The following is a 57,671-nucleotide window of genomic DNA, read 5'->3' on the forward strand; positions in this document are numbered from 1 at the left end:
TATCATCTGTTAAAAGGGTACGTGCCATTGAAATATATAGAAATATAAGGAATTTGAAAGATTATATTAAGTCTTTAAAATCTATTTTTCAAATGAGGACACGCCCTAGACTAATGTTGAATTTTTATACTCTATAAATTATGTGAATATTGCTCTAATTACTTTAGTGAATGACTTCTATTTAAATTGAATAGCATTTAATAAAATTGAAGAACGCAAGTTAAAGTGGAATGAAGCAATAAATTCACAGGAGGTGTGTAATGTCAGCTAAAACAGTTAATGTGAATGATGTGATTGATCACACAAAATTTAAACCATTTCATTTTAAAGTAGTGGCATGGTGCTTATTGATCATTTTATTTGATGGCTATGATTTAGCTATTAATGGTGTGGTTTTACCACTATTAATGAATGATTGGGGCCTAAGTGCTGTTCAGGCAGGGATGCTTGCCAGTACTGCTTTAGCTGGTATGATGTTTGGCGCCATGATTTTTGGTTCCTTAGCAGATAAAATTGGTCGTAAAAAAGTGATCATGATCTGTATTGTCTTGTTCAGCGGTTTAACATTTGCAGGTGGTTTTGCATCCAATCCAACCGAATTTGGCATTTTACGCTTTTTAGCAGGTTTAGGAATTGGTGGTGTAATGCCAAACTTGGTTGCACTGACTTCTGAATATGCACCTAAAACTATGCGCAGTACGCTTGTGACGACGATGTTTAGCGGTTATGCGGTAGGTGGTGTGATGGCTGCTTTATTGGGTGCTGCATTTACGCCAAGCTTTGGTTGGCAAATTATGTTCTTTATTGCGGGCATTCCAGTATTTTTATTGCCTTTAATTTGGAAGTTCTTACCTGAGTCTTTAACATTTATCGTGCAACAAAATCGTCAGGCTGAAGCACGTAAAATTGTCCGTCATTTAGAGCCATCAATTAATGTGCAAGATGATATGACTTTTGAATTACATCAGGTCGACACACCTGAATCGGCAAGTGTAGTAAGCCTCTTTAAACGTGGGCGTGCTACAAATACCTTATTGTTTTGGATCGCATTTTTTACCTGTTTATTAACCATGTATGCGCTTAGTAGCTGGTTACCAAAACTCATGATGGCTGCGGGTTATTCTATGGATAACAGTTTAATGTTTATGATGGTCATGAACATTGGCGCTGTCATTGGAATTGTCGGTGGTGGTATTTTGGCGGATCGTTTCCATCTTAAACCTGTATTAATGTGTTTAGGGGCGATGGGTGCGATTGTTATGAGCCTAATGGGCTTTCAGTCGAATCAATTCCTACTTTATATTTTGGTGTTCTTGGCTGGTGCGGCATCTATTGGCTCGCAAATGTTGTTATATAGTTATGTAGCTCAGTACTATCCACTTGCTGTGCGTTCTACAGGGATTGGTTGGTCATCGGCCATTGGTCGTATGGGTGCAATTATTGGTCCAATCCTGATCGGTGGATTATTGGGTATGAGCTTGCCTGCATATTTTAACTTTATTGCTGTGGGGCTACCGGTACTTATTACTGCAATTGCTGTGGCTTTAATTATGAATGAAGATGAGTCAGAAAAAATTAGCGCAAATGATCCAGTGGTAGCTAATGCTTAATTTTTAAATCTAGAGTTATCTTGAGTATGAATAGGCTTATCTAGGTGTTCAGCCTATTTTTGAGACACTCCTAACCATTCAGTTAGGGGTGTTTTTTTAATAGGCTATTTGGTTTTTATAAGCATTAAGCTTTAAAAATATTGTTTAAAATGTAAACAAATTTAAAATAATACCGTCAATTATAGGGGCATACAGCATGCTTCATCTGTGTTGATAGAGATAGATCACAGATATATCCAAAACCTAGTCATGGTCTGACTTTGACTCCAGTATTCCTGCGTTCTATAGTAATTTTATCTTGATTAAAAGGTAAACAATTTAAAAAATACTGAAATGAAATGGTTGAATTTGATGTATGGAAAAGCCCTGAATCTTTCAGTACACAATAAAGTTATTAAACCGGAAAATTCTTCAATATCAATATAAGGAACGCATGAATTTGAAAAGATCTATTGTGTTTAGCAATTTTACTCAGATTTAGGATAAGTCATTGTTTTTTAATCTGGGGAGGAGGACATCACTTGGAAAGATCATCACATTAAAAATCTAAGATTCGATGATAATGCGAAAGAGAGCAAGGAGGTCTAGAACGATTTAAACTAAAGCTTTATATCATTCCAGAATGAAAAAATTTCGAATAAGGAGAGCATTGTTATTGCACCACATTATTGTCAAAGAGGTTATGACAACATGACCTCTTGAACATCAACTTAAGGAGTTGGTTATGAGACGATATGAACTGTCTTTAAGGATTTTAGTATTTGAAATCAGTAAGGTGAGGCTATTCGCATGGGCACAACATTAACACTGAATTCAAGATTACTCGCGATAATTGCACAGCGAAACCCAACCATTTATGACATTGTTATACCGCGTTTTGCTTGTCCGTCTGCTGAACCTTGGATAATCGGTAAATATTCTCCAGTTGCAGTGAATCCGCAACCACTGCCACCTTCTGAATTAGGTGCACTAGTGGCCTCTGAATTTATACAGATGGTTTGGTTTGCAAACCGTTTTGGATTGGATGCCAGTTTTATTTTGGATGATCTGGATGATTGGTGTCCAACCTATCCAAAGTGGCCCAAAAACATACCATGGTTAACCCCTCAGAGTGACTTCCCAAGACAACCCCTTCCAGAACCTCCGTCAGACTGGTTGTTAGATTTTCATCTGGGATTTGCCGCAAGGTTAGCCACAGCTCAATTAGAAGAGAGCATGATCGGTGAGATCGTAACTAAAGCATTCGAACGATCGGCTGCGGTGATTGAATCTGAAAAAATTATGTAAGCGTTTCGACAAAATCGCGCTCAGCCTCATCCACTTTTTATAATCCTTTTAACATTTTAGAAGTGTGTGAACTCGGTGGTGTAGTCGCCAAGAAACCCTGTGGGGTGCAGGGTTTCTTGGAGATGAAAATACCATTGAGTACAGATGATCATGCTGGGCTTCATAATTGATATTTGATGAGTTTATTCATGATGAACTTCAAACCATCGATTTCAAATTCATTGGTTGTACATGTTTCTTCTTTATTGCGTTTAAAGATGTCGCGAATTTCTAACACTGCATGCGGATCAATCCTGCCTAAACTTGATGTTACTTGACGAATTTGACTGATAGAGCGAGAGCCATTGGTAGATCCATAACTGATAAAAGCGGCGAGTTTACCCTGCCACTCTTTACCGAAATAATCCAAGGCATTCTTAAGGGCGGGGCTATAGCCATGATGATACTCAGGGCTAATAAAAATAAAGGCATCGGCTAAGGCTGTTTTATCTGCCCATTGTTGTTTAGGTTGATCATAAATACCCGTGGCAGGAGGATGCGAACCTGAAAACAAAGGTAAATCCCTATGTTTTAGATCAATGAGTTCGATATTAATGTCATGCAGGGCAAAATCAGAAATACAATCTATGATTCAGTGGGCGACTTTAATGGCTGTGCGGCCTTCTCGGATACTACCAACAATAAGATATATAAGCATGAGGGTTCCATTTTTTATTCTTGTATTTAAATTAATCATTTATGAGATGACTACCCCTGTCAAACTTTGTTAAGACCTTGTGTATGGTTTAAATAGTTATATCTTAAAGATGATAAAAGCATGAATAATAAAGTAATTGCATACCTTTGTGGCATATCTATATATGCAATCGGTTTTGGACAATAAAGCAGCTTTACCGCATTGTGTAAATCTATTTTGGGATGATTTCACAAGTTGGAGGTGAAGCGTGAGCACACAAACTTTAAATATCAATACGGTGGTCGATGAAGCCAAATTTACGCCTTTTCATTGGAGTGTTTTGATTTGGTGTTTACTGATTATTATTTTTGATGGTTATGATTTAGTCATTTATGGCGTTGCCTTACCTTTATTGATGCAAGAGTGGGGGCTGAGTGCGGTACAAGCCGGTTTACTCGCCAGTACGGCATTGTTTGGAATGATGTTTGGTGCCATGAGTTTTGGAACCTTGTCCGATAAATTAGGTCGTAAAAAAACCATTATGATCTGTGTGGCCATCTTTAGTGGATTTACTTTTTTAGGCGCTTTTGCTTCCTCACCTGTTGAATTTGGCATTTTAAGATTTCTTGCTGGGTTGGGTATAGGGGGTGTCATGCCGAATGTGGTTGCCTTGATGACCGAATATGCACCGAAACGTATTCGTAGTACTTTGGTTGCCGTCATGTTTAGTGGTTATGCCATTGGTGGTATGGCTTCAGCTTTATTGGGGGCATGGTTGGTGACAGATTACGGTTGGAAAATCATGTTCTTTATTGCAGGGATTCCGTTCGTGGCTTTACCCATTATTTGGAAGTTTTTACCCGAATCGTTAATGTTCTTAACCCAAAAAGGTGAAACAGCACAAGTGGCGCAGATTGTGCAAAAAATTAGTCCTGAGCAAAAATTAAATGTAGAGACACGATTTGTATTAAATGATGTTATCGCAGGTGATGAAGCACCTTTACGTGCCTTATTCCAGCAAGGACGCATGTTCAGTACCCTGATGTTCTGGGTTGCCTTTTTCATGTGCTTACTGATGGTTTATGCACTAGGTAGTTGGTTGCCAAAATTGATGATTCAAGCAGGTTATTCACTCGGTGCGAGTATGCTGTTCCTGTTTGCTTTGAATATTGGTGGCATGGTCGGTGCAATTGGAGGCGGAGCTTTGGCAGATCGTTTTCATCTTAAACCTGTACTGAGTACTATGTTTACCGTAGGCGCTTTAGCTTTGATTTTACTTGGTTTTAATAGCCCACAGGCAGTGTTGTATATGCTGATTGCACTGGCAGGTGCAGCAACCATTGGTTCACAAATTTTACTCTACACCTTCGTGGCACAGTTCTACCCAACTGCAGTACGTTCTACAGGTATGGGCTGGGCATCAGGAATTGGGCGGATTGGGGCAATTGTGGGACCTATTTTGACAGGTGCATTATTGACCTTGCAGTTGCCGCATCAAATGAACTTTATGGTAATTGCAATTCCCGGCATTATTGCTGCCTTAGCGGTATTTATGGTGAATCTAAAAGCTTCTGTAGATGGTAGTACACAACAAGAACAGCCAAACTTAGAGACAGCAAAGCGTTCAATCACAAGCTCATGACCTAAGCTGCGTGGAAAAGCTGATTTGAAACACCGCCTGATCGAAGCCAAGGCGATAGAAAGGGGGTGTTTTCATGATCTCAGGCAGTCGCATCCACATGCAGATGTTTAATCTGCATGATTTTGATTTCACAATAAACATAAATTTTTAGATGCTTGTTTTTGTATATATTTTAATCAAGCAAGATGAATGTAATTCATGGTAAAATGATCGGCTTTCATCTTTGATCTATTTTGGATCTTCCATCTGCCAGCCGAGAATTGCTAGCCATGTCTACTGCTTATACTATGCAGACTGCGCCAAAAGCGTTGTTTGATTACGACAAATATTGGGCGTCATGTTTTGAACCTGCGCCATTTTTGCCGATGTCGCGTGAGGAAATGGATCAACTCGGTTGGGATAGCTGCGACTTTATTTTGGTATGTGGCGATGCTTATATTGATCATCCCTCATTTTGTTCGGGCATTATTGGTCGTACTTTAGAAGCGCAAGGTTTCCGTGTCGGCATTATTGCACAACCTGATTGGACCAATGCTGAAGCATTTCGCGTTTTGGGTAAACCGAATATCGCTTGGGGTGTGACCGCAGGGAATATGGATTCGATGATCAACCGTTATACGGCTGACCGTAAAATCCGTTCGGATGATGCATATTCACCAGACAATGTGCCGAATAAGCGTCCAGATCGTGCAGCGACGGTGTATTGCCAACGTGTACGTGAGGCTTTCCCAGATGTGCCAGTATTGTTAGGTGGCATTGAAGCTTCTTTACGTCGTATTGCCCATTATGATTATTGGTCAGACAAAGTCCGTCGTTCAGTGTTAATGGATTCTAAAGCGGATTTATTGATGTATGGTAATGGTGAGCGTTCAATCACTGAAGTGATGCATCGTTTAGCCAAAGGTGAAAAAATCCACGAAATTACCGATGTTCGTGGCACTGCATTTATTATTAATAAGCATAATCGCGCATCTAAAGCCAAATTTGTCGAAATTGCATCGAATGATGTGGATGCCATTGGTCGTGTTGATCCGATCATCAATCCTTATGTCATGACTGAAGATTTAGATGGTTGTGAAATTGAAAAAGATAAGGGTAATTCTTTAACCCAATACCAAAATTTCCAAAAAGAACTGGTTGCCAACCCGATTATTCGTGAAGGCGATCAACTGGATGCAGACACGCAAATTGTCCAGTTAAAAGCAGCACCATCCAAAGCGATTAAGCACAAATTACCACCGCGTGAGTTGGCGGTGATTCGTTTACCTGCATTTGAAGAGGTGGCGGACGATCCTGTTTTATATGCACATGCCAACCGTATTTTGCACTTGGAAACCAATCCGGGTAATGCACGTGCTTTGGTACAAAAGCATGGCGAGCGTGATGTTTGGTTAAATGCACCACCGATTCCGTTAACGACGGAAGAAATGGACTATGTATTTGATTTACCTTATGCCCGTCTACCACATCCTGTCTATGGTGAGGCACGTTTCCCTGCATTTGACATGATTAAGTTCTCTGTGAACATCATGCGTGGTTGTTTTGGCGGTTGTACCTTCTGTTCTATTACGGAACACGAAGGGCGTATTATTCAAAACCGTTCAGAAGAATCAATTTTACGCGAAGTTGAAAAAATTCGTGATACCGCACCGGGCTTTACCGGCATTATTTCAGACTTGGGTGGACCAACAGCAAACATGTACCGTTTGCACTGTAAAGACCCTGAAATTGAAAAGAACTGTCGTAAACCATCGTGTGTGTATCCGGGCGTATGTCAAAACCTACACACCGATCATGCACCGTTAACGCAGTTATATCGTAAAGCACGTGCCATTAAAGGCATCAAAAAGATTCTGATTGGTTCAGGTTTGCGTTATGACTTAGCGGTATTGAATCCTGAATACGTCAAAGAGTTAGTGACACATCACGTTGGTGGTTACTTAAAGATTGCACCTGAACATACCGAAAAAGGTCCATTGTCTAAGATGATGAAACCAGGAATCGGAACCTATGACCGTTTCAAGCAAATGTTTGATCGTTTCAGTAAGGAAGCGGGTAAAGAGCAGTATCTCATTCCGTACTTTATTGCTGCGCATCCGGGTACAACCGAATACGATATGATGAACTTGGCAATTTGGTTGAAAAAGAATGGTTTCCGTGCTGATCAGGTACAGACCTTCTATCCATCCCCAATGGCTACTGCAACGACCATGTATCACACAGGTAAAAACCCATTAGCCAAAGTGGCACGATATACAGAAAACGTTGATATTGTGAAAGGTGAAAAGCGTCGTCGTCTGCACAAAGCATTCTTGCGTTATCATGATCCAAACAACTGGCCATTACTACGTGAAGCTTTGAAAGAGATGGGTCGCCAAGACTTGATTGGTAACTCGAAACAGCATTTGATTCCAACCTATCAACCGCAAGGGACTGAAGGTCAGTATCAGTCTGCTCGGAAGAAAAACTCAACCGTGGATGGTGATTCGCAAAAACGTAATGGTGATAGCCGTAATCAACAAGCGGAAAATCAATCACGTCCATCGAACACCAAGAAGCGTCCTGAACGTGGTCAGATTTTGACACAACATACAGGTTTACCACCACGAGAAACGGGTGAGAAGCGTCCTTTTAATGCAACGGCATCAAAGAAAAGAAAAAATCCGAAAGCACGTGCTTAAGATGGATAAAAAAGACGCTTCGGCGTCTTTTTTTAGGCTTCAGTTCGTCGGAATTTTCTTGTTCAAGACTTAAGATGAATTGCATCTTGCTTGAGGATTAGGCTAAAGTGATTTTATTCAATTTATGTGTATATAAAAAAACACGAGTTAATTGGCTCACGTCAAGTAATGTGTGGTCAGTTTTTATAATAATTTCGTCAAGATGAATGTAGTTTTTTTAACTTGAACGCTTGAATAAAAATAGAGGCGCTATAATCGATTTTTCGGCATAAAAAATCGCTATAAAGCCGCAGGATTATAAAAATAGATTAAAGGAATAAATGTATGAGTTTGTATTTACTGATTGGACTCCTATTGTTGTTTAGTTGCATGATTTTTAAAAGCTTTAATAATCAATCAAAACAACAGGATAGTGTGCTTAAACGGCGTGCAGTTTTTAGTTTGAATCAGCAGTTGACCTTTGCACGTTTAAAGGAAATTCTCCCAAGCTACACCATTTTGGCGCATGTTTCTTATGATGCCTTAATGACGACAAAGTATAGCCGTACTCGAAATAAGTATCGTAATTTATTGGCTGATTTTGTGGTGCTCGATGCATCCCATCAGATTGTGGCGATTATTGGTTTGGATGATCCGAATGCGTTAAAGCGTTTTCAGCAAACACAGTATAAAGATGCACTATTGGCGATGGCAGGTTATCGTGTGATTCGTTATGACGAAGTGCCGAGTTACCAGCAAATTCGACGGGACTTTTTAGGGGAACTTCGCAAAGAGTGGCAAGAACCGGATACTCAAGAGTTGGATACATCTTTGAAAAAGTATAATTTTTATCACAATCATGAAAAACGTAAGTTGAAACTATGGGGTTAAAATCAGCCTGAAGGCATATTCAAGCTGATTTTAGCTCAGTTTACTCTGGACGGACGGCAGTCACGGTCATTTCAACCAATACATCTGGTGTGTACATTTTTGCTTCAACACAGGTACGAGGCAGTGCTTGCATATCTGCGCACCATGCATCCCAAACTTCATTCATGCCTGCATAATCATTTTCAATATCTTTCAAAAAAATCATGACCGACAAAATATGGCATTTATCTGTGCCTGCATCGGCAAGAAAACGATCAATAATGTCTAAGGTCTGTTGGGTTTGTCCTTTAATATCGAGCGTGGTATCTGCTGCAAGCTGACCTGCAAGATGAACCAAGTTACCTGAAATGGCAATTTCAGAAAAACGCTTTTCGACATGTAAACGTTGAACCGTCATGTGATTTCCATGATGTAAAGAGAACGGTCAGTTTACGTGATCCGTGATGATCTGCAAATGGTGTTTTGTATGATCCGTACAGCAAGAGAAGGGGGCAATTTCTTTGCGGAGTCATTGGAAAATACGGTTTGGAAATATGAATAACAATAGAAAGAATAAGGTTGATACAGTTTGAATTTTTTATGGTTTGAATCAGAAGAGCAACAAAACCCATGTAATGTGTTCAGAATTGCCCTGTAATACTCGGATTGGATCGTCGCGTTCACCACAGGACAACATGCTAAAAGTAAAGGTGATTTTTAGCATTTCAGCGTTTACATGGATAATGTACCGCGTGAAATAGGTTAACCTAAAAATAAAAAAAGTGTAGGGCAAATTGTTGTATTTTTATTCTTTTGTTTAAAAAAGATACAAAAGTGGGCTTACCAGAGACTTAGTTGAGGCAGATCATCGGTCGAGTTTAATTGGTAGACACCCACACCGATCAGACGGAATTGATATTCGGCAGGAATATACATTTCACTGAGTAACAGGTCTAAAACTTGGGTCAGTTCAGCAAGATTATTTAAAGGTGTTTTAAAACTTTTACTGTGTTGAAGCACCTGAAAGTTCTTTAACTTCAGTTTGACGGTTACGCCACGTGCCATAAGCTGTTTTTTATTTAAACTTTCCCAGACCTGTGTTGTGAGTTTTGCCCAATAGGGTTGGCATTGTTGTAAGGTAAAATCATCATCAAATGTGGTTTCTTTGGAAATTTGCTGCCGTTCTCGCTCAACCTGCACAGGACGTTCATCAATGCCTTGTGCATATAAAAATAATTGGTGACCATACTTGCCAAAGTGATGAATCAGGGTACTTTCCTCAATTTTCTGTAAATCGCCCAAGGTTTCCAAATGCAGTTGTCTCAATTTTTCTTGGGTGACTTTACCGACGCCTGGAATTTTTTTGAGGGGCAAATGCTGAATAAAATTTTGCACTTGGCTAGGTTTAATGACACAGAGCCCATCGGGTTTATTCCAATCCGAGGCGATTTTTGCCAGAAATTTATTCGGTGCGACTCCTGCAGAAGCAGTTAAACCAGTCTTTTGGAAAATTTCGGCACGGATACGTTGCGCCACTTCAGTTGCACTGGCTAAACCATATAAATTTTCAGTAACGTCCAGATAAGCTTCGTCTAGAGATAGCGGTTCAATCAGTGGGGTATAGCATTGGAAAATTTGGTGAATTTGTACGGAAACTTCACGATATTGATTAAAGTTGGGTTCAATCACCACGATCTGCGGGCAGAGTTTTCTCGCTTGGGTCATGGACATGGAGGAACGTAGCCCAAATTTCCGTGCGGGATAAGAGGCTGCGGCAATAACTGCACGCGGATGATGCGAGGAAATCACCACAGGCAAATGTTGCAGATCGGGACGATCACGTAATTCTACCGATGCAAAAAACGCATCCATATCAATATGTATGATTTTTCTCATATCACCCAAAACTAACGCACCACTGTTTAAGAGTATGGCATGCTCCAACAAAGCTGTGTAGCTAGACATGCATTAGTGCAACAGAACATGACGGCTAATAGCGCGAATCCGTGAATGGGGTTGGAAAAAAGTCTTTTAAGGTGTGGTGGGCGTAAGCGGTTGAATCCCGTTCTTTTGTAAAAAGATACTCCAGTCATACACTGAACCATGAAAGACGTTCATATCGACAGGTTTATTGATGCCCTGAATTGTGCCTTGATTGGTATGTTGCCAAAAGGTCCATTGGGGGTTGCCTTTAAGTTCTGGTTGTCCTTGATATTCACGCACCCAAAGCGGTGTATTTTTGAATTCACCTGCTAAAACAATGTTATAGAAAGTTTTTGAAATATAAAAAATCGGTTGCTTACCATAATGCTGTTGTAGCTGATCATGCATAATTTGAATTTCAGTCAGTAATTGTTCTCTGGTATAGGTATTAATACAGTTGCTGTCATATTCCAAATCAATCACAGGTGGTAGGGCATCAGGTTTATTGGGGACGGTTTCAATAAAATTCTGCGCCTGAATTTTGCCATCACGGCAGAGACGATAAAAATGATACGCACCCACCAAAAAGCCGTGTTCACGGGCTTGTAGCCAATTGTCCTGAAACTTACGGTCTTTAAAATCGCCCCCTTCGGTGGCTTTTAAATAGATAAACTGGAATTTTTTATGCGGAACCTGTTTCCAGTTAATTTCGCCTTGATGATGGGAGACATCGAAACCCTGCACTGGAAACTCTTGTGCGGCAGCAGGATTTTGATGAAAAATAAAAACATAGAGTATCACTGCAAGACAAACTGTCCCTACGCCAATGCAGGAAGCAATAAAGGAACTGGATTTTATTATGTGTGTTGACTTGGTCATGCGTGTTTTAATCTCATCAAGTAGCGCCATGATAACGCGATCATAAAATTGACTCCATGTGCGTTTTGCAAAAGTACTATAAGCTACTGTTTTTGGGAATTTTCCAGAAAATTGCAGCAGTGATGATATTGATGGCACCCAGACAGATAAAGGTCATTTGAAAAGCCGTCGTGACTTGCGCAACACCATAATGTGCGGTAAAGAGGTTAATTAATGTGCCTGCGAGTGCGACCCCAATACTCATAGAGAGCATCATAATCATGGACAGGAAACTGTTCCCGCTACTGGCATTTTGCTGAGACAGGTCTTTCAGTGTAAAGGTATTCATGGCGACAAATTGGGTTGAGTTCAACATGCCACAAATGAAAAAGTGTAGAGTTCTTAGCCAGAGTGGTGTATCCGCCGCGGTTAAGGCAAAACTGGCGAGGGCAGTCCCCACGAGTATGGTATTGACCACCAGTACGGTGCGATAGCCAAATTTTTGAATCACAGGGCGCACAATCGGCTTGGAAACCAATGAACCTAAGACCAAAGGAATCATCATCAATCCAGTGATGAAGGGCTCGAAATGGAAAGCTACTTGCAGCATTAAGGGCAGTAAAAAGGGAAAGGCATTACCACCCAGTCGCGCAAAGAAATTACCTAAAATACCAATGGCATAGATGTTGTTTTTAAATAATCGGCTACGAAACAAGGCATTTTGATGCGTGTGGGCATGATAGGCATAGATGGCTGAGCTGAATAATCCCAGTCCAATCAAAGCGAGTCCTTGCCAATGACTATGAGCTGTACTGGCAAAGCTTTCAATGCCTAAAGACAGCCCAACCATGGCGATGACTAACCACAGGAAGCCACTAAAATCGAAGGCTTGTACGCTGGGTTCAGTGGCGTTTGGTAAGGCTTTTAAGGTCACTAAAATACCTAAAATACCCATGGGTAAATTAATCAGAAAAATCCAGTGCCAGGTGGCAACTTCAACCAACCATCCGCCTAAAGTTGGTCCAATTAAGGGACCAATCAACCCCGCCAGACTCATTAAACTCATGGCCGATAAAAATTGATCCCGTGGAATCAATTTGAGCATGGCTAAGCGACCGACAGGCAACAGTAATGCTCCCCCGATGCCTTGAATAATACGAAATACCAGCAGTTGATTCAGGCTCTGTGATAGACCACAACCCAGTGAAGCCAAAGTAAAAATGACAATGGCTGCTAGATAGGTATTGCGTACCCCAAAACGATCGGCGAGCCAACCACTCAAAGGAATACATACAGCGACAGCCAAGACATATGCCACCACCACACTGTGCATATTCAGGGGGTCTTCGTGTAAGTGTTTAGCCATGGCAGGAATGGCGGTGTTGACAATCGTGGTATCTAAAGCCTGCATAAAAAAGCCAATCGACACCAGTAAAACCAAGAGTCGGTATTCAGGTTGTAGGGCACGATGTGAAATGGCTTGGCTCATAGATTAGAAATGGAATTAATCAAGATACTGTTAAAAGTCATCATAGCAAAGCAAAAGAATCAGTACTGAAAAAATCACATAAATTAGCAATCAAATGGATGTACTCAGGGAGAAAACAATCGGTTTAGATCATCTAAAAAATTGATTACCTGAAGATGAGGAAACAATCTAATTAAATTCAATGAGAAAGCTCTCATTCATTCAGAGGCGTGTGCTATCTGTCACATCAATGTCATTAAAATGAAATAAAAATGTCATAATTTAAGCGCCACCCCATAAGGGTAGATTTTTCTGATAAAGGCTTAGGTGTTATGACAATTGAAATTTTGATGATTGTAGGTTTCTGTTTAGCAGCCTACTCAATTGTCGGAAATGATGTGCCACAAACTTTAGGGACCTTTATTTCCTCGAATGCTCACCGACCTTGGTGGGTACTTTGGTTGTATACCAGCAGTATTCTGGTTGTGGTGTTGTTGTATGGCTGGTTTGCTTCAGGGACGGGAGACGCCTCTTATGGGCGTTTAGAAACCATTCCTTTCCCAGAGACAGGCATTACTTGGCTGTATATTGTTCCCCCAATTTTATTGATTATTTTGACCAAATATGGGATTCCAGTCAGTACCACCTTTTTAGTGCTCACGATTTTTTCTCCGAGTAGTTTAAGCGCTATGCTGACCAAATCGATGATGGGTTATGCCGTTGCCTTTGTGGTTGCGATTTTGGTTTACCGCTTTGTGATGAAAGGCATTAGCATTTATTTGAGTAAAACCCGTCACAAGGAACCTTCACATATTTGGATTGGCTTGCAATGGGTGTCGACGGCATTTTTGTGGAGTCAGTGGCTGATTCAGGATTTAGCCAATATTTTTGTCTATGTCCCACGCCAAGTCCCGTTTGAATTCTTAATATTTGGCATTTTGGTGTTTGTGGTATTGCTCGGTTGGATTTTTTACCGCCGTGGTGGAACAATTCAAAATATCATCGATACCAAAACTGGGGTTGCGGATATTCGCTCAGCCACGATTATCGACTTTATGTATGCCATCATTTTGTTGGTGTTTAAAGAGTGGAGCAATATTCCAATGAGTACCACATGGGTGTTCTTGGGCTTACTGGCTGGGCGTGAGTTTGCGCTGTCCATGCATTTGGCTGAAGTGAATAAATATCGGACTTCACGGAATGTCAGTAAAGATGCCATGAAACTAATGTTTGGTTTGGCTATCAGTGTACTGTTGGCAACAGGATTACCTTGGTTATATCAACACATTTCAGGTTGACTTTCCGCTAAACATTGGGTCTAGTCACAAAAAAGCGAGCATGAACGGCTCGCTTTTTTGTGAGTAAAATCAATTAAATAACGAAACGCGTAGGAGCTTGTAAGTTCTTTAAGGCATTTAAAATTTGATCTGCATGATTACATACAATGAGTTTGGCGCGATGTTGAGGCGGTAGAAAACCTTCTTGTACAGCATGATCTAGTTGAGCAATCAAGGCATCATAAAAGCCGTTGACGTTATACAGTATCATGGGTTTTTGATGCTGATTGAGTTGTCCCCAAGTGGCAATTTCTAAAATTTCTTCAAATGTGCCTAAACCACCAGGTAAGGCAACAAAGGCGCTGGCACGCTCTGCCATCATAGCTTTACGTTCATGCATGGTTTTGACCACATGTAATTCCGTCAGTCGGTTATGTGCAATTTCATAATCCAACATAAATTCAGGAATCACGCCTACGGTATTACCGCCATGCCCAATCACGGTATCGGCAACTTGACCCATTAACCCAATACTGGCACCACCATACACCAGACCGAAGCCTTGTTCCGCAATGGCACTTGCCAGTGCAATTGCCTTTTCTTTATAAATGGGATGATTACCAGAACGTGAACCACAGTAGAGTGCGATGAGGGCTTGAGAAGTTTTCGTTGTTACTTTTTCATGTTCTACAGTCATTTTTAATACGCTATTCATCATTCTCTGTTTTACCTTATCACTTTCTTGTTGGCTGCTCTAGCTTATGTAAGAAATATGACAAGGCGATGTTGCGTATCGTTGTCATTGCTGTCTTTATGTTGTTGCTTGGTGACGCAAAATATGCACTGTCTAAAAAAAGATGAATTTCGTATTGATCTTGCCTATACTGAGCTTCTGTTTTACAACAAATGAATCAACATGAGTCGTGGTTGTTGCCGCATTAGACGAACACACATTTTTGCCACAATAAGAGAGAAGATGCAGAGCCAATCTGCACTTAAACCTCATCCTGAAATCCTGATGAAGGAGAGCATTCAATGATTTTTGAGTGGATGTCTGATCCTTCTGCATGGGTAGGCTTAGCCACCTTAGTGGTGCTTGAAATTGTATTGGGGATTGATAACCTCGTTTTTATTGCAATTTTGGCAGAAAAATTACCACCAGAACAACGCAATACCGCGCGTATTCTCGGGCTGATTTTAGCTTTAGGTATGCGTTTGATTTTATTGGCGTCGATTGCATGGGTGGTGACTTTAACCAATCCGTTATTCCATATTTTCGAACATCCTTTTTCTGGGCGAGACTTAATCTTGCTGCTGGGTGGGGTCTTCTTGCTGTTTAAAGGCACCATGGAATTACGTGAGCGGATTGAAGGAAAGCTTGCCTTAAAGGAAGAAAATCCTGTACATGCGACTTTCTGGATGGTGATTGTCCAAATTGTGATTTTAGATGCAGTGTTCTCCTTAGACAGCGTGATTACCGCTGTGGGCATGGTGAAACATCTGTCTGTGATGATGATTGCGGTCATTATTGCTGTGGGCATTATGTTGTGGGCATCTAAGCCACTCATGGATTTTGTGAATAAGCATCCGACCGTAGTGATTCTGTGTCTGTGTTTCTTGATGATGATTGGTTTCTCTTTGGTGGTCGAAGGTTTTGGCTACCATATTCCGAAGGGTTACTTATATGCCGCGATTGGTTTCTCGGTCATGATCGAGTTCCTGAACCAAACAGTGAAGAAGAATCAGGAAAAAATGGTCACCACCAACGATTTGCGTTATCGCACAGCTTCAGCGGTACTACGTATGTTGGGGGGGAGAAATGCCAGTGATGCGCCAGAACATCAAAATGAAGATGTCTTGGCAACCCGCGCTTTTGCTGATGAAGTCTTTGCTCAGGAAAATGGGGTGTATCACAGTGTCATGGTGCAAGGTGTATTAGGGCTTTCCGAACGTCCAGTCAAATCGGTCATGACCCCACGTCCTGAGTTGGAATGGCTAGATTTGGATGAAGATGAAGCCGCGATCAAACAACAATTGCTGAGCATGACCCATTCTCGTTTGATTGTGGCACATGGCGAATTGGACAATATTGCGGGTGTAGTCCTGACCCATAAAGTCATGAATGAATATATCGAAACTGGGGTATTGAATTTCGAGAAGCATTTACGTGACCCTGTGATCGTGCATGAAAACGCACAAGTGCTGATGGTGATGGAGCAATTGCGTCAAGCCCCGTTACAGTTAGCGATTGTGTTGAATGAATATGGTTCGATTGAAGGGATTGCCACACCGATTGATGTCCTCGAAGCGATTGCAGGTGAATTCCCTGATGAAGATGAATTGGAAACCGCAGCAGAAAGCCTAGAAGATGGCAGTTTGATGTTGGAAGGCTCGACTGATATTCGCCATGTTTCTTTGTTATTGGGCAAAAACTTGGTGGATGACTCAGAACAGTATTCAACTTTATCGGGTTATTTATTGTTCCATTTAGGCCGCTTGCCTGAAAATGGTTCCAGTATTGAAGCTGATGGCGTTATTTTTGAAGTGGTGACGATGGATGGTCATAAAATTGAGAAAGTCCATGTGATTCCAAAACACATCGTGGAAAAAGATGATTAACGCTGTAGAAATCCGCGTTTAAACTTCAGTTAAAATAGCCCGCAATGTTCGGGCTATTTTATTGGGAAAGTATATGTCAGAAGAACAATGCCCTTGCGGCTTAGGATTATATGCTGAGTGTTGTCAGCCTTTGCATTTAGGGCAACGCACTGCGCTCAGCGCGGAACAGTTGATGCGTTCGCGTTATAGTGCATTTGCCAAACAGCAGATTGATTATATTGTGCAGACGACGGCATTGGGGCAACAGCAGGCTTTAGATGTCCCAGCGATTAAAGCGTGGAGTGAATCTAACCAATGGTTAAGTTTAGACGTGGTACAAGCGCAGGAAAAACTGGACAAGAGCCATGCCCAAGTGGAATTCAAAGCGCATTATCATGATGGGCAACAAGCCCAAACGCATCATGAAGTTTCACATTTTGTGAAACAGGCAGGGCACTGGTATTTCCTTGATCCGACTACAGAGCAAGTCATCACCATGAAACAACCGTGTATTTGTGGTTCGGGTAAAAAATTTAAGCAATGTTGTGCACAATTTTTATAACGTTCAGTTTAGATTTGGCTTAGAATAGCCCGCATCTTAACCCTTCAACGGAAGAGCAGGGCGATGTTACTGACCATAATTTATATTATTGCGATTACGGCTGAGGCCATGACTGGAGCACTGTCTGCAGGTCGACGTAGTATGGATTGGTTTGGGGTAATTCTGATTGCCTGTGTGACTGCTTTAGGTGGGGGGTCGGTCCGTGATGTATTGCTCGGACATTATCCTTTGACTTGGGTCAAGCATCCTGAATATTTGGTCCTGACTTGCTGTGCCGCGTTGTTTACCATTTTGATTGCCAAGTGGATGCGCCATTTGCACAATATTTTCTTGGTATTAGATGCGTTAGGTCTGATCGGCTTTACCATTATTGGTTGCCAAATTGCCTTGTCGATGGGACATGGTTTTGTGGTTTCCGCAGTGGCAGGCATTATGACTGGGGTTTCGGGTGGTATCCTGCGTGACATTCTGTGTAACGATGTCCCATTAGTGTTCCGTCGTGAGCTCTATGCCAGTATTTCTTTTGTCGCGGTGATTTGTTATTGGGTCTGTCTGGAAATTGGACTATCCCTAGAGTTGACGGTGATTTCAACCCTGATTTTTGGCTTTTCTTTACGTCTGATTGCGATTTATTTTGGTCTGGAAATGCCGAAATTTATTTATAAAGATGATGATGCCGATTCTGCCTCTTCAACCGATACGCATTAATCAACGATTGCAATTTTGCCAAAATTTAAAATGACGGTGCCCAAAGCCAAATTTGGGCATATACTTAAAATATAAAATAAATTTCATTTCCCCATCTCTCAACAGAATTTATTAAAATAGACTGCGCGGTATTTTTTCTTCTGCAACAACATGAAAATTGCAAAGCAGTTCTTTTCAATGTTGTTGTTTTCCTCATCTTAACTTGAGTCATCGCTATGGATTTAGTTTCACGTGTACAACGTTTACCTGTTGGAAAGTTCCACTATACCTTGCTGTGGGTGATTGGCTTGGGATGGATGTTTGATGCTATGGATACAGGACTGATTTCCTTTATTCTGACCAAGATGGCAACCGAGTGGAGTATGAGTCCCGCAGAAAAAGGTTGGGTGGTGTCGATTGGTTTTGTCGGTATGGCGATAGGTGCGGTCTGCTCAGGAGCATTGGCTGACCGTTGGGGACGCCGTAATGTGTTTGCAGTGACCTTAGTGACTTATAGTATTGCCACGGCATTGTGTGCCTTTGCCCCAAATTTGACTTGGTTATTGGTGTTTCGTTTTATTGTTGGCTTAGGGCTTGGCGGACAGCTCCCTGTTGCCGTGACTTTGGTCAGTGAATACATTCCTGCACAGGTGCGTGGACGATTTATTGTATTGCTGGAAAGTTTCTGGGGACTGGGCTGGTTAGTGGCTGCTTTGGTGTCTTATTTTGTGATTCCGAGTTATGGCTGGCATGTCGCGTTCTTAATTGGCGGTTTGCCTGCGCTGTATGTGTTCATGATTTTAAAAAAAGTACCAGAATCGGTACCGTACTTAATTAATCGTGGGCGGATTGAAGAAGCCCACGCCTTGGTGCAAAAACTGGAGCGAGAATGTGGCGTGGAAGTCATTCAGCAGATTGAAGTAAAACCAGTTGCCGCCAAGCAAAGCGTATCTTTTTCACAATTGTGGTCAAATCCTTTTGCAAAACGTACTTTAATGCTGTGGTTAATCTGGTTTGGCATTGTCTATTCTTATTATGGCATTTTCACGTGGTTACCCAGCCTGTTGGTCAAACAAGGTTATAGCATTGTGCAGTCATTTGAATATGTACTGGTGATGATTTTGGCACAACTTCCAGGCTATATCGCGGCCGCTTGGCTGGTCGAGAAACTGGGACGTAAATGGACGTTGGCCGGTTTTATTGGCTTATGTGCTGTTTCGGCTTACTTCTTTGGACAGGCGAATACCGTCACCTTGATTATGTTTTGGGGCTGTCTGATGTCGTTCTTTAATTTAGGGGCATGGGGTGTACTCTATACCTATACGCCAGAACAATATCCGACCAATATTCGTGCCTTTGGTTCGGGTTGGGCCTCTGCGATTGGGCGTATGGGTGGCATCGTGGCGCCGTTGGTGGTGACGCAGATGATGGTGCAGAGCAATGGTTTCAATCATGTATTTATGATGTTTACCGCAGTCTTGCTTGCCGTGGCATTGGTCATTTTGGTTTTAGGTGAAGAAACCAAAGGTAAAACTTTAGAATCAATTGGCATGTAGAATTGGCAGATAGTTTGGGCGGCAAAATTGTCGCCATTCTATATTTTGGCTTATTGGCTGAACTTGTGTTAAATGTATTGCTGTGAAAATAAAAAATTATAAGTTGATCATTTATTTAAAAGTGGATAATTTTACGACATTAGAGATCCATTAAGACACAAATTGTCGTAGTAGTAGATGGCACACCCTTGTGCAGTCACAGTCTGAGACTTAGCATAAGAACTTAGATAAAAAAACGATTTGATTAGGATGAAAGGTTGTTATGACGAACCTTGCGCATCACGCAACTGAAAACCGCTCCGTCGCAGAATTTACTGAACGCGCTTACCTCAATTATGCCATGTACGTTATTATGGATCGTGCTTTGCCTCACATTAGTGATGGTTTGAAGCCTGTTCAACGCCGTATTGTGTATGCCATGAGTGAATTGGGGTTGAAACACAGTGGTAAACCGAAAAAATCTGCGCGTACAGTGGGTGATGTGCTCGGTAAATACCATCCCCATGGTGATTCGGCATGTTATGAAGCCATGGTGTTGATGGCACAACCGTTTAGCTACCGTTATCCGTTTATCGAAGGTCAGGGCAACTGGGGTTCACCAGATGATCCTAAGTCCTTTGCTGCCATGCGTTATACCGAAGCTAAATTGTCGCAGTACAGTGAAGTATTATTGGCAGAATTGGGACAGGGCACTTGCGACTGGCAAGATAACTTTGATGGTTCATTAAAAGAACCTGTCAACTTACCAGCTCGCGTACCGAATATTCTCTTAAATGGCACCACGGGTATTGCAGTCGGTATGGCGACTGACATTCCACCGCATAACTTGCGTGAAGTGATTAAAGGCACCATTGCCCTGATTCGTAACCCCAATTTAAGCGATGAGAAAGTCGCAGAATATATTCCTGCGCCTGACTTACCCACCAAAGCTGAAATTATTACCCCACCGAGTGAATTACTTAAAATTCAGACCACAGGTCGTGGTAGTTACCGTATGCGTGCGGTGTACAGCATTGAAAAAAATGAAATTGTGATTACCGACTTGCCTTACCAAGTGTCAGGATCAAAAGTGATCACACAAATTGCCGATCAGATGCAAGCGAAAAAATTGCCGTTGGTTAGTGATGTCCGTGATGAATCGGATCATCAAAATCCAACACGACTGGTGATTGTACTTCGTTCAAATCGCATTGATGCAGAAGCGGTGATGAGTCATTTATTTGCCACCACTGACCTAGAGTCTAGCTATCGCGTCAATATGAATATGATTGGTGCAGATGGTCGTCCACAAGTGAAATCGATTCGACGTATCTTGTTGGAATGGATTGAAATTCGTAAAGGAACAGTCACGCGTCGCCTGCAATACCATTTAAATAAAATTGAAAAACGCCTGCACATTTTGGCTGGTTTACTCATCGCGTATCTAGATCTTGATACTGTGATTCGGATTATTCGCGAAGAAGACCACCCCAAAGCTGAATTGATCTCGCACTTTGGCATTGATGAAATTCAAGCCGAAGCCATTTTAGAATTGAAATTACGCCACTTGGCGAAATTAGAAGAAATGGAAATTCGCCGTGAACAAGAAGAACTGGAAGCCAAAGCTGCCATTATTCGTGAACAATTGGCGAATCCAGAATCTTTAAAAACCTTAATTATTAATGAACTTAAAGAAGATGCGAAACGTTTCGGTGATGATCGTCGTTCGCCAATCGTACAACGTGCCGAAGCAACGGCCATTAGCGAGCAAGATCTGATGCCTGCTGACCCTGTGACTGTCGTGTTGTCAGAAGCAGGTTGGATTCGCAGTGCGAAAGGTCATGATATCGATGCCGAGAACCTGAATTTCCGTGCGGGTGATCAGTACCGCAGTCATGCACAAGGCAAGTCTAATCAAAAAGTTTATATTTTGGATCAGACGGGACGCAGTTATGCATTGGCAATTAATAGTTTGCCTTCTGCCCGCGGTTTAGGTGAACCTTTAAGCTCTAAGCTTGCACCTGTCAGTGGGGTCGGTTTCCTTCAAGTGTTGATTGAAGAAGATGAAGCAGAAATTTTAGCCATGAGCACGAAGGGTTACGGCTTTAAGACTCAAGCCAAACAGCTTGATACCAATGCCAAAGCAGGTAAAGCCTTCCTGACCGTGCCTGAAGATGCCAAACCATTACCGTTATATCCTTTAAAGCACGCAACCCATTTGGCTCTATTAAGTTCGGCTGGGCGGTTACTGATTATCGATTTGTCAGAATTACCAATCCTGAACAAAGGTAAAGGTAATAAATTGATACAACTTGAAGATAAAGATCAAATTATATCTATGACAACCTTGAATTTAGATGAAATAATTCAAGTGGTTGCAGGGCAACAACAACTTAAAATAAAAGGTGATGATTTACAAAAATATATGGGCAAGCGTGCGACAAAAGGGCAACTGTTACCACGTGGATATCAAAAAGCAAATAGACTGTTGGTTCAGAGATAAAGCTAGCATGTATTTGTCGAAATAAGTTATATATGTGGTTGTGTTCGTGGAAATGGACACGGGAATGTGCATTAACAAGCTAAATAAATACACACAAACCCGAAAAAAAAGCTGCATATTTTAAGGACTATAGATTGGAGAGATTGGGATTATGGAAAAGATTTGGTTCGCTGAATACCGCAAGACAGGAATTCCTGAAACTGTAGAATTACCCCCAGAGAACACTTCTTTGGTAGATGTATTTGAGCGTAATTTCCAAAAATTTGGTTCACGTGATGCCTTTATCTTTATGGATAAAGCACTGACTTTTAGTGAACTTGACGAAGCGAGTCGTAAATTTGCTGTTTATCTACAAAGTTTAGGTTTGGCGAAAGGTTCTCGTGTAGCAGTCATGATGCCAAACGTTCTCCAATATCCAGTGGTTGCTCTAGGTGTATTGCGTGCGGGTCTGGTGCTCGTGAACGTTAACCCGTTATACACTGCGCGTGAGCTTGAACACCAATTAAATGATTCAGGTTCTGAAGTTTTAGTCATTATTGAAAACTTTGCTTCGGTTTATCAGAGTATTATCGGTAAAACACCAGTAAAACATGTCGTGGTTGCCTCTGTCGGTGACATGTTGGGTACTTTAAAAGGGACTTTAGTCAATTTTGTGTTGCGTTCAGTACGTAAGCAAATTCCTACATGGAATATTCCAGGTCATATCCGTTTTAATGCGGCAATGTCAAAAGTAAGCCCAAGCAACTATAAACGTCCAAATCTAACCCTCAGTGATACAGCTGTTTTACAGTACACTGGCGGTACTACGGGTGTTTCTAAAGGTGCAGAGTTAACGCATCGTAACCTTGTGGCTAACTTATTACAGTGTGATGGTATTTTCCAAAGTAAATTTGGTGCTCAAGATGGTCAGCCAGATGACCGTATTTTCTGTGCTTTACCGCTGTATCATATTTTCGCATTTATGGTTTGTGCCATGTACGGTATGTATAAAGGTCAAGCCAATGTTTTAATTCCGAACCCGCGTGATTTACCTGCGGTGATGAAAGAATTACGCAAGTATCAACCAACGTTCTTCCCAGCAGTGAATACATTATTCAATGCTTTGGTCAATAATGAAGAATTTAAACAGCTCGACCACAGCAAGCTTAAAATGGCTATGGGCGGTGGTATGGCTGTACTTCCATCGACTGCAGAAGCCTGGAAAAAAGTCACGGGTACGAACATCGTTGAAGGTTATGGCTTATCTGAAACTTCACCAGTTGCAACGGCAAATCCACCTGCTTCGGATGAATTCAGCGGTACGATTGGTATTCCATTACCATTAACTGACATTGCAATTTTAGATGATGATGGCAATCCAGTTGCATTGGGCGAGCAAGGTGAAATCTGTATTCGTGGTCCTCAGGTCATGAAAGGTTACTGGAACCGTCCAGATGAAACTGCCAAAGTGATGGTGAATGGTTTCTTCCGTACAGGTGACATTGGTGTAATGGATGATCGTGGTTACACCAAAATTGTTGACCGTAAGAAAGATATGATTTTAGTGTCTGGCTTTAACGTATATCCTTCAGAAATTGAAGAAGTGATTGCGAAGCATCCAAAAGTTCTTGAAGTGGCTGCAATTGGTGTACCTGATGAGAAATCAGGCGAAGTACCAAAACTATTTGTTGTGAAAAAAGATGCCTCTTTAACTACTGAAGAAGTTCTTGAATTTGCGAAAGAAAACTTAACAGGCTATAAACGCCCACGTTATGTTGAGTTTATGGAAGAATTACCAAAATCGAATGTAGGTAAAATTTTACGTAAAGATTTGCGTAAAACTGCATAAGATTCAACCTGTCTAAAAAAAGCGCCTTGGGGCGCTTTTTTTTATGCCATTCACTTATTTTTTCTTCATCAGCCAGCGATCAAAATAAGGACGGCCTACGCCTGCAATACCAATGAAAATAAAGATGGTGCCGAATTGGCGACTGAAACCTGAACGGTTAAAGCTACCATAACTCAGGAAATTATCTGCCAAACAATAAATAAGCGCAATCAATACCCAATGCCATAAGGGTAAGCGACGAATGCCCACAGCCCAAAATGCAACCCAGAGTAAAACAAAGGTACATACGGTCGACCAGATGTTCAGGTTGGCACAAATGACGGTCAGTAAAAAAGCAACAATGGGGAACACAATGGCGAGTACACGATCCATCTGCCGTTGATGTTGGCGTTGTTTTTCCAGTTCATCGAACAGTTTGTGTTGCTCAGCATTAAATGACATAGCTATTCCCGAATGACTTGGTAATCAAAACACTATATTTAACAAAAAATATTCTAGAATTGCCATGTTATGATAAGTCTTATTGCTTCCTCACGAGAACAAAATTAATGCAAAGCATTAGCGGTATTGTCTATCTCATCTTAATTGCATGTTTATTACCTTATGTCTTTAGTTTTATTGCCAGACTTACGAGTGGTTTTCAGGTTAGAGATAATCAATATCCGCGTGAGTTTTTAAACAAGGCAACAGGTATTGCTGCACGTGCCAATGCTGCACAACAAAATAGTTTTGAAGGATTACCTTTATTTATTGCTGCTGTTTTAATGGCGGAATATATGGTGGTATCCCAAGCCGTGATTATGACTTTTGGCATAGCCTATTTGGTCTTACGTGTCGTCTATGGGGTATGTTATTTGGCCAATTGGGCGACATTGCGTTCAATTGTCTGGTGTCTGTCCTTATTGTGTCCAATTTCACTGCTGATCTTGGTGATCAAACTCAGCTAATGAACGTGCATATTCCCTATTTTTACGGGGCAGATGTATAATCGCTCCGTGATTAAACCGAAGACCTTAATTTCGGTTTCAATATAATTTAAATCGTTAAAGAGTTGATGCTATGAGCTACAGCAATATCCCAGCGGGTAAAGATGCACCAAATGACATTTATGTCATCATTGAAATTCCTGCAAACGCAGCGCCAATCAAATATGAAATTGATAAAGATTCTGACGCTTTATTTGTAGACCGTTTCATGGGTACAGCAATGTTCTACCCTGCGAACTATGGTTATGTACCAAATACTTTGTCTGAAGATGGTGACCCGCTTGACGTGCTTGTTGTAACACCGCACCCAGTTGAGCCAGGTTCAGTGATTCGTTGCCGTCCTGTGGGTAAATTAAACATGGAAGATGATGGCGGTATTGATGCGAAATTAATCGCTGTACCACATGAAAAATTAACGCCAATTTATAAAGACATTCAGGAATATACTGATCTTCCTCCGCTTTTAATCCAGCAAGTGGAACATTTCTTTGCTCATTACAAAGATTTAGAGCCAGGAAAATGGGTGAAGTTAACAGGTTGGGAAGGTTCTGAAGTTGCTAAGCAAGAAGTGCTTAAAGCAATTGAAGCTGCAAAATAATTTCTAAGTAAAATAAGGGTTTAGATGAATTTATTTTTCTGAACCCATAAAAAACCTGCACATTGTGCAGGTTTTTTTAAATCTCTGAAAATGACTTCAAATTAGAAGAATTTTACAGGGACATCTAACCAGATACGCCATTCGTTGGTGTCACCAATGTATGCAGATTGGTAAGCATCGCTTGCACGATAATATGAGTGACGTAAACGTAAGCTTGCATCTTTAGCAAAACCAGATTGAACGGTATATTTCACTTGGTTAAAGAATTCACGTTCTTGAGCGCTGTCAGTTACATCTTTAACTTTGATATCCCAACCGTAAACATAAGCAGTTGTCCATGTTAAACCTGGAACATTCATACCTGCAAAGTTGTAAGTGTATTGGAGTTGAGCCGATTTTTCATCGTTACCAATAAAGTCAGAAAGGTAAGAGTTTGGTAGATAGATACTTTGACCACCATCAGCATTTTCACCGTAGTCATAACCAACATTACCACTGTTTTGTTGGTACGCTAACATTACATTATGGTTACCAGTATTGTAAGTACCAGAAACTGCCCAAATGTTGTTAGTTTTTTCTTCGCCTGCAATCATGCTATCAGCATAATCAGGAGCAACAGTACCAGTTGCTGAATATGTTTTAGCATTAGCATCAAACTTAGTGTGATAGCCACTGAAGTCGTATGTTAAAGAGCTATTATTTGCCAAAGCTTGTTTGTAGTTGGCATTCACATAATGGCGTTCAAGTGCATTTTTGCTGTCTAAGCCATAGTAAGATGCATTGATTTGATCATTAAACTTGTATTTTGCACCCCAAACCACTGCACGGTCTAAGTGACGACCATCAGTATTAATTTGGTCTGAATATTGGTCTTTAGTGAATTTACCCGCAGTTAATTCTAAACCGTTAATTTCACGGCTCGTTGCCAATACACCTTCAAAGTATTCTGGAACTAAACGAGCAGTATTACTTGCAAGTACTGGTAAGTCGAGTACTTGAGTACCGTAACGAACTTCAGTGTTAGAAATACGTGCTTTTACGATACCACCACCACGACCCCAGTGATCGTAAGTATCACCAGAGTTTTCTTTACCATTTAACGTTTCGCGTGGAATCATGTTGTTTCCAGCGTTTTTGTTATCTCCGATTTTGAATGAGCCATCACCAATGATGCCCACACCAAAACCGACAATACCTTGTGTATAGCCTGATTCGATTTTAACCATAGCAGTTTGAGCAGCTGAGCTTGTATCTGCTTTGCCATTTTTTTTGTCACGAGATAAATAACCAGTGCGGAACAACACTGATCCTTCAGCATCTTCTACAAATCCTTTTGCTTCACTTTGTTCGCTTGCATAAGCTGTAGTAATAAGGGCAGCCTGAATTAATACTGCTAATGTAAGTTTTTGCGCTTTTGGCATAAGAAACAACCTCAAAAAAGTTAGATTCAGAATTTCGTTTTTTGGCATAACTCGAAATTTTAATAAATTGTATAATTAATCTATAAAAAAGATAGATTTTTATTAATTTTATTTCATTCTTGTTACCAGCTACTTGACGAGATTACATTATTGTTGTTGGGAAATGGATAAGTATATTTTATACATAAGCCATTCATTCATAATAAAAATATATTTTATTAAATGGAAAATTTCCACTGTTTTTGTTTCGATCAAACAAAGAAAAATCACATTTTTCTTTGTTTATTTTTTCTTCAATATTGGCTTGATTGGCTATTTTGTATGCGAATTGTGTCTTGCTTTTATGAATAGATTTAATTTCTAAATGAAAATGAGAAATGTTTCATTTAGGTGCAGGGCAATTTCCTTTGAATGCCGAGCATATAATGTTGGAATAAATTGTGCTTCGCAGCATATTAAAAATTTGGGTGTGGTCAGTAATAGTGCGTGTATTTTGTACAACCTGTGGTGTGAAACTCTATTTTTGAACAGAAATGAAGCATTTTGAGCACTCAATCAAAACGGATTGATTCAAATTTTGCCAATCAAATGTGCTCTGAGCAGTAAAAGCCAAACAGAAATATGCATCATCGATCAATGACGTCTGGTTTCTGGCTAGAAATACCATGATTAAAGCGAATCTTGGTCTGTTGAAAAGAATGCGAATGCCATAAAGGGATGGGTCTTATACGACTTCAATGATTGGTAATCTCAAAATACAGCCTAGGTTTTTATTCAGCAATCAACCATCTTTGAAATAAACAATATAAAAATAATCAATGTTCTGCATGATGTGCCCATTGCCTTAATTAAAGCCTTTTAAATAAGTAACCATGCTAATGATCTAGGTCATTTCGAAGATCAATATGAATCAGTCTTATTGGAAAATTTTGATAAAAAGTAAAAAATAATTTTTATAAGTATCTGTTATTTATTGTTTTATATGAAATTTACGGTCTTTTTACGTTACAGATAGGTTGAGTCGTTTTATGGTATGGCCGATGAAGTTCAGAACTTTTTAGACACAGCGTATGGTTTATAAAACCCTATCACGATGCAAATTGATAGTTCAGCCTGAAGTTTCTCAATATTTGACAGCGAACAGCAACGTGACAAATATTTTTTAAAGTTGGCATAGCGCTTGCTAATACATTTCTGAGTTTATTAATTACAGCAAAACGTCGTAATTCGATGTGGGGGAACCTCAGAATGAAATTCACATTAAAAGTATTATCTATGGCGGTTGTTGCGGCGGCTTCAACATTTACCTTTGCAGATGATCAAGCAGCATCACCATTTGGTCTTTCTTTTAGCGGCAATGCAGCAGTAACAACAGACTATCGTTTCCGTGGATTGTCTCAAACTCAAAATGATCCAGCGGTTCAAGCAGGATTCACACTTGCACATGATTCAGGTATGTATTTTGGGCTTTGGGGTTCCAATGTAAACTTTGGTTCGGGGACCCCAAGTTTAGAACTAGATCCATCGTTGGGTTTTGCAACCACATTGGATAGCTTTGCCAGCAAACCTTTATTGGATGTGGGTGTGGTGTATTACAACTATCCAAGTGCAACTGACTTAAGTTGGGTTGAATTTTATGGCAAATTGACTTTCGCAAGTGTGTTGGCTGAAGGGGACAGCATTCTGACCAATGTGAACTTTACCAATGATTATGCAGGTGCAGATACAAACAGTTGGAATGTGAATGCAGGCTACGCTGTTCCATTTGGTTCAACAGGTTTTGGCGGTGTAGCAAGTGTGGGCTATACCGTTGTGGATGATGAAGACAAATATTCATTTGGCGGCGATGATAACTATGTAGATTGGAAAGTCGGTGTTAACTATGCATTTCAATCAATTTCTGGTGCAACGGCTGAATTAGCAGCGATAGGTACAAATATTGATACAGATGCTATGGATGATGCAACCGCTCGTGGCGTAGAAACAGGTGCAGTCTTTACCTTAACCAAAACATTCTAAATTTAAGGGTGTTAAAAAAACCTCTAGTTCTAAGAACTAGAGGTTTTTATTTGGAATTTAACCGTATTAAAGGCTTTGCTGCCGATACGATAGAGCTTCACTTAAATGTCCAGTTTGAATTTCAGCCGAATTTGCCAAGTCAGCAATGGTTCTGGCCACTCTCAAAACTCGATGATAAGCCCGCGCAGATAAATTTAAACGTTGTTGAGCCAATTCAAGCATTTTTTGGGTTTGCTCATTCAATCCTGCAAATTGTTCCAGTTGCTGTGGGTTCAAAGCATGATTTAAACAATTTTGTCGTTGAATTTGTTGCTCATAGGCTTGAGTCACACGATGACGTACTTGATCAGAATTTTCAGCAGGTGCATGTGCTTGTAATTCATGTACCGTAAGCGGTGGTACATCAATATGCAAATCTATGCGATCTAATAGAGGGCCAGAAATTCGATTTTGATAACGTTTGATGGCCTCTGTGGAACATTGACAACGTTGATCTTGATTAAACGCGTAGCCACATGGACAAGGATTCATGGCAGCGATTAACTGAAAATTGGCAGGATAAGTCATTTGACGAGATGCCCGAGAAATCACAATTTCTTTGGATTCTAAAGGCTGTCTAAGCACTTCTAAAACTTTGCGATCAAATTCAGGAAGTTCATCTAAAAACAGGACACCTAGATGCGCTAAAGTAATTTCGCCTGGTTTAGGTTGTGACCCTCCACCCACCAAGGCAATGGCCGAAGCGGTATGATGTGGCGCGCGAAAAGGGCGATGTCCAAAATGATGCTGCGTATTGGCAACAGAATAAATACTGGCTACTTCTAAATTTTCACTAGAACTGAGTGGTGGAAGAATACTGGGTAAACGCGATGCCAATAGTGTTTTACCTGTGCCTGGGGGACCACGAAACAGTAAGGAATGACCACCTGCTGCTGCAATTTCTAAAGCCCGCCGTGGACGAAGTTGCCCTTTCACATCAGCCAGATCAAATTTATAGCGATGTAAAGGTGAGTCGACAGGCTTTTGCACAGGAGATAACGGCTTGTGTTGGCTTAAGTGTTCGCTCACTTCTTTGAGATTTTTTGCTGCATACACGTCAAAATGGGGCAGTTGTGCTGCCTCCAATGCATTTTGTTCGGGCAAAACCAATTGGTGTTGCGCTTGCTGACACGCGATGGCAATACTCAAGGTTCCTGTGGTTGGGCGTAATTGACCATCTAGCGCCAATTCCCCAATAAATTCAAGATGATCGATATTTTGTTCTGGGAGTTGCCCAGACGCAATTAAAATGCCCAAGGCAATCGGTAAATCTAGGCGTGAACCATCTTTGGGCAAATCTGCCGGTGCAAGATTAATCGTGAGACGTTTACTGGGAAACTGAAAACCACTATTAATAATAGCTGAACGGACTCGATCTTTACTTTCCCGAACAGCAGCTTCTGCTAATCCTACAATGGTAAGTGATGGTAATCCTTGACTTAAATGAACTTCGACTTCAATCAGTGGGGCATGCAGCCCCAATAGCCCTCGCGTATTTATTTTTGCAAAAGACATGTTGTTGTTCCATTTTGGTGCGTTATTTTTGATCGTTATTGGTTTTTTATTGCACTAATAGTGTGCTTATTTTTTGTTCTGAATTTTTTGTTCGAGTGCTTCGACTTGGAGAAGTAATTCGGTTAAACGTTGATTGGCATTGTGAAGCGCAGTTTTCTGACGTTCAATTTCGTCACGAGAAACTAAATCCATTTTAGTGACAGCCTCATTTAATAAGGCTCTTAAATTATGTTCCAAATCAGTTTTTGGTTGTTCTACTTGTTCTAGAATGGCTTGTAATAAAGTTTCAATCATTGTTTTATCCATATTGCTGGAGAAGAGCGGGAGCAGTTTAGCATTGCTTCGACAGAGACTATAGTGCTATCGCAATAATCCTTGACACGATCTGGAAAAAATAGCCGACTTTTGGCTAAAAATCTCGAATATTAAAGACCTAAGCTTCGATTAAAAGACAAAAATAAGGTATAAATAGAGTTGTGTATCAGATTTTTATTTCCCTCAACCTTAGAAATCTTGGCACGAAAATTGAACATAAAACCTTACTGGTGAAAAAAGCCGAAGGAAAAACAAACATGAAGCTAGTAACTGCAATTGTAAAACCCTTTAAATTAGATGATGTGCGTGAAGCATTGTCAGAAATTGGTGTTCAAGGGATCACTGTAACAGAAGTCAAAGGTTTTGGCCGTCAAAAAGGTCATACTGAGCTGTATCGTGGTGCTGAGTATGTCGTTGATTTTCTTCCAAAAGTTAAAATTGAAATCGCAATTAGTGACGAAATGGTTGATGCAGTGATTGAATCGGTCACTCGTGTTGCGAGCACTGGAAAAATTGGTGACGGAAAAATCTTTGTGACTAACTTAGAGCAAGTGATCCGTATTCGTACAGGTGAAACAGGTCCAGATGCTGTTTAATTTGGCATAAAGTTTGCAGAGTATCGAGTAACTCGCAAAATTAGGTTGGGGGACACGAATGAAAAAAATGCTACTCGCGCTGAGTTTATCAGGCGCACTTTTAGGTGGTTCTGTTGCTTGGGCTGAAGAAGTAACAGCATCTGCTCCATCAGAAGAAGTCACAACAACAGTGGAAACGACTGCGGCGGCATCGCCAGATGTACAAGCAGTTGCGACACCTGCTCCAGCTGAAGAAGCTGCAGCTCCTGCGGCTGAAGAACCAACCCTCGATACGGGTGATACAGCTTGGATTTTAGTTTCTACCGCATTGGTCTTGTTAATGACCATTCCAGGTTTGGCACTTTTCTACGGTGGTATGGTTCGTAAGAAAAACGTTTTAAGCACCATGGCACACAGTTTTGTTGCTGCGGCCGTTGTGAGCCTTGCATGGGTAATTGTGGGTTATACACTTGCATTTACTGAAGGAAATGCCTTTATTGGTGGTTTTGATAAAATCATGCTGTCAGGGATTACCACCACAGCATTAACAGGCACAATTCCTGAAATTCTCTTTGTTATTTTCCAAATGACTTTTGCCATTATTACCGTTGCCATTATTAGTGGTTCCATTGCTGAACGGATGAAATTTGGGGCATTTGTGGCATTTATCGCGATCTGGGTAGTTGTGGTGTATGCGCCAATTACGCACTGGGTTTGGGGTGGCGGTTGGTTATTTAACGATGGCGCACTTGATTTTGCAGGCGGTACAGTCGTACATATTAACTCAGGTGTTGCCGGGCTAGTGGCTGCATACATGTTAGGTAAACGTATGGGGCTAGGTCGTGAATCTATGGCACCTCATAACCTGACATTAACGGTTCTTGGTGCAAGCCTTGTATGGGTCGGTTGGTTTGGTTTTAACGGCGGTTCAGCACTGGGTGCAAATGGTTCAGCAGGTTATGCACTGGTCACCACACAAGTTGCAGCAGCGGCAGCGGCAATCGCATGGTTAATTACTGAAAAAGTGGTACGCGGTAAAGCATCTGTACTGGGTGGTGCATCTGGTGCGGTAGCAGGTCTGGTCGTGATTACTCCTGCGGCTGGTTTTGTGACCGTTGGTGGCGCCTTGGCGATGGGTCTGATTGGTGGTGTAGTTTGTTTCTGGGGGATTACTGGTCTGAAACGTGCCCTTAAAGCAGATGACTCATTAGATGCTTTCGGTTTACACGGTGTTGGCGGTATTGTGGGGGCAATTCTCACAGCAGTCTTTGCCAGTGAATTCATCATGGGAGATAAAGCACCTGCAAATATGATGAGCCAATTGTGGGTTCAAATTGAAGGTGTACTTGCGACTATTGCTTACTCTGCAGTGTTAACTTTCGTGATCTTAAAAGTGATTGATGTGGTGATTGGTATTCGTGTAGAAGCTGATGATGAACGTATGGGTCTTGACTTAAGTCAACATGGCGAACGCATTGAATAGTTTTCTCGCGATATAATCAATATATTGTGTAAAACAGCCCGAAAGGGCTGTTTTTTTTCCATATCTAGCGTAATGCTCTACAAAAACCATAATTTTTGCTACACTCAGAATTCAAAAATGTTTTGTTTAATTCGACCGTCATGCATTGTCCTTTTTGCAACGCCGCAGACAGTAAAGTCATCGACTCGCGCTTAGCCGCTGAAGGCTGTCAAATCAGACGTCGCCGTGAATGTATTAGTTGCGGTGAGCGTTTTACCACATTTGAAAGTTATGAAGTGGTCATGCCACGTGTGATTAAATCAGACGGTAAAAATGAACCTTTTGATGAAGCCAAGCTACGCCGCTCGTTAATGCATGCGTTACAAAAGCGTCCCGTCACACAAGAACAAATTGAAGCTGTGTTGAGCGATATTCAGCTACATATTCGCCGTTTAGGAGAACGTGATGTGAAGTCACGCACTATCGGGGAAATTGTTATGCAAGCTTTATTTGCCTTGGATCATGTGGCTTATGTACGTTTTGCTTCGGTGTATCAGGACTTTCAGGACGTGGAAGCTTTTCGTCGTCAAATTGAACAAATGCAACAACGTGAACATGAATGAGTGTGCCCATGTCTGAGTTAAACCAAGACCAAGTTTGGATGCAGCGCGCTATTCGCTTAGCACAGCAGGGGCAATACTCCACCAAACCTAATCCGAATGTCGGTTGCGTGATTGTCAAAGATGGACAATTGGTCGGAGAGGGCTTTCATCCACGTGCAGGACAACCTCATGCGGAAGTGTTTGCCATGCGCCAAGCTGGTGATCAAGCACATGGTGCAACAGCTTATGTCACCTTAGAACCTTGTGCGCATTATGGCCGTACTCCACCTTGTGCCAAAGGCTTGGTTGACGCAGGAATTGCACAAGTTGTCGTTGCTTGTTCAGATCCTAATCCTTTAGTGGCAGGAAAAGGTATTCATATTCTTCAGGAAGCCGGTATTCAAGTCAGGACTGGGGTGTGTGAGGCTGAAGCCGCGACCTTGAATCGAGGCTTTCTCAAGGCGATGGCAACAGGTTTACCTTATGTGCGCTTGAAAGTTGCCTCCAGTTTGGACGGTCGAACCGCAATGGCATCAGGTGAATCGAAATGGATTACTGGCGCAGAGGCTCGATTGGATGTTCAGCACTGGCGTGCCATTTCAGGGGCAGTGATTACAGGCATTGATACGATTTTGGCAGATGACTGTTTATTAAATGTGCGTCAATTGCCAGACGTTGAAGATATCAATACGGTAGTGCAGCCCAAACGCGTTATTTTAGATCGACAAGGTCGCTTACCTTTAGATACCCAGATTTTACAACAGCCCGATACAGTCATGGTAATGGGACCTTTCCGTCCTGAACTGGCGCAGTTGGGCGTGATACAGTTAGAAATTCAATCTTTAGAAAGTTTGTTAAGAACCCTAAAAGATTTTCAAATTTACGATGTGTTGGTCGAAGCGGGCGCAACCTTATCCAGTGCTTTTCTCAAGCAGGCATTGGTTGATGAACTGATTAGTTATGTTGCACCCACCTTATTAGGTCAATCTGCACGTGCGATGTTTAATGCGGAATTTACGCATTTGGCAGAGCAACTTCGATTTAAGCTCATCGATGTTTCCCAAGTGGGAAATGATGTGCGCTTAAGGCTAACACCCATTCAAGAGTCTATATGAATCAAGAGTCTACGGTTTATCATAAACGACGTCACGCGGCACGGACCACAGACGAATACTTATTTCATCAATTGGTTCCTTATTTAGGAAACAAGCGTCGTTTATTACATCTGATTTTAGAGGCACTTGAGCAGACAGGAACCTTGAATGCCAAAGGTCGTTCGCCTATTTTTGCTGACTTTTTTGCAGGTAGTGGCGTGGTTTCCCGTTTGGCACGTCAGAATGGTTATCGTGTCATTGCCAATGACTGGGAACCTTATAGTCATGCCTTAAACCATGCCATTCTGGCCTGTACGGATGCGCCTGCATTTAAAGAGTTGGGCGGCTATCAAAAGGCGATTGATTATTTAAATCGGTTGCCAGAAGTGAAGGGTTGGGTCACACATAACCTGTGCCCACGCAATGATGAAATTTACGATCCCGCTCGTGACCGATTGTTCTTTAAACGTCGCAATGGTATGCGGATAGATGCAATTCGTCAGCAAATTGCCACTTGGCAAGCGCAAGGCGCGATTGACGATATAGAAATGAGTGCTTTGTTGGCGCCGTTGTTGTATTCAGCCAGTTTTGTCAGCAATACCAGTGGTGTCTTTAAAAGTTTTCATCATGGTTGGGGCGGTAAAACCCAAACAGCCTTGGAGCGTATTGAATCCTTGCTCTGGCTAACCCCAAGCCGTTTTTGTGAAATAGGCGATCCAAAACGCCCTGCCGCAGAAATGTGGTGTGTCGATGCACAGCATTTAGCCAATCAGATGAGTGGTTTTGAAGTGGATGTGGCGTATTTAGATCCACCGTATAACCAACATGCTTATAGCAGTAACTATCATGTGTTGAATGCGCTGACCTTATGGGATCAGGTGGATTTGCCAAGCCCAGACACCAAAGGCTTTAAGAGTGGAATTGACCGCGCGTGGCGTAAAGAGCGCCCGAGTCCTTACAATTCTTCTAAGTATGCCAAGGAAGCCTATGAAAAATTACTGTCGACCATCAATGCACGTTATATTCTGACCAGTTATTCAACCGATGGTAATATTGAAGCTGCCGATTTACTCAAAGCCAATCTTGAGCGTGGACGTGTCACGCTGTTAACCCAAGATGTCCCGCGTTATCGGGTCAGTAAGCAACGTCAGTCGGAGCGCGCACGTGTGTTGGAATTTATTGTGATTACCGACACTCATGCTAAATCTGGTCCGCCACTACGTCAGTTACTCGGTCAACTGTATCATTTCGCAGAATTGGGTGGAGTTGATACCTCAGGTGTAAGTACCCAGTTGGCATTGTGGTAAGTCCAAATTCAGGAAAGAGAAAAGATTATGTTTACAGGAATTATTGAAAGCCTTGGTCGAGTCGAAAGCTTGCAAAGTGTGGGCGGTGATGTACGTTTACGTATTCAAACGGATTTGGACATGTCAGATGTACATTTAGGTGATTCGATTGCCACCAATGGAATCTGCTTAACGGTGATTGAATGGGGCGATACGTGGTACGCCGCCGATGTTTCACGTGAAAGTTTGAATCGAACGACGTTGGGGCACTGGAAAGTTGGTCAACCAGTCAATGTAGAAAAAGCCATGTTGCCGACCACACGTTTTGGTGGGCATATTGTCAGTGGTCATGTGGACGCCGTGGGGGAGATTACCTTGGTGCGTGAAGATGCGCGTTCACTCTATTTTGAAGTCACTGCGCCCCTAGAAATTGCCAAGTATTTGGCCGAGAAAGGGTCGGTGACGGTGGATGGCATTAGTCTGACCATCAACCATTTACGCGGCAATATCATCAGCCTGAACTTAATTCCACATACGGCAGAACGGACCAATATTGGGACGTGGAAAACGGGTTCGAAAGTGAATTTGGAAGTCGATGTCTTGGCACGTTATATCGAACGTTTATTGTTGGGTGATAAAGCCGCAGAGACCCAAGCACAGTCAAAAATCAGTATGGATTTCTTGGCGGAAAATGGCTTTTTAAAATAAAAAGTATATATCGGATGCGAAAACAGCCTAAACTACAGGGCTGTTTTCGTTTCTATTCGAGTGAAATAAAGCACGTGATACTTAAATTGATTAGCGTAGATTTATGTAATGCTTGATTTTTTTCTAAATCTAGAACAAATGTTGCCGCTTCTATTGTCGCAGTATGGCGTCTGGATTTACGCCATTTTGTTTCTGATTATTTTTGCAGAAACGGGCTTTGTTTTTATGTTTTTTCTGCCTGGCGATAGTTTATTGATCGCTATAGGTGCTTTGTGCTCATCCTCTGCCATTATTCAGCTGCATAGCATGGGAACATTACTCATAATTGCCGCGATATTGGGTTATGCCGTAAATTATTATACGGGTAAAAAATTAGGCTTTAAGTATTTACACCGTCATTCACGTTGGATAAAGCCCGAGTATCTAAGTAAAACCAACCATTACTTTGTCAAACATGGTGGTAAGACCATTATTCTGGCGCGGTTTATTCCCTTTGTACGTTCATTTGCTCCTTTTGCTGCAGGTGCAGGCGAGATGAAACTTTCCCGTTTTATGTGGTACAACACCATTGGAAGTGTAATCTGGATTGGCGTTTTACTGAGTATTGGTTATGGCGCGGGCAATATCTTTTTTGCCACCCTTACGTTTATGGAGTGACCTGTTCAAACAAGTCACTCAACTTTACGGGACGAATATTTAAAGGTTAATGCTTAATAATGGTCACGACAGGTTCATCATGCCAAGTTGCACTGAATCCTTGTGGGGAGAGGCTAAAAAGTCCTTTTTCCGACTCGCGCGAGAGAAACACCGAAAGTGATTGAAAATCGGTGCGGCTAATCAGTAGTTTTTGAGCAGAAACAATCCATTGTTCGCCTGAATCGAGAGCAGCAATGCGGTGAGAAACGTGGTTCAGTAGGTCCATTTTTTCTTCCTAATTTATTGATATGTCAATTTTTGGCGTCAACACTTCAAAGTTTTGTTTTAAAGTGATGACCATATTGTGACATTTATGTGTCATTTTCATGACACACATCAAATTGAAGTAGAAAAATTAAACCGTTGGTTTTACATCAGAAAAATTAGAATTATGTAATATGTATTCAATTTCTTCTTGCGCTGCGGCACGCAATTTATTGCGGAATTTACTCACGGCTTGTTCAATGTGCGCTTCAGCTTCAAGTTCTAAACGTAAACGCACAGTTTCCAATTCAGACAAAATCTGTTGATCTGAAACATGCACCATGCCTGGAGCAAAGTCCAGATTTTGGTGACTATCATTGACGTGATAGCGTTCGGTATAGCGCAGCGTTTCTTGTTCAATATGCTGGCGCAAGGTGTCTAAAGTATGTGTTTGTTCAGCATATTGACGTTTTTCATCCGCAAAGAGTTGTTGCGCATAGTGTTCAGTTGCAGCCCGCTTATTGGCTAAGGATTGCTCTAAAGCCAATTGATGACGAACTCGCGCTTCTTCAATTAGGCGTGCTTTGAGATCGGCATAGGCTTGTTCAATGGTTTGTTGTGCTTGCTGTTGTGCTTTCTGATCTGCTGCGAGCCAGAGCTGTGTTTGTGTCTCGGGCTGTAATAAATCACAAATATGATTCAGATCATCCATAAATGTCTGACGTACAGCTTCAGGCGCTTCTAGCCAGCGCTGTTTAAAATCTGGACCGACATTTAATGCCACCATATTTCTCCCTAAGGTTGAACAGTTAAAGCTTGAAAGTTTGAGGTTCAATGCCTAAACGTCGATATTGTTTAAATTTTTCACGACCGAGCTGTTTAGCAGAATCATTATTTTCAATAATTTCTATAATTTGGCTAAATTCATGAAATTGATCAAGTGCCTGATTGTTAAAATTAAACACAATCCAATCATTTTCTGTGGGTAAGCGTGCCGAGATGCAGATACTGGCATGTTCTTGGTCAATACCATGTCCAATAAAGCTGGCTGCATCGAAACTCCATAAGCGTTCATCCAATTGCTGCTGCAATGCGGCATCGGGACAATACAGCCAAATCCGTTTGGGTTGACGCAGAATTTTACGACACAAACGGCAAGTACTTTCAACTTGCCGTTCTGGACTTTTTTCAAACAGATAAAAGCGAACTTTAGCCATTCGTGTTAACGCGGTTGGCTAAGAATTGCATTAACAATGGCACTGGACGTCCAGTTGCACCTTTGTTGCTGCCCGAAAGCCATGCTGTGCCTGCAATATCCAAATGTGCCCAACGATATTCACGGGTAAAACGTTGCAAGAAGCATGCAGCGGTCACTGCACCTGCTTTTGGACCACCAATGTTACCAATGTCGGCAAATGGTGAGTCGAGCTGCTCTTGATAATCATCAATCACAGGCATACGCCATACGCGGTCAAAGCTGGTCTGACCTGCGGCATTTAATTCAGCAGCGAGTTCATCATCTGGGGTAAACATGCCTGTTAAGACAGAACCTAAAGCCACCACACATGCACCTGTTAAGGTCGCAATATCAATCACCAATTCAGGGTTGAAGCGTTTGATATAGGTCAAGGTATCACAGAGCACCAAACGACCTTCGGCATCGGTATTTAAGATTTCAACCGTTTGACCACTCATACTGGTGACAATATCTCCAGGGCGGGTGGCATGACCAGACGGCATATTTTCTGCGGCGGCAATTGCACCCACCACATGAATGGGCAATTTTGCTTCACATAAAGCACGTAAGGTGCCAAGTACAGAGGCGGCACCACACATGTCGAATTTCATTTCGTCCATGCCTAGACCGGGTTTGAGTGAAATACCACCTGTGTCGAAAGTCACGCCTTTACCGACCAAAACAATCGGTGCTTGATCTGGTTGACCTTTGTATTCCAGAGTAATAATACGACCCGGGCGGTCTGAACCACGGCTGACTGCTAAAAAGGCAAACATGCCCAGATCGGCCATTTCCTGTTCATTGATCACGGTAACTTTGAGTTGCTCTGGGTATTGCTGTGCCAAAGCTAAAGCTTGATCGGCTAAATATTCAGGGAAACAGATATTGCCCGGACGGTTACCTAAGTCACGTGCATAATCCTGACCTGATTGAATGGCTTGAATCAGGCCTAACTGTGAATGATTTAAAGGACTTTGCGCAGCAATAAGTCCAATTTCATTGAGTAAAAATTCATTCTTTTTCGATTTAAATTCATCATAGCCATAAGTTGCTTGAGTGAGGCTTAAGGCAAATAAATAATGCAAGGCTTCAGGTAAAGCATTCAGATCAACTTGAATCTGCTGATATTTTTTTTGTGAAGATTTGATAATGCTTTGTGCAATTTTTGCTAATTTTGCAGGTTGCAAATCTTCAACTTTGTCGAGTCCAATTAGAACCGTGTGAGCAAATCCGGGAATCTTTGCCAAGAGTGGTAAAGTTTCGTTGAATCCAGCTTTAAATTGCGTGGCTTGTACAATCTGTTCTAAGTCATTGATTTGATATGTTGATGCGATCTGAGCAAGCTGAGCATTGTCGGCTAAAATGAATAAAGCCTGATCGGTAGCGGGAGTGGGTAGAGCGGTATTCAAGCTGAGTTTCATAGGGGGTCTTCACGCCTTTGAGGGTTTTAAGTCATTCAGCCATTGAAACATTTTTATGGTTCGAGTTTCAATGCAGAAGCAGGGGAATAGGTTTTATATTTTTAACATTCGGGTAAACTAACGGTAGTTTTTACTCTTTTTGAAATTGGAAGAATCAATTTGATTATTCGGCGTTATTTAGTCAAGCAAGTGGTGTCTAATTCATTGGTTGTGATTGGCTTATTGACCTTAATCATGATGGGCGGCCGATTAATCAAGTATTTCGGTGTCGCTGCTCAAGGTCGTTTAGATGCGAGTATTTTATTCAGCATCATCGGTTATCGTTTGCCTGAGTTTTTAACGCTGATTTTTCCTTTGGGATTTTTTATTGGTCTGATGCTGGTGTTTGGTCGTTTATATGTCGATCATGAAATGGCTGTCCTGAACGGAAGTGGCGTCAGCCGACATCAATTGGCACGCATGCTGATTCCATTGACCTTGGTATTTATGCTGTTACAGGGTGTGTTAATGCTCTGGATGTCACCTTGGGGCCTACGTCAGTTTGAACAACTGACCACCAGTCAGGCAGTACGTACGGGTTTCGATTTGGTTCGCCCTAAAGAGTTTATTTCTTCGGGTCGATATACCATCTATGCCGGCGATTTATCAGAAGATCGGCGAAATCTGAAAGATATTTTCTTTTATCAACGTGCAGAAAAAGAAGGTAAGCCAGACGTCATGATTCTGGCAAAAGAAGCAACACGTGTTGAAGTGGCGAATGACAGCGCCAATGTGGTCGATTTGATCCAAGGTCGTCGTTATGAAATCTATTCAGGTCAACCAAAATATACCCAAGCCGAATTTCAAAGTTATCGCTTGCGTTTAGAAAATGATAAAGAAGCTAAATTCGAAAGTGCTGAAGTCGAGGCATTAACCACGAGTAAGTTATGGCAAAACCGTAATGACCCAACTGTTGCCAGCGAGTTGGGTTGGCGGATGTTTGTTCCACTGGTCATGATTGTGGCATTAGCATTGGCTGTGGCTTTGTCTGAAGTGAGCCCACGTCAGGGACGTTATTTAAAACTGTTTCCTGCACTGTTGATTTTTGCCAGCCTAATTGTCGCGATGATGGCGATAAAAACCCGTGTCAGCAAACAGGAAATTGGAATTTGGGCCTATCCGTTGGTGCTCTTTGTCTATGCAATGGCAGCCGCGATTTTCTCGCGTAAGCAAAAACTAGCTCCAAAAATTAAGAAGCAGATTCAGCGAGTGAGGTCTTAAAATGTTTGCACGTCGTATTGTCGCGAAACATGTGACTAAGACCACAGCCTATGCCATGTTGGGGGCGACAGCGGTCTTGTCGGTATTACAAATTCTATTTACCTATTTGGGGGAATTAAGTGAGCTGAATGACACCTATACCGCTTGGCAGGCTCTGATTTATGTCTTATGGGGTGCACCACGCTATCTGTATGAGATTTTACCGATTGCTGCTTTAATTGGAGCGGTATTGGGCTTAGGCACCATGGCATCTAACAGTGAATTGATTGTGATGCGTTCCATCGGGATTAGTTTGTGGCGTATTGTGGGCTGGGTGATTCGTTCAGCTTTAATTCTGGTGATTTTATCCTTCGTATTAAGCGAATGGGTCATCCCCTATACCAATGAACAGGCCAAGAGTGTGAAAAGCCATCGTAGTGTGGCAGCTCTGGGCGAAGTAAAAGGCTATTGGACGCGTGAAGGGCAGCGCTTTATTTATATTGATTATGCCAACTCAAAAGGTCAATTGCGTAATATTCAAGTGGTCGATTTTGATCAAGAATACCGTTTAAATAGTGTATTAGATGCTGAACAAGGACAATTTGTTCAAGATGGTCGTTGGAATTTAAAAGACACTGAACAGGTAGAAATTCAGGATGCAGGCAATGCGGTCAAACGCGATGCAGTACAACAACCCTTGGCTTTGGCATTACAACCGAAATATGTCCATATGGTCACTATTGATCCTGAAGATTTATCGCCGAGTCAATTGGTCAGCTTTATGAGTTATATGCATGAATATAGCCAAGTGCCTAAAACCTACCAATTGGCATTCTGGCAAAAAGTGGGTTCGCCATTTGCTTTAATCGCGCTGGTCTTGATTGCCTGTTCTTTTATTTTTGGACCATTACGTCAACAATCGATGGGCTTTCGTTTGGTGATTGCTTTATTTATTGGACTTGGTTTCTTTTATTTACAGGATTTTCTGGGTTATGCCAGTTTGGTGTATAGCCCGTCACCCGCTTGGTTTGTATTCGTACCAATTGTCTTTATGTTTGTGGTGGGTGGCTATTTATTGCGCCGTGCACGCTAAGAATTTGTACAGATCGGAGAAAACAATCTGTACAAGTGAGTTTAACCCTGTCGCATACATGGAGTCTTGAACGAAAATTCGGTAAGATATAGCGACCAATTTATAGACAAGAGTGTAAATCATGACGGATGCAACTGCCGGCAAAGTCCCCCACGTATTGGTAATTATGGATGGTATTGGACACCGTGAAGCGGTTAAAGATAATGCCTTCCTTGCAGCACAACGACCAAACTTGACTGCTATGCAACAAAAGCATCCGCATGGATTAATCTCTGGTTCTGGTGAAGATGTTGGCTTGCCAGATGGACAAATGGGTAACTCAGAAGTCGGTCATATGAATTTGGGTGCAGGCCGTGTGCTGTATCAAGATTTTACCCGAATTACCAAAGACATCCGTACAGGTGCTTTTTTTGAACAGCGAGTATTGATCGATGCAGTTGAAAAAGCCAAAGCCGCTCAAGGTGCAGTCCACATTATGGGCTTACTCTCCGAAGGTGGTGTACATTCACACCAAGACCATATTGTGGCAATGGCAGAGCTAGCACTCAAACGTGGCGTTCAAGTATATTTACATGCCTTCTTGGATGGCCGTGATACTCCACCTAAAAGCGCGCAGCCGTCATTAGAAAAACTCGATGCTTTATTTGCGCAATATCCAAATCAAGGGCGTATTGCCACTATGATTGGTCGTTACTATGCCATGGATCGTGATAACCGTTGGGATCGCGTGGAACAAGCCTATCGTTTATTGACAGAAGGTGAGGCGGTTCGTACGGCTGCAACGGCAGTTGAAGGTTTGGAGCAAGCATACGCAGCCGATGAATCTGATGAATTTGTCAAAGCGACACGCATTGGTGATGTGGCTAAAGTTCAAGACGGTGACAGCATTGTCTTTATGAACTTCCGTGCTGACCGTGCGCGTGAAATTACCAAAGCCTTTGTAGAGCAAGATTTTGCTGGCTTCGAACGTAAAGTTGTGCCGAATTTGTCGATGTTCGTGATGTTAACGCGTTATCAAGCGACCATTGATGCCCCTGTGGCTTATATGCCTGAAGCATTGCATAACTCATTGGGTGAATACCTTTCTAATTTAGGTAAAACACAGTTGCGTATTGCTGAAACGGAGAAATATGCGCACGTAACTTTCTTCTTTAGTGGTGGTCGTGAAGACGAATATCCTGGTGAAAAACGTATTTTAATCCCATCACCAAATGTTGCGACTTATGATTTAAAACCAGAAATGAGCGCTTATGAAGTGACTGATGAGTTGGTCGCGGCGATTAATTCGGGTGAATATGATCTGTTGGTGGTGAACTATGCCAATGGTGACATGGTGGGGCATACTGGTGTATTCCAAGCAGCAGTGAAAGCTGTAGAAGCGGTGGATACCTGTTTGGGGCGTGTGTACGATGCTGTGATGGCAAACAAAGGCCATATGCTGATTACTGCCGATCATGGTAATGTGGAGCAAATGCAGGACTATGTGAGCGGGCAAGTGCATACTCAACATACAACAGAATTGGTCCCATTTATTTATGTGGGTCCAACCCAAGCCACTATTGCGGAAGGTGGTGTGTTAGCGGATGTTGCACCAACCTTGTTAAATTTGATGCAATTGCCTGTTCCAGCAGAAATGCAAGGTCGTAATCTTATTACCCTACAAGCCTAAGTCGGCTTTTCACAGGTGAATCAATGACACAACACTTGAAATTTGTTATTCCCTTAACAGCGTTATTCATGTGTTGTGGACCTGCAATTGGGGCAGTGAATGAGACTGACACTGCTCCAGATTTTGATGAAGTCGAACAAAGTTATCCTGAAGTCCCTGTTGAATCGATTCAGCAGTTTGTGCAGATTTATGGCATTGTCAAAGACAATTACGTCGATAATAAAAACGATGAACAACTTTTCCAACAAGCCATTCAGGGTTTGGTGAGTGGTTTAGACCGTTATTCTCGTTATTTATCGCCCGAAGATTATAAGCAGTTGGTGCAATATACCGATGGTGACTTGGCTTCGGTCGATTTTAGTTTAAGTTATGACAATCAGCGTCAATGGACCATTCAAGGACTCAAGCCGGAAGCCGATGCCTATAAGCAAGGCTTACGTAATGGCGTTTCTGTTTTCAAAATTGATGATCAAGAATTAAGAAAGCTGAACCGTGAACAGGTCAATGCTTTGTTGTATGGTGCAATTGGCTCGCCTTTAAGTGTGCAATTGGGGCAGAACACCAAGCCCATCAGTTTGGTTCGGACCAAGAAAATTGAAACAGACATTGAGGCACAACTGCTACATAATCAAGTGCTGTTGCTTAAAGTTCGCGTGTTTCAACAAGATACAGCCAATGAAATTAAGCGTTTAATTGAAGAAAACAACCCATCCCGTCTTAAGGCGGTGCTGATTGATTTACGAAATAATCCCGGTGGTTTATTGTCTGCAGCGGTGGAAACGGCGGATTTATTTTTAAATCAGGGCATTATTGTCACCACCAAAAGTCGCTCAGAAGGTAATCAGCAATTTCAAGCTTTACCTAGCTCGGAATTTCAGAATCTGAAAGTTGGTGTATTAATTAATGCTCGATCTGCATCTGCAGCAGAAGTTTTTACGGCCGCGATGAAAGAGCATCGTCGTGCTTGGGTGATTGGGGAAAAAAGTTATGGTAAAGGTGTGGTCCAGAAACTGTTTCCATTGTCGAATGGTACTGCGCTACAAATGACGGTCTCTCATTATTACACCCCATCAGGGAAGATGATTGAAGGCATTGGCATTCAACCCGATCAGCAATATCCCTTGCAACATGATATGAAGGAAGAGACCTATCTAGAGCATGCTGCAGAGATCATTGCTAATCGCCGTTAATTATTCATCAGTATCCAGTCCAAACTTTTTCAGGCGATAACGCAAAGAGCGGAAGGACATCCCCAGTTTTTTGGCAGCCAAAGTACGATTCCAATGCGTAATATTCAATGCATTGAGCAGAATCTCTTTTTCAATATTTTCTAGATACAGTTCTAATCCTTCATCAGGCAATTTTCGAGGCACTAGGGTTAATTCTGAAGGCGTTGTCAGCATTTGCTCAATCGACGATACTGGTACGTGGATGCTGCGACGTAAGGGTGCACTTTGTAAATGCTGAATATCAATATAGTCTTCATCACTTAACGTAATGGCACGCTCGATGATATTGCGCAGTTCACGGACATTGCCTGGATAGTATTGTGCCAATAAAAAATCTTTCGCACGTGTGGTTAATGCTTTGACTTCAATTTCCCATTCACGACAGACTTTGTGAATAAAATGTTGCGCGAGAATTAAAATATCCTGACCGCGTTCGCGTAATGGCGGTAGAACCAGATCCATCACATGAATACGGAAAAATAGGTCTTGTCGGAATTTACCTTGCTGAACCAGTGATTCTAAGTCTTGGTGGCTGGCACTGATCACACGGAAATCGACATCAATTTCAGTATCTGAGCCAATTGGACGAATGGTTTTTTCCTGCACTGCACGGAGCAATTTGACTTGCATATTCAAAGGCAGTTCGGCAATTTCATCTAAAAATAAACTACCGCCATGTGCAGATTGAATCAAACCTTGTTTATCTTGAGTTGCGCCAGTAAAGCTGCCTTTTTTGTGTCCAAACAACTCACTTTCGAGCAGGTCTGAAGGAATAGCGCCACAGTTAATGGCAATAAAAGGGCCTTCGTTGCGATTACTGAGGCGATGAACCAAGTTCGCCACAACTTCTTTGCCTGTACCAGATTCACCTGTAATAAACACGGGAGCTTGTGAGCGAGCGATCTTCTTTAAGGTGACACGGAGTTGTTGGATAGGTACAGACTGACCAATCAGCATGCGTTGTTCAAGTGCATCTTCGCTAGAAGCCTGTTGCTGCACAGGATTGTTCAGAGCTTTCTGTAAGAGCTGTTCAAGATGGGTTTGTTTAATCGGTTTACTGACAAAGTCAAAAGCCCCTGCTTTGAGTGCGGCAATCGCAATGTCCATATTGCCATAGGCCGTCAGCACTGCGACAGGTAACTGCGGATATCGTTGAGAAATTTCCTCAACCAATTCCAAGCCACTCCCGTCAGGGAGATTTAAATCCGTAAAACAAACATCATAGTGATGTTCAGACAACATTTTTTTGGCCTGTGTTAAACGATAAGCCACATGCGTCTCGATTCCCATACGGCTCAGCATCATTTGCATCAGCGTACATAGGTCTTCTTCGTCATCTACAAATAAAACGAGTGGTTGTTGCGCCACTATAACACCCCAGTAAAAATTGAATTATTAAGTTAGCTGTCGGCATTGAATGCGAAAGCAAGCTCCCTGTTGTTGTTCTACATAGCTTAAGAGGGCTTGATTGGCCTCGCAAAAGCTATGTGATAGATATAATCCTAAACCTGTTCCTGTAATCGCGGTACTAAAGAACGGTTGAAACAGGTGGGCTTGATCGTGAATCGCCACGCCTTCCCCAAAATCACACACATCAATGTGAATGTTTTTATCCTGCGTATAGCAGTGGAGTTCTATTGTACTGCGTTCAGGTGAATTATGTCGGATTGCATTGCGAATTAAATTAATTAATACCTGTCTAAATTGTGCTTCATCAAAGTTTAAACTGAGCTTTGGGGCAATATGACATAAAATTTTAGTCTTAAGATCGGGTAGGTCTTCTTGAATAAAAATCGGGATAAAATGATCTAATTGTATGCTAATCGGTTGAGTGCCTTGATTACGGACCATACTTAAAGTGTCTTGCACAATTTTGTCAATCCGCTTGGTTTGCTTGCTAATCATTTGGCTCAGCGTTTGCTGTTGATCAACCGTACTGTGCGGCAGTAATTCATTGGCTTGAACAATGGCTGCCAAGGGGTTACGAATTTCATGCGCAATACTGGCAGAGAGCTGCCCCAACGCAGCCAATTTTAATTGTTGTACCTGTTGATTCATTTTTTGCCCATCTTGAATGACCAAAAGCGTCAGTACCTGTTGAGGGACAATCAGTTTCTGCACTTCAATATGCAAATGATAGCGACTGAGCTGAGATTCAAACTGAAATTTTTCCCCGTTTTGCACCTGATCAAAGTCCAGTAACTCAAATAAATCGGGTTGTAGTTTATACAGCGGATATTTATCAAAGGCGTAAAATGGCGCAATGCCCAGTAAAGCACAGGCAGCGGGGTTGCTTAAAACAATATGGCAGTTTTCATCTAAGACCAAATAGCCAGTTTCAATTTGTTCCAAGATATAGCGGTTAATGTTTTGCAGACGTTTCAGTTCTTGTGATTGGGAAAAATTGACATGATCGAGCAGTTGGAAACGACGAACTGCAATTTGTCCACAGGTATAAAAGACAAAAAATAAAACCGCCAAGATCACACTATTCCCCAGATTCTGGAATGAATGTTGGGTCAGAAAGTTGATCAAGAATTGTTGATAGATCACAGCAATCACCGCAATTAGCGTAATAATTAAGGCTTTTTGCGTATTGAGGAGTAACGAAGCTGCAAAAATGGTGGTTAAGAACAGGATACTGATACTTAAATTCGGACCATTGGTGGCGATGGTGAGTAGGCTTAAGGCAACAACATCGACAATGAAAATGAATGCGAACTGCTGAGGAATATGCTGTTTAAAATGCTTCAGATTAAAAAATTGTACGCAGTTAATGAAAAAATAGCCCCAGAGCACATAAAAATACAGTTGGGGAAATTCGTAGTTGGTTGAGAGTTCATCTTGGGTCAGAATAAAAATGAGGACCAGACAACTGGTGATCAATAAGCGGTAAGCGGCATACCACAGCCCAAAAAAGTATTGATTTAATTCGAAATATTGGGAATGTTGCATGCTGCAAACCGATTAGATGATGAAAGTTTTTGTTATTTAAGGTTTGATTAGACCATAACGAATGGCTAGATGTGTCAGTTTGACATCGCTATCAATGTTTAATTTTTCAAAAATACGGTAGCGATAAGTATTGACTGTTTTTACGCTGACAAAGAGCTTATCCGCAATTTCTTGTGCGCTGATACAATTCACCACCATCATGGCAACTTGCATTTCGCGTTCAGACAGAGCGTCAAATGGTGATTGTTGCGTGTCGGATAAATAAGAGCTTGCGAGTTGCTCTGCAATATCGGCACTAAAGTATTTGCCCCCTTGCATGACTTTATTAATGGCACGAACCATTTCACTGACAGGAGCACCTTTGGTGATATAGCCTTTGGCACCAGCTTTCAATAACAATGATGGGTAGGGTTCTTCGGCCAAACCACTCACAGCCAAAACTTTGGTTTCAGGTGCAGTTTGTAATAAGCGGCGAGTGGTTTCTACGCCACCAATACCTGGCATGTTCACATCCAGCAAAACCACATTAGGGTGATGTTGGCGAACGAGGTTAATTGCTTCTTCACCAGATTCCGCCTGACCGATGACTTGTACATCTGCATGATCTTCTAGCATACGGCAAATACCAGTACGGACTAATTCATGGTCATCCACCACTAAAACTGTAATCACCGATTTCTCCCTCTGGCTAAAAAAATTACATCATTTTTGTTACATAAAGCAAAATAAGCTTGCAATGAAACGACAAAATTAGCAATCCTATTCTTATTCCGAAATTAAAAGTTTTGCACAATAGCGTGAACGCAAAATTCCCGTTGCTGTGTAAATGTAAGGCATATTTGAGGTAATACGCAAATGTATCTTACCTCCCTGAGTTGAGTAAACGATTGTGAAAAATTCTAAGAAGTCATTCATGCATGTGTTGAGTATGTCTATTCTACTCAGCCTGAGTTCAACAAGCTTTGCTGAACTCGTCATTAATCCTTCCTCGGGGAGTGTTGGTCAGGCTTCAATGAACTGGTCTTCAGAGGAAGCGAGTCAATTATTAAATAGTGATGTTTCTTCACTCGTTGAGGAAGTGTCTCCGCAAGGATCAGCCAAAGTGACCACGACGGTTCGCAGCTCAAATGGGGTACCTTCCTATTCTGCACCGAAAACGGTTCGTATTATTGATACCTCTGCGGGTTATAGCAGTCAACCTTCTGTAAGTGCCCGTGCAGCGCTGGTCATGGATGCACAAACAGGTGAGGTGCTCTATAGTAAAAATACCAATGCTGCATTACCGATTGCTTCAATTACTAAATTAATGACAGCAGTAGTCATTGCCGATGCACGTTTAGACATGTCTGAGGAAATTACCCTACAGTCGGTCGATTTTGCAGGAGCAGGCGGTAAAAATTCGAGTTCAACGCTACGTGCAGGGGATAGCATGAACCGTGCAGAAGCGTTGCTTTTTGCTTTAATGAAATCGGAAAATCCAGCGGCAGCAGCGTTAGCGCGAACGTATCCAGGAGGACGTAGTGCTTTCATTTCTGCAATGAATGCGAAGGCACGTGCATTGGGCATGAGCTCGACACATTATGTTGAATCTACAGGCTTAGATCCACACAACGTTGCGTCGGCACGTGACTTGGGTATTTTAGTCAGCACCGCATCGCAATACGGTTTAATTCGTCAGTTTTCAACCACAGCCAGTTATGATTTTAATCTCGGTTATCGGATGTTAAAGTCTAATAATACAAATGCCCTAGTTCGTAATGGTGGTTGGAATATCAACTTGTCTAAAACAGGTTATATTAACGAAGCAGGGCGTTGTGTAGTCATGCATACTACCCTGAATTCACGTCCGGCAGTCGTGGTTATTCTAGGTGCAAGCACATCTCAAAGTCGAACTGAAGATGCGACCCGTTTAATGACGTGGGCAAGTCAGTTACCAAAACGAATTTAATTTCTATCTTAAAAAAAACTCTTCTTGATGAAGAGTTTTTTTATGCCTATGGGCTGCGACACAACTTGTCTTAAAGATGAGTTTTTGACTATTTTTTGTATGTGGAATGCGTATGATAGCGGAATAACAAGATAACGACTGGGTCTGACTATGAATGCGATGCAACATGCTCGAATTTCAGCAAAACGTTGGGGTGGAGAGCCAGAAGATTATTATGAATTACATGCATTTATTGATAGTACAAAAAGTTTATGTAGTGACGCTCGGCATCGAATTTTACATACCTTGTGGGGAATAAATTCAGTTGTGATCCCGATATTTGGTCATAGTGTTCAGAACAGTGCGGGCAAATCGATTGACATAAAAGACTTATGTGAACGTGATCATTTATTGGTAGATTATCAGCAGCGTTTTATTCCTACTTTAAGTGACTTTGTTCATGCTATTGATGCAAGCCGATTACCTCAAAATTTAGAACGGCATTTAGAACAATTACACCAAGTCTACGCTCAAAACCCAATTGCATCCCAATTAATGCTTTCACCTTTGGCACAAACAGGGAAGTTGTATTCTTTACTTTTTACGCATAACAGTTGGTTTATTTACGATATTTTACCGCGAATAGGTGTATTACCGAATTTACAGAATATTGTCTATAGTCCAGATGACATCTTCCACGCGATGCAGTTTGAATTGTGGATGGATAATGGCATGGCAATTCCGCAAAGTGCGCAAGCATTACATCAAAGAAAACAACAAAGCTTCGTTTAAGCGTGGCTAAAAAATCAGGAGATGAATATGACCACCTATGTTATTCGTGCAAAATACTTCGGCTATAACGATGAAGTTTTTTATGTCGCAGGCAATCGGATTAGCAATGTTTTTCAAGATCAGGCTGAAGCCGAAGCGGCTTATCAGAGGCTGGAGGTTGAGGGTGCACGAGATTTTGCTTTGTACGAGGTAGAATCTTTATTTGATGAAGATGAAGCCACGTTAAAACAATTGGATGACTTTGTTTTTTCACATTGTGGTGAGCATATTTACCAAGATGGGGAAGTTTCTCGGGATGTGCTGCCAAGTAGTCTGAGTGATGCGGATACTTATAGCTTCGTACAAATGGCTGAAATGCAAAAATTTCAACTGGTTAGCTTTGAACATGAAGTTAAGTTCTATGGTTTATGGTCGACCAAGAAACAGCAATGGCTTGAAGAGCATGACGAGTTTTTTGCAGGACTCATTTATGCTGAAAGCCCAGAATTACTCAAAGGCAAAATTGAATCTATCTTTGCGGATTACGATTATTCGGATATTCAATTAGCAGGTTCATTGGAGTCTTTATCGGAGCAGCCTATTTTATTAACAGCACTCATTCAGGCTGAGTACGGCTTAAGTTATGATGAAGATAAGCAAATTTTAAACATTGCCCTGTGGCAAAATGAGGCTTTATACGCAGTGAATGCTTTGCTCAAACACCCTTTATTTGAGATTAAGCAAATTGAGTTAGAAGAAATTCAGCGTCTGGAAAAAGAACTCGCAAAAATGCATAGTTATGATGAAGATTATGAATATGAAGAATAAAATCATTATCTAGCCAATAAAAAACCAGTTGCAAGCAACTGGTTTTTTTAGTGCAAGTAGAAACTTACATATTTGAAAGAATCGAGTCTTTAACTTGAGACATCGTTGCATCAATAGACAACATTACGGCATCAGCACATTGTTTGATGGCGGTGTCTGGATCTTTTAAGCCATTGCCCGTTACAGTACACACGATCACAGAACCTTCAGCAATTTTACCCGCTTTAATATCACGGATTGCACCACCGATAGAGGCAGCAGAAGCTGGCTCTACAAAGACACCTTCATACATAGAAAGCAAACGTTGTGCTTCTAAAATTTCAGCATCAGCAAGTTCATCAAACCAACCTTTAGAGTCACGTACCACCGCTTTGGCATGGTTCCAGCTTTGTGGGTTACCAATACGAATGGCAGTTGCAACCGTTTCAGGATGTTCAACTGGTGCACCACGTAAGAAAGGTGCAGCGCCATCAGCTTGATAGCCGACCATGATCGGTAAGCCTTCTGGTTTAGGACCTGTGAATTGATCTGTCGCAGCATCGTAAATGACTTGTTCAAACTGATCCGCAGGCTGGTTTGCTACAGCTTCGGTATAACCCATCCAGTGTGCCGTGATATTTCCTGCATTACCTACAGGTAAGCAGTGATAGTCTGGTGCACGACCCAAAGCTTCTACGATTTCGTAAGCAATGGTTTTTTGACCTTGTAAACGGTATGGGTTAATCGAGTTAACAATGGTCACAGGTGCTTGATCAGCAACTTCTTTTACAAGACGCATACCATCGTCAAAGTTACCGCGAATTTGCATGGTGATCGCACCGTACATCATGGCTTGCGCCATTTTGCCCATGGCAATTTTGCCTTCAGGAATTAACACAAAGGCTTTGATGCCAGCACGTGCGGCATACGCTGCCGCAGCAGCAGAAGTATTGCCTGTAGATGCACAGATAATTGCTTTTGAACCGTCTTCAACCGCTTTGGTCACAGCCATAGTCATGCCGCGGTCTTTGAATGAGCCTGTCGGGTTCAAGCCTTCATACTTCACATAAATTTCAACATCTTTACCAATAATACGTGGAATGTTCTCCAGCTTAATGAGCGGAGTATTACCTTCGCCCAAAGAGATTCCACGAGTAGTAGCAGACACTGGTAAACGGTCACGATAACGGTCAACTAAACCAGTATAACGATTGGCATTCGACATGATGATGTTCCAATTATGGGTAGAGCTTGGTAAGGGGGAATTGCCCCCTCGACCCGATTAATTATCAAGCGATTCTAAACGAATTCGCACAATTTCGCCATGAATAACTGGCAAGGCTTGGATTTGCTGCAAGGCTTCATCCATCTTCGATTCAACCACTGGATCGGTCAAAATCACGATTGGAATCAGGTCTTTTAAGCGAGACTGTTGCATAATGGCATCAATACTAATGCCTGCACGACTTAAAATCGTGGTGACATCAGCGAGTACACCAGTTTGGTCTTCGGCATTTAAACGAATGTAGTATCCAGTCGTCATTTCTTCACGACTTAAAATTGGCATGTCGGTTAATGCTTCAAATGCCAATTGAGGAATTGTACCTGCACCATCTTCGGTATAAGAAATATCACGTACGATATCGATCACATCGGCAACGACCGCAGAAGCTGTAGGACCAGCGCCGGCACCTGCCCCGTAATACAAGGTTGGGCCGACAGCATGTGCTTGTACCAAGACGGCATTTTTTACCCCATTGACATTGGCAAGGAGTTCTTCAGATGGAATAAGCGTTGGATGAACACGTAGTTCAATGCCTTTTTCTGCACGACGTGCAATACCCAAATGCTTGATTCGGAAACCAAGTTCTTCAGCATACTTCACATCTTGTGCTGTAATTTTGCTGATGCCTTCGGTATAGACTTTGTCAAACTGTAATGGAATACCAAATGCACAAGAGGCTAAAATTGTCAGTTTATGTGCAGCATCAATCCCTTCAACGTCAAAGGTTGGATCAGCTTCGGCATAGCCTAATTCTTGTGCTTCTTGCAGCACGTCTTCGAAGGCACGACCTTTATCGCGCATTTCAGTTAAGATGAAATTGCCTGTGCCGTTAATGATACCTGCTAACCAATCAATTTTATTGGCAGCTAGGCCTTCGCGCATCACTTTAATGATGGGAATGCCGCCTGCAACCGCAGCTTCATAGGCGATTTGTACGGCATTGTCTTCTGCCGCTTTAAACAATTCATTGCCATGTTCAGCCAGTAAAGCCTTGTTGGCAGTGACGACTTGTTTGCCATGCTTGATGGCTTCCATAATCACGTCATAGGCAGGATGAATGCCACCCATCACCTCTACCACAACATCGACATCGGGTTGACGTACGATGGCCATCAGGTCTGCACTTTGTTTTACAGAGGCTGGAAGATCAAGGTCTGGACGCGGACGACGAGTACCTACGTGGGTAATTTCAATTCCTCGACCGGTGCGACGTTTAATCTCCGCAGCGTTTTCTTCTAGTAGTTTAAGGGCACCACCACCCACAGTACCAAGACCGAGGATTGCCAGACGAACTGGTTTCACGTCACACTCCATTTATTTCTTCAATTTTACGCGAGTCTAGATCATAGCTAAAAAAACGCTCAGACTCTAGGGTGGAGCGAAGATAATCTCCACCTATAACTAATAGTAAAATAACAAATAAAAATTAGTTATTTAAACGCTGATCTAATTCTTCAGGGCTGAGGTATCCGCCTAAATAAACACCTTCGGTATTGTAGATCGCAGGTGTACCATTCACACCCATATTCAAGCCCAGTTGATATTGATCGCGAACAGGGTTTTTACAGGTAGCGGCAGGTAATTGTGCACCTGCAATGGCTTGGTCAAAAGCAGCTTGACGATCTGCACTACACCACACACTTTCCATTGCGGGCATAAACTGCTCGCCACGTGGCCAAGCAATGTAACGAACTTCAATGCCCTTAGCGGTAATTTCAGGAATATGCTCATGTAATTTGTGGCAATACGGACAACTTGCATCGGTAAATACATAAACGACATGCTTGGTTTTGCCTTGCGCTGGATACACCAACAGGTCTTCTGTTTTTAAGCTGGCTAAATGCTTTTTATTGGCTGAGGCTTGCAAGTTCTCACTGACATTATGTAACTTTTTATCGCCTAAGCGAATGACATCGCCCTGAATTAAGAATTTACCATCACTGGTGGCATAGACTGAACTCATGCCTTCTAAGTTAATCCAATACAGATTAGGGACTTCGGTGGGTTTGATATCAATAATTTTGGCATTAATACCCGCAGTTTTAAAATGTTGCTCTAACGTTTTAATCAGGCGTTGCTGTGCATTGCGTTCAGAAAGATTTGATGCCTCTCCAGTGGCAGGCGCACTCGCTGTGAGCGTATTTTGCTTTTTGTCATCATTATTTGAATTTGAACATGCCGTGAGGGCTAAACTGCCTGCCAAGGTACATGCAATAAATAATTTTGTGCGGGTAAATGACATATAAAACCCTTTCTTTTAGGTATAAAAACAGGAAGCTAGCATAGCAAAAAAAACTTTGTAGCGTGGTATTTCTTGCTGTGGACTCTGTGAAGCAGATCTAGCTTTATGGTTTAGGCTCTTGGATGGAACTCGGCATGTAGTTGCTGCATACGGACTTGTGCTACATGGGTATAAATTTGTGTGGTCGATAAATCACTATGTCCCAATAACACTTGTACCACACGTAAATCCGCGCCATGGTTGAGTAAATGGGTGGCAAATGCATGACGCATGGTATGCGGTGAAAGTTCGGCTTGAATGCCAGCCTGTAGGGCATAACGCTTAATCGCATACCAGAAGTTTTGTCGGCTCATAATCCCACCTTGTTGGGTGAGGAACACATAGTCAGTTGCCGATTTATACAGACTTGGTCGGGCTTGTGCCAAATAGTTTTCAATCCATTGACAAGCCACTTGTCCTAAAGGCACCAAACGTTCTTTGTTACCTTTACCGACAATTCGTAAATAACCTTGTTTCAAATTGATCAGTTCTAAGCGTAAATTTAACAATTCTGATACACGCAGACCACAGGCATATAAGACTTCAAACATGGCACGATCACGTAAACCCAATGCAGTATGGGTATCTGGTGCAAGAATGAGGGCTTCTACGTCTTGTTCTGAAAGATCTTTAGGTAAGGCACGTCCAATTTTAGGGGTGCGATGACTGGCCACAGGGTTATCACTGCGAAGCTTTTGTTCTCTTAAAAATTTATAAAAAGAACGTAAGGCAGAAAGACTACGTGCAATAGATCGCGGGCTTTTACCTTGCTGAGTTAAGTTGAGAAGTACATCTGCAATATCATCACTTTGCCAATCGATCAGGGCTTTGCTGTGGCATTCGCTGCATTGAATCAGGTCAGAAAGATAGGCATTCCGCGTGTGAGGGCTGACAGTTTGTGCAATTAAATAGTCACGGAAACCTTGAAGAAAGCTGAGTTTTTCTGGAATTTGGACAGGTGTAGGTATTCTAGGTTTTTTATTTAACATTGCTGCTTCGAATTCAGGAAACCGATTTAGATTGCCCATCTTAACTAATTTTACAACATTTTTCTGGATGGACCTTGTGGTATAAAGTGAATGCGAATAGGAATCTAACCTTATTTGGTAATTATTCTCATTTGCTTGTATACTACAGAAAATATTTTAGGGTTTAGTGCGGTGCTTTTATCTGATTTGAAAGTCAAGCAAACAGCCATTATTCGTAACGTCAAACGTCATGTGGATGGTAATGCAGCTCAGACTGACCTAATAGCCAGTCGTTTGGAAACTTTAGGTTTTGTGCCTGGTACTTCCGTTCAGGTGGTGACAAAAGGTATTTTTGGTGGCGATCCGATTTTAATTCAGGTCGGATTTACCCGTTTCGCACTAAGAAAAGTTGAAGCAGAAAAAATTGAAATTGAGATAGAAGGAGCACCTGCATGAGTGATGCGTTGCGTATTGCCCTTGTCGGGAATCCTAACTGCGGTAAAACCTCTTTATTTAACCATTTAACAGGAACTCGTCAAAAGGTCGCGAACTATGCGGGCGTGACGGTAGAACGTAAAATGGGGCAGTTCGCCTTGCCTTCTGGGAAAGCTGTTCGGGTCTTGGACTTACCTGGAACCTATAGTTTAGATGCAACCAGCCCTGATGAAGCCATCACCCGTGATGTGGTTCAGGGAAAAATTGCAGAAGAAGGGCATCAGGATGCATTTTTATGTGTGGTGGATGCCACCAACTTAAAACTGCATTTAGGTTTAGTGCTGGAAATGATTGAGTTGGGACGCCCAATTCTACTGGTTCTGAACATGATGGACGAAGCACGCCGTCGTGGGATGCAAATCAATACGCAAAAGCTGTCGGAACGCTTGGGTATTCCTGTCGCTGAAACCGTTGCGGTGCGTAATGCAGGCATTGAAAATTTGTTAAATGCTTTAGATCAAGCCAAATATGCCGTACCCCATACCGAACTGAGTGGCTTAAAAGGTTCGCATCACCAGAAAATTGCCACGATTTTGCATGATGTGGTGCAGTATGCAGACCAAGAAGATAAACGCTCCGATTTCCTTGATCGAATTTTCTTACATCCTGTACTTGGCTTAGTCACACTTGCGGTAATGATGTTTGTGATTTTCCAAGCCGTTTTTGCTTGGGCAGCTCCTTTTATGGATGGGATCGAAAGTTTATTTGGCTGGCTAGGTGAAGTGATTGGTGCATCCATCTCGCAACCTTTATTGCATAGTTTGGTGGTTGACGGAATTATTGCGGGTGC

51 protein-coding genes and 1 pseudogene (1 of these 52 running past the window's edge) are annotated in these 57,671 nt (G+C 41.8%); 31 read left to right on the forward strand and 21 right to left on the reverse strand.

Annotated features, from left to right (window positions below; all coding sequences use genetic code 11):
• The first annotated feature begins 260 nt into the window (after window positions 1–260).
• Both DCO44_RS12440 and DCO44_RS12445 read left to right on the forward strand, forming a co-directional pair.
• Window positions 261–1,610 carry an aromatic acid/H+ symport family MFS transporter gene (locus DCO44_RS12440; RefSeq protein WP_116762362.1) on the forward strand — a complete coding sequence of 450 codons (1,350 nt, stop codon included), beginning with the start codon at window positions 261–263 and terminating at the stop codon, window positions 1,608–1,610.
• Between the two features lie 789 nt (window positions 1,611–2,399).
• Window positions 2,400–2,897, forward strand: a complete 498-nt coding sequence (locus tag DCO44_RS12445; RefSeq protein ID WP_116762364.1) for a hypothetical protein — start codon at window positions 2,400–2,402, stop codon at window positions 2,895–2,897.
• Window positions 2,898–3,057: 160 nt separating this feature from the next.
• Here DCO44_RS12445 and DCO44_RS12450 read toward each other — a convergent pair.
• Window positions 3,058–3,594 (reverse strand): annotated as a pseudogene (locus tag DCO44_RS12450) (NADPH-dependent FMN reductase).
• Between the two features lie 247 nt (window positions 3,595–3,841).
• On the opposite strand from DCO44_RS12450, the gene DCO44_RS12455 reads away from it, so the two are divergent.
• The 3 genes from DCO44_RS12455 (at window position 3,842) to DCO44_RS12465 (ending at window position 8,766) form a co-directional block, all read left to right on the forward strand.
• Window positions 3,842–5,215 carry an aromatic acid/H+ symport family MFS transporter gene (locus DCO44_RS12455; RefSeq protein ID WP_116762366.1) on the forward strand — a complete coding sequence of 458 codons (1,374 nt, stop codon included), beginning with the start codon at window positions 3,842–3,844 and terminating at the stop codon, window positions 5,213–5,215.
• Between the two features lie 269 nt (window positions 5,216–5,484).
• Window positions 5,485–7,896 carry a YgiQ family radical SAM protein gene (locus DCO44_RS12460; RefSeq protein WP_116762369.1) on the forward strand — a complete coding sequence of 804 codons (2,412 nt, stop codon included), beginning with the start codon at window positions 5,485–5,487 and terminating at the stop codon, window positions 7,894–7,896.
• Window positions 7,897–8,220: 324 nt separating this feature from the next.
• A complete protein-coding gene (locus DCO44_RS12465; RefSeq protein WP_116762371.1) occupies window positions 8,221–8,766 on the forward strand; it encodes a DUF2726 domain-containing protein in 546 nt (181 codons plus the stop codon).
• 40 nt (window positions 8,767–8,806) lie between these two features.
• Here the strand turns inward: DCO44_RS12465 and DCO44_RS12470 are convergent, their stop codons facing one another.
• The 4 genes from DCO44_RS12470 to mdtD all read right to left on the reverse strand — a co-directional run bounded on the left by DCO44_RS12470 (window position 8,807) and on the right by mdtD (window position 13,015).
• Window positions 8,807–9,163: a RidA family protein gene (locus DCO44_RS12470; protein ID WP_116762373.1), complete on the reverse strand. Its 357-nt coding sequence runs from the start codon at window positions 9,161–9,163 to the stop codon at window positions 8,807–8,809.
• 422 nt (window positions 9,164–9,585) lie between these two features.
• Entirely contained in the window at window positions 9,586–10,641 is a 1,056-nt protein-coding gene (gene dinB / locus DCO44_RS12475; protein WP_116762452.1) for a DNA polymerase IV, read from the reverse strand.
• A gap of 135 nt (window positions 10,642–10,776) precedes the next feature.
• The gene (locus DCO44_RS12480; RefSeq protein ID WP_116762454.1) at window positions 10,777–11,547 is read right to left on the reverse strand and encodes a GH25 family lysozyme; all 771 of its coding nucleotides are present in this window, start codon (window positions 11,545–11,547) and stop codon (window positions 10,777–10,779) included.
• Between the two features lie 76 nt (window positions 11,548–11,623).
• Complete coding sequence (mdtD, locus tag DCO44_RS12485; protein WP_116762375.1) at window positions 11,624–13,015, reverse strand: multidrug transporter subunit MdtD; 1,392 nt, start codon at window positions 13,013–13,015, stop codon at window positions 11,624–11,626.
• Between the two features lie 311 nt (window positions 13,016–13,326).
• Between mdtD and DCO44_RS12490 the strand changes: the two genes are divergently transcribed.
• Complete coding sequence (locus DCO44_RS12490) at window positions 13,327–14,292, forward strand: hypothetical protein (RefSeq protein ID WP_116762377.1); 966 nt, start codon at window positions 13,327–13,329, stop codon at window positions 14,290–14,292.
• 73 nt (window positions 14,293–14,365) lie between these two features.
• On the opposite strand, the gene DCO44_RS12495 is transcribed toward DCO44_RS12490, so the two are convergent.
• Entirely contained in the window at window positions 14,366–14,986 is a 621-nt protein-coding gene (locus DCO44_RS12495; RefSeq protein ID WP_116762456.1) for a TIGR00730 family Rossman fold protein, read from the reverse strand.
• 320 nt (window positions 14,987–15,306) lie between these two features.
• Here DCO44_RS12495 and DCO44_RS12500 point away from each other — a divergent pair, with 320 nt between their 5' ends.
• From DCO44_RS12500 to DCO44_RS12525, 6 genes are all read left to right on the forward strand, one after another.
• Complete coding sequence (locus tag DCO44_RS12500) at window positions 15,307–16,890, forward strand: TerC family protein (protein ID WP_116762379.1); 1,584 nt, start codon at window positions 15,307–15,309, stop codon at window positions 16,888–16,890.
• 73 nt (window positions 16,891–16,963) lie between these two features.
• Window positions 16,964–17,431 (forward strand): YchJ family protein, encoded by a 468-nt coding sequence (locus DCO44_RS12505; protein ID WP_116762381.1) that lies wholly within the window; start codon window positions 16,964–16,966, stop codon window positions 17,429–17,431.
• 63 nt (window positions 17,432–17,494) lie between these two features.
• Window positions 17,495–18,139: a trimeric intracellular cation channel family protein gene (locus DCO44_RS12510; RefSeq protein ID WP_044738759.1), complete on the forward strand. Its 645-nt coding sequence runs from the start codon at window positions 17,495–17,497 to the stop codon at window positions 18,137–18,139.
• A 215-nt stretch (window positions 18,140–18,354) separates the two neighbouring features.
• A complete protein-coding gene (locus DCO44_RS12515; protein ID WP_116762383.1) occupies window positions 18,355–19,674 on the forward strand; it encodes an MFS transporter in 1,320 nt (439 codons plus the stop codon).
• 262 nt (window positions 19,675–19,936) lie between these two features.
• Window positions 19,937–22,156, forward strand: a complete 2,220-nt coding sequence (gene parC / locus DCO44_RS12520) for a DNA topoisomerase IV subunit A (protein ID WP_116762385.1) — start codon at window positions 19,937–19,939, stop codon at window positions 22,154–22,156.
• A gap of 151 nt (window positions 22,157–22,307) precedes the next feature.
• Entirely contained in the window at window positions 22,308–23,984 is a 1,677-nt protein-coding gene (locus tag DCO44_RS12525) for an AMP-binding protein (RefSeq protein ID WP_116762388.1), read from the forward strand.
• 54 nt (window positions 23,985–24,038) lie between these two features.
• Here the strand turns inward: DCO44_RS12525 and DCO44_RS12530 are convergent, their stop codons facing one another.
• Entirely contained in the window at window positions 24,039–24,425 is a 387-nt protein-coding gene (locus tag DCO44_RS12530) for a hypothetical protein (RefSeq protein WP_116762390.1), read from the reverse strand.
• A gap of 107 nt (window positions 24,426–24,532) precedes the next feature.
• Here DCO44_RS12530 and DCO44_RS12535 point away from each other — a divergent pair, with 107 nt between their 5' ends.
• Window positions 24,533–24,931, forward strand: coding sequence for an MAPEG family protein (locus DCO44_RS12535; protein ID WP_116762392.1), 399 nt, complete (start codon window positions 24,533–24,535; stop codon window positions 24,929–24,931).
• Between the two features lie 112 nt (window positions 24,932–25,043).
• Window positions 25,044–25,568: an inorganic diphosphatase gene (gene ppa, locus DCO44_RS12540; protein WP_116762394.1), complete on the forward strand. Its 525-nt coding sequence runs from the start codon at window positions 25,044–25,046 to the stop codon at window positions 25,566–25,568.
• Window positions 25,569–25,669: 101 nt separating this feature from the next.
• On the opposite strand, the gene DCO44_RS12545 is transcribed toward ppa, so the two are convergent.
• Entirely contained in the window at window positions 25,670–26,989 is a 1,320-nt protein-coding gene (locus tag DCO44_RS12545) for an OprD family outer membrane porin (RefSeq protein WP_116762396.1), read from the reverse strand.
• Window positions 26,990–28,237: 1,248 nt separating this feature from the next.
• Here DCO44_RS12545 and DCO44_RS12550 point away from each other — a divergent pair.
• Window positions 28,238–29,008: a TorF family putative porin gene (locus DCO44_RS12550; protein ID WP_116762398.1), complete on the forward strand. Its 771-nt coding sequence runs from the start codon at window positions 28,238–28,240 to the stop codon at window positions 29,006–29,008.
• 66 nt (window positions 29,009–29,074) lie between these two features.
• On the opposite strand, the gene DCO44_RS12555 is transcribed toward DCO44_RS12550, so the two are convergent.
• Window positions 29,075–30,562: a YifB family Mg chelatase-like AAA ATPase gene (locus DCO44_RS12555; protein ID WP_116762400.1), complete on the reverse strand. Its 1,488-nt coding sequence runs from the start codon at window positions 30,560–30,562 to the stop codon at window positions 29,075–29,077.
• A 66-nt stretch (window positions 30,563–30,628) separates the two neighbouring features.
• Entirely contained in the window at window positions 30,629–30,856 is a 228-nt protein-coding gene (locus tag DCO44_RS12560; RefSeq protein WP_116762402.1) for an accessory factor UbiK family protein, read from the reverse strand.
• 278 nt (window positions 30,857–31,134) lie between these two features.
• On the opposite strand from DCO44_RS12560, the gene glnK reads away from it, so the two are divergent.
• The 7 genes from glnK (at window position 31,135) to DCO44_RS12595 (ending at window position 37,261) form a co-directional block, all read left to right on the forward strand.
• A complete protein-coding gene (gene glnK / locus DCO44_RS12565) occupies window positions 31,135–31,473 on the forward strand; it encodes a P-II family nitrogen regulator (protein WP_016168502.1) in 339 nt (112 codons plus the stop codon).
• A 58-nt stretch (window positions 31,474–31,531) separates the two neighbouring features.
• Window positions 31,532–32,935 carry an ammonium transporter gene (locus tag DCO44_RS12570; RefSeq protein ID WP_116762404.1) on the forward strand — a complete coding sequence of 468 codons (1,404 nt, stop codon included), beginning with the start codon at window positions 31,532–31,534 and terminating at the stop codon, window positions 32,933–32,935.
• A 140-nt stretch (window positions 32,936–33,075) separates the two neighbouring features.
• Window positions 33,076–33,537, forward strand: a complete 462-nt coding sequence (nrdR, locus tag DCO44_RS12575) for a transcriptional regulator NrdR (protein WP_116762406.1) — start codon at window positions 33,076–33,078, stop codon at window positions 33,535–33,537.
• An 8-nt stretch (window positions 33,538–33,545) separates the two neighbouring features.
• Entirely contained in the window at window positions 33,546–34,631 is a 1,086-nt protein-coding gene (gene ribD / locus DCO44_RS12580) for a bifunctional diaminohydroxyphosphoribosylaminopyrimidine deaminase/5-amino-6-(5-phosphoribosylamino)uracil reductase RibD (protein WP_116762408.1), read from the forward strand.
• Window positions 34,628–35,917 carry a DNA adenine methylase gene (locus DCO44_RS12585; protein ID WP_116762410.1) on the forward strand — a complete coding sequence of 430 codons (1,290 nt, stop codon included), beginning with the start codon at window positions 34,628–34,630 and terminating at the stop codon, window positions 35,915–35,917. The genes ribD and DCO44_RS12585 overlap by 4 nt, the downstream gene beginning before the upstream one ends.
• Window positions 35,918–35,944: 27 nt before the next feature.
• On the forward strand, window positions 35,945–36,604 hold the full coding sequence (locus DCO44_RS12590) for a riboflavin synthase (protein WP_116762412.1): 660 nt from the start codon (window positions 35,945–35,947) through the stop codon (window positions 36,602–36,604).
• A 108-nt stretch (window positions 36,605–36,712) separates the two neighbouring features.
• Window positions 36,713–37,261, forward strand: a complete 549-nt coding sequence (locus tag DCO44_RS12595) for a VTT domain-containing protein (RefSeq protein ID WP_116762414.1) — start codon at window positions 36,713–36,715, stop codon at window positions 37,259–37,261.
• Window positions 37,262–37,307: 46 nt separating this feature from the next.
• Here DCO44_RS12595 and DCO44_RS12600 read toward each other — a convergent pair whose 3' ends face one another.
• From DCO44_RS12600 to DCO44_RS12615, 4 genes are all read right to left on the reverse strand, one after another.
• Entirely contained in the window at window positions 37,308–37,526 is a 219-nt protein-coding gene (locus DCO44_RS12600) for a hypothetical protein (RefSeq protein ID WP_116762416.1), read from the reverse strand.
• 129 nt (window positions 37,527–37,655) lie between these two features.
• On the reverse strand, window positions 37,656–38,291 hold the full coding sequence (locus DCO44_RS12605) for a hypothetical protein (RefSeq protein WP_228157556.1): 636 nt from the start codon (window positions 38,289–38,291) through the stop codon (window positions 37,656–37,658).
• Between the two features lie 22 nt (window positions 38,292–38,313).
• Window positions 38,314–38,721 carry a DNA polymerase III subunit chi gene (locus DCO44_RS12610; protein ID WP_116762418.1) on the reverse strand — a complete coding sequence of 136 codons (408 nt, stop codon included), beginning with the start codon at window positions 38,719–38,721 and terminating at the stop codon, window positions 38,314–38,316.
• Window positions 38,714–40,162: a leucyl aminopeptidase gene (locus DCO44_RS12615; RefSeq protein ID WP_116762420.1), complete on the reverse strand. Its 1,449-nt coding sequence runs from the start codon at window positions 40,160–40,162 to the stop codon at window positions 38,714–38,716. The genes DCO44_RS12610 and DCO44_RS12615 overlap by 8 nt, the downstream gene beginning before the upstream one ends.
• Before the next feature lie 159 nt (window positions 40,163–40,321).
• On the opposite strand from DCO44_RS12615, the gene lptF reads away from it, so the two are divergent.
• The 4 genes from lptF (at window position 40,322) to DCO44_RS12635 (ending at window position 45,353) form a co-directional block, all read left to right on the forward strand.
• Window positions 40,322–41,422, forward strand: coding sequence for an LPS export ABC transporter permease LptF (lptF, locus tag DCO44_RS12620; RefSeq protein ID WP_116762422.1), 1,101 nt, complete (start codon window positions 40,322–40,324; stop codon window positions 41,420–41,422).
• Window position 41,423: 1 nt separating this feature from the next.
• A complete protein-coding gene (gene lptG, locus DCO44_RS12625; RefSeq protein ID WP_116762424.1) occupies window positions 41,424–42,494 on the forward strand; it encodes an LPS export ABC transporter permease LptG in 1,071 nt (356 codons plus the stop codon).
• 121 nt (window positions 42,495–42,615) lie between these two features.
• Window positions 42,616–44,163, forward strand: a complete 1,548-nt coding sequence (gene gpmI, locus DCO44_RS12630; protein WP_116762426.1) for a 2,3-bisphosphoglycerate-independent phosphoglycerate mutase — start codon at window positions 42,616–42,618, stop codon at window positions 44,161–44,163.
• A gap of 23 nt (window positions 44,164–44,186) precedes the next feature.
• Complete coding sequence (locus DCO44_RS12635; RefSeq protein ID WP_116762428.1) at window positions 44,187–45,353, forward strand: S41 family peptidase; 1,167 nt, start codon at window positions 44,187–44,189, stop codon at window positions 45,351–45,353.
• Here the strand turns inward: DCO44_RS12635 and DCO44_RS12640 are convergent, their stop codons facing one another.
• Genes DCO44_RS12640 through DCO44_RS12650 form a run of 3 tightly spaced genes read right to left on the reverse strand, consistent with a single transcriptional unit; the run spans window position 45,354 to window position 49,019 of the window.
• The gene (locus DCO44_RS12640; RefSeq protein WP_165815717.1) at window positions 45,354–46,763 is read right to left on the reverse strand and encodes a sigma-54-dependent transcriptional regulator; all 1,410 of its coding nucleotides are present in this window, start codon (window positions 46,761–46,763) and stop codon (window positions 45,354–45,356) included.
• A 24-nt stretch (window positions 46,764–46,787) separates the two neighbouring features.
• Window positions 46,788–48,347 carry a sensor histidine kinase gene (locus DCO44_RS12645; RefSeq protein WP_116762432.1) on the reverse strand — a complete coding sequence of 520 codons (1,560 nt, stop codon included), beginning with the start codon at window positions 48,345–48,347 and terminating at the stop codon, window positions 46,788–46,790.
• Between the two features lie 36 nt (window positions 48,348–48,383).
• A complete protein-coding gene (locus DCO44_RS12650) occupies window positions 48,384–49,019 on the reverse strand; it encodes a response regulator (protein WP_016168485.1) in 636 nt (211 codons plus the stop codon).
• A 217-nt stretch (window positions 49,020–49,236) separates the two neighbouring features.
• Here DCO44_RS12650 and pbpG point away from each other — a divergent pair, with 217 nt between their 5' ends.
• The 3 genes from pbpG (at window position 49,237) to DCO44_RS12665 (ending at window position 51,873) form a co-directional block, all read left to right on the forward strand.
• Window positions 49,237–50,295 carry a D-alanyl-D-alanine endopeptidase PBP7/8 gene (pbpG, locus tag DCO44_RS12655; protein WP_116762434.1) on the forward strand — a complete coding sequence of 353 codons (1,059 nt, stop codon included), beginning with the start codon at window positions 49,237–49,239 and terminating at the stop codon, window positions 50,293–50,295.
• Between the two features lie 150 nt (window positions 50,296–50,445).
• On the forward strand, window positions 50,446–51,066 hold the full coding sequence (locus DCO44_RS12660; protein ID WP_116762436.1) for a DUF6915 family protein: 621 nt from the start codon (window positions 50,446–50,448) through the stop codon (window positions 51,064–51,066).
• 27 nt (window positions 51,067–51,093) lie between these two features.
• Window positions 51,094–51,873, forward strand: coding sequence for a hypothetical protein (locus tag DCO44_RS12665; protein WP_116762438.1), 780 nt, complete (start codon window positions 51,094–51,096; stop codon window positions 51,871–51,873).
• Window positions 51,874–51,937: 64 nt separating this feature from the next.
• Here DCO44_RS12665 and thrC read toward each other — a convergent pair whose 3' ends face one another.
• The 4 genes from thrC to xerD all read right to left on the reverse strand — a co-directional run bounded on the left by thrC (window position 51,938) and on the right by xerD (window position 56,407).
• A complete protein-coding gene (gene thrC / locus DCO44_RS12670; RefSeq protein WP_116762440.1) occupies window positions 51,938–53,077 on the reverse strand; it encodes a threonine synthase in 1,140 nt (379 codons plus the stop codon).
• 57 nt (window positions 53,078–53,134) lie between these two features.
• Window positions 53,135–54,439 carry a homoserine dehydrogenase gene (locus DCO44_RS12675; protein WP_116762461.1) on the reverse strand — a complete coding sequence of 435 codons (1,305 nt, stop codon included), beginning with the start codon at window positions 54,437–54,439 and terminating at the stop codon, window positions 53,135–53,137.
• Window positions 54,440–54,563: 124 nt separating this feature from the next.
• Window positions 54,564–55,379 carry a DsbC family protein gene (locus tag DCO44_RS12680; RefSeq protein ID WP_116762442.1) on the reverse strand — a complete coding sequence of 272 codons (816 nt, stop codon included), beginning with the start codon at window positions 55,377–55,379 and terminating at the stop codon, window positions 54,564–54,566.
• Between the two features lie 110 nt (window positions 55,380–55,489).
• Complete coding sequence (xerD, locus tag DCO44_RS12685) at window positions 55,490–56,407, reverse strand: site-specific tyrosine recombinase XerD (protein WP_116762463.1); 918 nt, start codon at window positions 56,405–56,407, stop codon at window positions 55,490–55,492.
• Window positions 56,408–56,578: 171 nt separating this feature from the next.
• On the opposite strand from xerD, the gene DCO44_RS12690 reads away from it, so the two are divergent.
• Both DCO44_RS12690 and feoB read left to right on the forward strand, forming a co-directional pair.
• Complete coding sequence (locus tag DCO44_RS12690; protein ID WP_116762465.1) at window positions 56,579–56,842, forward strand: FeoA family protein; 264 nt, start codon at window positions 56,579–56,581, stop codon at window positions 56,840–56,842.
• Window positions 56,839–57,671, forward strand: partial view of a ferrous iron transporter B gene (gene feoB / locus DCO44_RS12695; protein ID WP_116762444.1) — the 5' end (the start) only. The gene runs 1,024 nt beyond the window's last position; only the first 833 of its 1,857 coding nucleotides appear in the window; the start codon lies at window positions 56,839–56,841; its stop codon lies beyond the right edge, outside the window. The genes DCO44_RS12690 and feoB overlap by 4 nt, the downstream gene beginning before the upstream one ends.

This window comes from Acinetobacter sp. AM (genome assembly GCF_003105055.1).
Classification (GTDB): Bacteria; Pseudomonadota; Gammaproteobacteria; order Pseudomonadales; family Moraxellaceae; genus Acinetobacter; species Acinetobacter tibetensis.

What these genes read in the sequence shown, in the direction of transcription:
- DCO44_RS12535 (WP_116762392.1), top strand. Translation starts at nt 24,533, where the DNA reads ATGCAAAGCATTAGCGGTATTGTCTATCTCATCTTAATTGCATGTTTA.
- DCO44_RS12505 (WP_116762381.1), top strand. Translation starts at nt 16,964, where the DNA reads ATGTCAGAAGAACAATGCCCTTGCGGCTTAGGATTATATGCTGAGTGT.
- gpmI (WP_116762426.1), top strand. Translation starts at nt 42,616, where the DNA reads ATGACGGATGCAACTGCCGGCAAAGTCCCCCACGTATTGGTAATTATG.
- DCO44_RS12495 (WP_116762456.1), bottom strand. Translation starts at nt 14,986, where the DNA reads ATGAATAGCGTATTAAAAATGACTGTAGAACATGAAAAAGTAACAACG.
- DCO44_RS12605 (WP_228157556.1), bottom strand. Translation starts at nt 38,291, where the DNA reads ATGGTGGCATTAAATGTCGGTCCAGATTTTAAACAGCGCTGGCTAGAA.
- DCO44_RS12660 (WP_116762436.1), top strand. Translation starts at nt 50,446, where the DNA reads ATGAATGCGATGCAACATGCTCGAATTTCAGCAAAACGTTGGGGTGGA.
- DCO44_RS12500 (WP_116762379.1), top strand. Translation starts at nt 15,307, where the DNA reads ATGATTTTTGAGTGGATGTCTGATCCTTCTGCATGGGTAGGCTTAGCC.
- DCO44_RS12480 (WP_116762454.1), bottom strand. Translation starts at nt 11,547, where the DNA reads ATGACCAAGTCAACACACATAATAAAATCCAGTTCCTTTATTGCTTCC.
- DCO44_RS12555 (WP_116762400.1), bottom strand. Translation starts at nt 30,562, where the DNA reads ATGTCTTTTGCAAAAATAAATACGCGAGGGCTATTGGGGCTGCATGCC.
- DCO44_RS12490 (WP_116762377.1), top strand. Translation starts at nt 13,327, where the DNA reads ATGACAATTGAAATTTTGATGATTGTAGGTTTCTGTTTAGCAGCCTAC.
- DCO44_RS12530 (WP_116762390.1), bottom strand. Translation starts at nt 24,425, where the DNA reads ATGTCATTTAATGCTGAGCAACACAAACTGTTCGATGAACTGGAAAAA.
- ppa (WP_116762394.1), top strand. Translation starts at nt 25,044, where the DNA reads ATGAGCTACAGCAATATCCCAGCGGGTAAAGATGCACCAAATGACATT.
- glnK (WP_016168502.1), top strand. Translation starts at nt 31,135, where the DNA reads ATGAAGCTAGTAACTGCAATTGTAAAACCCTTTAAATTAGATGATGTG.
- DCO44_RS12470 (WP_116762373.1), bottom strand. Translation starts at nt 9,163, where the DNA reads ATGACGGTTCAACGTTTACATGTCGAAAAGCGTTTTTCTGAAATTGCC.
- DCO44_RS12645 (WP_116762432.1), bottom strand. Translation starts at nt 48,347, where the DNA reads ATGCAACATTCCCAATATTTCGAATTAAATCAATACTTTTTTGGGCTG.
- DCO44_RS12570 (WP_116762404.1), top strand. Translation starts at nt 31,532, where the DNA reads ATGAAAAAAATGCTACTCGCGCTGAGTTTATCAGGCGCACTTTTAGGT.
- DCO44_RS12525 (WP_116762388.1), top strand. Translation starts at nt 22,308, where the DNA reads ATGGAAAAGATTTGGTTCGCTGAATACCGCAAGACAGGAATTCCTGAA.
- DCO44_RS12585 (WP_116762410.1), top strand. Translation starts at nt 34,628, where the DNA reads ATGAATCAAGAGTCTACGGTTTATCATAAACGACGTCACGCGGCACGG.
- xerD (WP_116762463.1), bottom strand. Translation starts at nt 56,407, where the DNA reads ATGTTAAATAAAAAACCTAGAATACCTACACCTGTCCAAATTCCAGAA.
- DCO44_RS12665 (WP_116762438.1), top strand. Translation starts at nt 51,094, where the DNA reads ATGACCACCTATGTTATTCGTGCAAAATACTTCGGCTATAACGATGAA.
- DCO44_RS12590 (WP_116762412.1), top strand. Translation starts at nt 35,945, where the DNA reads ATGTTTACAGGAATTATTGAAAGCCTTGGTCGAGTCGAAAGCTTGCAA.
- DCO44_RS12635 (WP_116762428.1), top strand. Translation starts at nt 44,187, where the DNA reads ATGACACAACACTTGAAATTTGTTATTCCCTTAACAGCGTTATTCATG.
- dinB (WP_116762452.1), bottom strand. Translation starts at nt 10,641, where the DNA reads ATGAGAAAAATCATACATATTGATATGGATGCGTTTTTTGCATCGGTA.
- ribD (WP_116762408.1), top strand. Translation starts at nt 33,546, where the DNA reads ATGTCTGAGTTAAACCAAGACCAAGTTTGGATGCAGCGCGCTATTCGC.
- parC (WP_116762385.1), top strand. Translation starts at nt 19,937, where the DNA reads ATGACGAACCTTGCGCATCACGCAACTGAAAACCGCTCCGTCGCAGAA.
- DCO44_RS12440 (WP_116762362.1), top strand. Translation starts at nt 261, where the DNA reads ATGTCAGCTAAAACAGTTAATGTGAATGATGTGATTGATCACACAAAA.
- mdtD (WP_116762375.1), bottom strand. Translation starts at nt 13,015, where the DNA reads ATGAGCCAAGCCATTTCACATCGTGCCCTACAACCTGAATACCGACTC.
- DCO44_RS12515 (WP_116762383.1), top strand. Translation starts at nt 18,355, where the DNA reads ATGGATTTAGTTTCACGTGTACAACGTTTACCTGTTGGAAAGTTCCAC.
- DCO44_RS12615 (WP_116762420.1), bottom strand. Translation starts at nt 40,162, where the DNA reads ATGAAACTCAGCTTGAATACCGCTCTACCCACTCCCGCTACCGATCAG.
- DCO44_RS12595 (WP_116762414.1), top strand. Translation starts at nt 36,713, where the DNA reads ATGCTTGATTTTTTTCTAAATCTAGAACAAATGTTGCCGCTTCTATTG.
- thrC (WP_116762440.1), bottom strand. Translation starts at nt 53,077, where the DNA reads ATGTCGAATGCCAATCGTTATACTGGTTTAGTTGACCGTTATCGTGAC.
- DCO44_RS12465 (WP_116762371.1), top strand. Translation starts at nt 8,221, where the DNA reads ATGAGTTTGTATTTACTGATTGGACTCCTATTGTTGTTTAGTTGCATG.
- DCO44_RS12445 (WP_116762364.1), top strand. Translation starts at nt 2,400, where the DNA reads ATGGGCACAACATTAACACTGAATTCAAGATTACTCGCGATAATTGCA.
- DCO44_RS12545 (WP_116762396.1), bottom strand. Translation starts at nt 26,989, where the DNA reads ATGCCAAAAGCGCAAAAACTTACATTAGCAGTATTAATTCAGGCTGCC.
- lptG (WP_116762424.1), top strand. Translation starts at nt 41,424, where the DNA reads ATGTTTGCACGTCGTATTGTCGCGAAACATGTGACTAAGACCACAGCC.
- DCO44_RS12680 (WP_116762442.1), bottom strand. Translation starts at nt 55,379, where the DNA reads ATGTCATTTACCCGCACAAAATTATTTATTGCATGTACCTTGGCAGGC.
- DCO44_RS12600 (WP_116762416.1), bottom strand. Translation starts at nt 37,526, where the DNA reads ATGGACCTACTGAACCACGTTTCTCACCGCATTGCTGCTCTCGATTCA.
- DCO44_RS12610 (WP_116762418.1), bottom strand. Translation starts at nt 38,721, where the DNA reads ATGGCTAAAGTTCGCTTTTATCTGTTTGAAAAAAGTCCAGAACGGCAA.
- DCO44_RS12550 (WP_116762398.1), top strand. Translation starts at nt 28,238, where the DNA reads ATGAAATTCACATTAAAAGTATTATCTATGGCGGTTGTTGCGGCGGCT.
- DCO44_RS12510 (WP_044738759.1), top strand. Translation starts at nt 17,495, where the DNA reads ATGTTACTGACCATAATTTATATTATTGCGATTACGGCTGAGGCCATG.
- nrdR (WP_116762406.1), top strand. Translation starts at nt 33,076, where the DNA reads ATGCATTGTCCTTTTTGCAACGCCGCAGACAGTAAAGTCATCGACTCG.
- DCO44_RS12560 (WP_116762402.1), bottom strand. Translation starts at nt 30,856, where the DNA reads ATGATTGAAACTTTATTACAAGCCATTCTAGAACAAGTAGAACAACCA.
- DCO44_RS12460 (WP_116762369.1), top strand. Translation starts at nt 5,485, where the DNA reads ATGTCTACTGCTTATACTATGCAGACTGCGCCAAAAGCGTTGTTTGAT.